The organism is Serratia sp. CY76391 (assembly GCF_052166695.1).
In the GTDB taxonomy this organism is placed as follows: Bacteria; Pseudomonadota; Gammaproteobacteria; order Enterobacterales; family Enterobacteriaceae; genus Serratia; species Serratia nematodiphila.
Genome location: NZ_JBJNOJ010000007.1, coordinates 172,534 through 227,629, shown reverse-complemented (window position 1 = coordinate 227,629; position 55,096 = coordinate 172,534). Strand labels below are relative to the sequence as shown.

General features: G+C 61.0%; 54 protein-coding genes, 1 tRNA gene and 1 riboswitch (2 of these 56 running past the window's edge). Of the genes, 20 read left to right on the top strand and 35 right to left on the bottom strand.

The genetic code is table 11. The annotated features are described in order from the left end of the window. Positions 1 to 137, bottom strand: partial view of a pirin family protein gene (locus ACJ8PN_RS14370; protein WP_004937111.1) — the start only. It extends 565 nt beyond the left edge of the window; 137 of the gene's 702 nt are visible here — the first part of the coding sequence; its start codon is at positions 135 to 137; the stop codon falls past the left edge of the window. Between the two features lie 107 nt (positions 138 to 244). On the opposite strand from ACJ8PN_RS14370, the gene ACJ8PN_RS14365 reads away from it, so the two are divergent. After that, positions 245 to 1,141: a LysR family transcriptional regulator gene (locus ACJ8PN_RS14365; protein WP_004937113.1), complete on the top strand. Its 897-nt coding sequence runs from the start codon at positions 245 to 247 to the stop codon at positions 1,139 to 1,141. Between the two features lie 50 nt (positions 1,142 to 1,191). Here the strand turns inward: ACJ8PN_RS14365 and ACJ8PN_RS14360 are convergent, their stop codons facing one another. The 11 genes from ACJ8PN_RS14360 to ACJ8PN_RS14310 all read right to left on the bottom strand — a co-directional run bounded on the left by ACJ8PN_RS14360 (position 1,192) and on the right by ACJ8PN_RS14310 (position 8,727). Then, positions 1,192 to 2,178: a glutathione S-transferase family protein gene (locus tag ACJ8PN_RS14360; RefSeq protein WP_004937116.1), complete on the bottom strand. Its 987-nt coding sequence runs from the start codon at positions 2,176 to 2,178 to the stop codon at positions 1,192 to 1,194. Between the two features lie 70 nt (positions 2,179 to 2,248). After that, the gene (locus ACJ8PN_RS14355; RefSeq protein ID WP_004937119.1) at positions 2,249 to 2,644 is read right to left on the bottom strand and encodes a DoxX family protein; all 396 of its coding nucleotides are present in this window, start codon (positions 2,642 to 2,644) and stop codon (positions 2,249 to 2,251) included. Between the two features lie 294 nt (positions 2,645 to 2,938). After that, entirely contained in the window at positions 2,939 to 3,226 is a 288-nt protein-coding gene (locus ACJ8PN_RS14350) for a YqjK-like family protein (protein ID WP_004937121.1), read from the bottom strand. Continuing rightward, positions 3,223 to 3,624, bottom strand: coding sequence for a phage holin family protein (locus ACJ8PN_RS14345; RefSeq protein ID WP_015379160.1), 402 nt, complete (start codon positions 3,622 to 3,624; stop codon positions 3,223 to 3,225). The genes ACJ8PN_RS14350 and ACJ8PN_RS14345 overlap by 4 nt, the downstream gene beginning before the upstream one ends. 2 nt (positions 3,625 to 3,626) lie before the next feature. Further along, on the bottom strand, positions 3,627 to 3,932 hold the full coding sequence (locus tag ACJ8PN_RS14340) for a DUF883 family protein (protein ID WP_004937125.1): 306 nt from the start codon (positions 3,930 to 3,932) through the stop codon (positions 3,627 to 3,629). Positions 3,933 to 4,096: 164 nt separating this feature from the next. Beyond that, entirely contained in the window at positions 4,097 to 4,468 is a 372-nt protein-coding gene (locus ACJ8PN_RS14335) for a DUF1090 domain-containing protein (protein ID WP_442535021.1), read from the bottom strand. Positions 4,469 to 4,711: 243 nt separating this feature from the next. Beyond that, positions 4,712 to 5,086: an EnvZ/OmpR regulon moderator MzrA gene (gene mzrA, locus ACJ8PN_RS14330; RefSeq protein WP_004937130.1), complete on the bottom strand. Its 375-nt coding sequence runs from the start codon at positions 5,084 to 5,086 to the stop codon at positions 4,712 to 4,714. Further along, entirely contained in the window at positions 5,083 to 5,763 is a 681-nt protein-coding gene (locus ACJ8PN_RS14325) for a DedA family protein (RefSeq protein ID WP_004937132.1), read from the bottom strand. Before ACJ8PN_RS14325 ends, mzrA begins: the two co-directional genes overlap by 4 nt. 136 nt (positions 5,764 to 5,899) lie before the next feature. Continuing rightward, positions 5,900 to 6,346, bottom strand: a complete 447-nt coding sequence (locus tag ACJ8PN_RS14320; RefSeq protein ID WP_171454803.1) for a hypothetical protein — start codon at positions 6,344 to 6,346, stop codon at positions 5,900 to 5,902. A 186-nt stretch (positions 6,347 to 6,532) separates the two neighbouring features. Further along, a complete protein-coding gene (exuR, locus tag ACJ8PN_RS14315) occupies positions 6,533 to 7,309 on the bottom strand; it encodes a transcriptional regulator ExuR (RefSeq protein ID WP_004937137.1) in 777 nt (258 codons plus the stop codon). Between the two features lie 119 nt (positions 7,310 to 7,428). Beyond that, positions 7,429 to 8,727, bottom strand: coding sequence for an MFS transporter (locus ACJ8PN_RS14310; RefSeq protein ID WP_015379157.1), 1,299 nt, complete (start codon positions 8,725 to 8,727; stop codon positions 7,429 to 7,431). Between the two features lie 295 nt (positions 8,728 to 9,022). Between ACJ8PN_RS14310 and uxaC the strand changes: the two genes are divergently transcribed. Both uxaC and ACJ8PN_RS14300 read left to right on the top strand, forming a co-directional pair. Continuing rightward, entirely contained in the window at positions 9,023 to 10,435 is a 1,413-nt protein-coding gene (gene uxaC / locus ACJ8PN_RS14305) for a glucuronate isomerase (RefSeq protein WP_171454802.1), read from the top strand. A gap of 20 nt (positions 10,436 to 10,455) precedes the next feature. Next, on the top strand, positions 10,456 to 11,943 hold the full coding sequence (locus tag ACJ8PN_RS14300; RefSeq protein ID WP_351108189.1) for a UxaA family hydrolase: 1,488 nt from the start codon (positions 10,456 to 10,458) through the stop codon (positions 11,941 to 11,943). 53 nt (positions 11,944 to 11,996) lie between these two features. On the opposite strand, the gene sstT is transcribed toward ACJ8PN_RS14300, so the two are convergent. The 5 genes from sstT to ACJ8PN_RS14275 form a co-directional block, all read right to left on the bottom strand. Further along, positions 11,997 to 13,232: a serine/threonine transporter SstT gene (gene sstT, locus ACJ8PN_RS14295; RefSeq protein WP_004937146.1), complete on the bottom strand. Its 1,236-nt coding sequence runs from the start codon at positions 13,230 to 13,232 to the stop codon at positions 11,997 to 11,999. Between the two features lie 262 nt (positions 13,233 to 13,494). Next, positions 13,495 to 14,463: a TerC family protein gene (locus ACJ8PN_RS14290; protein ID WP_015379153.1), complete on the bottom strand. Its 969-nt coding sequence runs from the start codon at positions 14,461 to 14,463 to the stop codon at positions 13,495 to 13,497. Positions 14,464 to 14,715: 252 nt separating this feature from the next. Then, positions 14,716 to 15,447, bottom strand: a complete 732-nt coding sequence (locus tag ACJ8PN_RS14285; protein WP_351108192.1) for a glutamine amidotransferase — start codon at positions 15,445 to 15,447, stop codon at positions 14,716 to 14,718. Position 15,448: 1 nt separating this feature from the next. Next, complete coding sequence (locus ACJ8PN_RS14280) at positions 15,449 to 16,429, bottom strand: Gfo/Idh/MocA family protein (protein WP_351108195.1); 981 nt, start codon at positions 16,427 to 16,429, stop codon at positions 15,449 to 15,451. A gap of 49 nt (positions 16,430 to 16,478) precedes the next feature. Then, on the bottom strand, positions 16,479 to 16,985 hold the full coding sequence (locus ACJ8PN_RS14275) for a M48 metallopeptidase family protein (protein WP_033632026.1): 507 nt from the start codon (positions 16,983 to 16,985) through the stop codon (positions 16,479 to 16,481). Positions 16,986 to 17,134: 149 nt separating this feature from the next. Between ACJ8PN_RS14275 and rlmG the strand changes: the two genes are divergently transcribed. Continuing rightward, positions 17,135 to 18,274 carry a 23S rRNA (guanine(1835)-N(2))-methyltransferase RlmG gene (gene rlmG, locus ACJ8PN_RS14270; protein ID WP_004937157.1) on the top strand — a complete coding sequence of 380 codons (1,140 nt, stop codon included), beginning with the start codon at positions 17,135 to 17,137 and terminating at the stop codon, positions 18,272 to 18,274. Positions 18,275 to 18,467: 193 nt separating this feature from the next. Here rlmG and ACJ8PN_RS14265 read toward each other — a convergent pair whose 3' ends face one another. Continuing rightward, positions 18,468 to 20,489 (bottom strand): NADPH-dependent 2,4-dienoyl-CoA reductase, encoded by a 2,022-nt coding sequence (locus ACJ8PN_RS14265; protein ID WP_351108200.1) that lies wholly within the window; start codon positions 20,487 to 20,489, stop codon positions 18,468 to 18,470. Positions 20,490 to 20,913: 424 nt separating this feature from the next. On the opposite strand from ACJ8PN_RS14265, the gene ACJ8PN_RS14260 reads away from it, so the two are divergent. Next, complete coding sequence (locus ACJ8PN_RS14260) at positions 20,914 to 22,533, top strand: ABC-F family ATP-binding cassette domain-containing protein (protein ID WP_280597701.1); 1,620 nt, start codon at positions 20,914 to 20,916, stop codon at positions 22,531 to 22,533. 22 nt (positions 22,534 to 22,555) lie between these two features. Here the strand turns inward: ACJ8PN_RS14260 and pdxR are convergent, their stop codons facing one another. Beyond that, positions 22,556 to 24,028: a MocR-like pyridoxine biosynthesis transcription factor PdxR gene (gene pdxR / locus ACJ8PN_RS14255; RefSeq protein WP_351108204.1), complete on the bottom strand. Its 1,473-nt coding sequence runs from the start codon at positions 24,026 to 24,028 to the stop codon at positions 22,556 to 22,558. Positions 24,029 to 24,149: 121 nt separating this feature from the next. Between pdxR and ACJ8PN_RS14250 the strand changes: the two genes are divergently transcribed. Genes ACJ8PN_RS14250 through ACJ8PN_RS14240 form a run of 3 tightly spaced genes read left to right on the top strand, consistent with a single transcriptional unit; the run spans position 24,150 to position 28,182 of the window. After that, the gene (locus ACJ8PN_RS14250) at positions 24,150 to 25,415 is read left to right on the top strand and encodes a 4-aminobutyrate--2-oxoglutarate transaminase (RefSeq protein WP_442535020.1); all 1,266 of its coding nucleotides are present in this window, start codon (positions 24,150 to 24,152) and stop codon (positions 25,413 to 25,415) included. Positions 25,416 to 25,427: 12 nt separating this feature from the next. Continuing rightward, positions 25,428 to 26,882: an NAD-dependent succinate-semialdehyde dehydrogenase gene (locus tag ACJ8PN_RS14245; RefSeq protein WP_004937166.1), complete on the top strand. Its 1,455-nt coding sequence runs from the start codon at positions 25,428 to 25,430 to the stop codon at positions 26,880 to 26,882. Positions 26,883 to 26,940: 58 nt separating this feature from the next. Further along, positions 26,941 to 28,182 (top strand): aromatic amino acid transport family protein, encoded by a 1,242-nt coding sequence (locus tag ACJ8PN_RS14240; RefSeq protein WP_004937169.1) that lies wholly within the window; start codon positions 26,941 to 26,943, stop codon positions 28,180 to 28,182. Between the two features lie 74 nt (positions 28,183 to 28,256). Here the strand turns inward: ACJ8PN_RS14240 and yfcF are convergent, their stop codons facing one another. Further along, positions 28,257 to 28,892, bottom strand: a complete 636-nt coding sequence (yfcF, locus tag ACJ8PN_RS14235) for a glutathione transferase (protein ID WP_004937171.1) — start codon at positions 28,890 to 28,892, stop codon at positions 28,257 to 28,259. Between the two features lie 171 nt (positions 28,893 to 29,063). Between yfcF and ACJ8PN_RS14230 the strand changes: the two genes are divergently transcribed. Beyond that, positions 29,064 to 29,780, top strand: a complete 717-nt coding sequence (locus ACJ8PN_RS14230; RefSeq protein ID WP_015379141.1) for an HPP family protein — start codon at positions 29,064 to 29,066, stop codon at positions 29,778 to 29,780. Here ACJ8PN_RS14230 and aac(6') read toward each other — a convergent pair whose 3' ends face one another. The 4 genes from aac(6') to ACJ8PN_RS14210 form a co-directional block, all read right to left on the bottom strand. After that, positions 29,781 to 30,221, bottom strand: a complete 441-nt coding sequence (aac(6'), locus tag ACJ8PN_RS14225; RefSeq protein WP_004937175.1) for an aminoglycoside 6'-N-acetyltransferase — start codon at positions 30,219 to 30,221, stop codon at positions 29,781 to 29,783. It abuts the gene before it with no gap. A gap of 138 nt (positions 30,222 to 30,359) precedes the next feature. After that, on the bottom strand, positions 30,360 to 30,938 hold the full coding sequence (locus ACJ8PN_RS14220; RefSeq protein WP_442535019.1) for a hypothetical protein: 579 nt from the start codon (positions 30,936 to 30,938) through the stop codon (positions 30,360 to 30,362). Further along, complete coding sequence (locus ACJ8PN_RS14215) at positions 30,844 to 31,167, bottom strand: pirin family protein (RefSeq protein WP_442535042.1); 324 nt, start codon at positions 31,165 to 31,167, stop codon at positions 30,844 to 30,846. Before ACJ8PN_RS14215 ends, ACJ8PN_RS14220 begins: the two co-directional genes overlap by 95 nt. A 241-nt stretch (positions 31,168 to 31,408) precedes the next feature. Beyond that, on the bottom strand, positions 31,409 to 32,017 hold the full coding sequence (locus tag ACJ8PN_RS14210) for an FMN-dependent NADH-azoreductase (RefSeq protein ID WP_351108213.1): 609 nt from the start codon (positions 32,015 to 32,017) through the stop codon (positions 31,409 to 31,411). Between the two features lie 96 nt (positions 32,018 to 32,113). Between ACJ8PN_RS14210 and ACJ8PN_RS14205 the strand changes: the two genes are divergently transcribed. After that, on the top strand, positions 32,114 to 32,518 hold the full coding sequence (locus ACJ8PN_RS14205) for a winged helix-turn-helix transcriptional regulator (RefSeq protein WP_021505083.1): 405 nt from the start codon (positions 32,114 to 32,116) through the stop codon (positions 32,516 to 32,518). 113 nt (positions 32,519 to 32,631) lie between these two features. On the opposite strand, the gene ACJ8PN_RS14200 is transcribed toward ACJ8PN_RS14205, so the two are convergent. Then, positions 32,632 to 32,707: transfer RNA gene (locus ACJ8PN_RS14200), tRNA-Ile, on the bottom strand. 146 nt (positions 32,708 to 32,853) lie between these two features. Here ACJ8PN_RS14200 and mug point away from each other — a divergent pair. Then, a complete protein-coding gene (gene mug / locus ACJ8PN_RS14195) occupies positions 32,854 to 33,339 on the top strand; it encodes a G/U mismatch-specific DNA glycosylase (RefSeq protein ID WP_351108216.1) in 486 nt (161 codons plus the stop codon). Positions 33,340 to 33,357: 18 nt separating this feature from the next. After that, entirely contained in the window at positions 33,358 to 33,810 is a 453-nt protein-coding gene (locus ACJ8PN_RS14190; RefSeq protein WP_015379099.1) for a nuclear transport factor 2 family protein, read from the top strand. A gap of 55 nt (positions 33,811 to 33,865) precedes the next feature. On the opposite strand, the gene rpoD is transcribed toward ACJ8PN_RS14190, so the two are convergent. The 3 genes from rpoD to rpsU all read right to left on the bottom strand — a co-directional run bounded on the left by rpoD (position 33,866) and on the right by rpsU (position 37,965). Next, positions 33,866 to 35,707 carry an RNA polymerase sigma factor RpoD gene (gene rpoD, locus ACJ8PN_RS14185; RefSeq protein ID WP_004937194.1) on the bottom strand — a complete coding sequence of 614 codons (1,842 nt, stop codon included), beginning with the start codon at positions 35,705 to 35,707 and terminating at the stop codon, positions 33,866 to 33,868. A gap of 157 nt (positions 35,708 to 35,864) precedes the next feature. After that, complete coding sequence (gene dnaG / locus ACJ8PN_RS14180) at positions 35,865 to 37,613, bottom strand: DNA primase (RefSeq protein WP_015379098.1); 1,749 nt, start codon at positions 37,611 to 37,613, stop codon at positions 35,865 to 35,867. A 136-nt stretch (positions 37,614 to 37,749) separates the two neighbouring features. Then, positions 37,750 to 37,965: a 30S ribosomal protein S21 gene (gene rpsU, locus ACJ8PN_RS14175; RefSeq protein ID WP_001144069.1), complete on the bottom strand. Its 216-nt coding sequence runs from the start codon at positions 37,963 to 37,965 to the stop codon at positions 37,750 to 37,752. 325 nt (positions 37,966 to 38,290) lie between these two features. Here rpsU and tsaD point away from each other — a divergent pair, with 325 nt between their 5' ends. Continuing rightward, positions 38,291 to 39,304 (top strand): tRNA (adenosine(37)-N6)-threonylcarbamoyltransferase complex transferase subunit TsaD, encoded by a 1,014-nt coding sequence (gene tsaD, locus ACJ8PN_RS14170; RefSeq protein WP_004937199.1) that lies wholly within the window; start codon positions 38,291 to 38,293, stop codon positions 39,302 to 39,304. 30 nt (positions 39,305 to 39,334) lie between these two features. On the opposite strand, the gene plsY is transcribed toward tsaD, so the two are convergent. Next, entirely contained in the window at positions 39,335 to 39,973 is a 639-nt protein-coding gene (gene plsY / locus ACJ8PN_RS14165; RefSeq protein ID WP_171454792.1) for a glycerol-3-phosphate 1-O-acyltransferase PlsY, read from the bottom strand. A gap of 107 nt (positions 39,974 to 40,080) precedes the next feature. Here plsY and folB point away from each other — a divergent pair, with 107 nt between their 5' ends. Both folB and bacA read left to right on the top strand, forming a co-directional pair. After that, positions 40,081 to 40,440, top strand: coding sequence for a bifunctional dihydroneopterin aldolase/7,8-dihydroneopterin epimerase (gene folB / locus ACJ8PN_RS14160; RefSeq protein ID WP_015379095.1), 360 nt, complete (start codon positions 40,081 to 40,083; stop codon positions 40,438 to 40,440). A gap of 133 nt (positions 40,441 to 40,573) precedes the next feature. Next, positions 40,574 to 41,398: an undecaprenyl-diphosphate phosphatase gene (gene bacA, locus ACJ8PN_RS14155; RefSeq protein WP_015379094.1), complete on the top strand. Its 825-nt coding sequence runs from the start codon at positions 40,574 to 40,576 to the stop codon at positions 41,396 to 41,398. A gap of 39 nt (positions 41,399 to 41,437) precedes the next feature. Here bacA and ACJ8PN_RS14150 read toward each other — a convergent pair whose 3' ends face one another. Both ACJ8PN_RS14150 and ACJ8PN_RS14145 read right to left on the bottom strand, forming a co-directional pair. Continuing rightward, positions 41,438 to 42,682: a multifunctional CCA addition/repair protein gene (locus ACJ8PN_RS14150; RefSeq protein ID WP_033632053.1), complete on the bottom strand. Its 1,245-nt coding sequence runs from the start codon at positions 42,680 to 42,682 to the stop codon at positions 41,438 to 41,440. A gap of 122 nt (positions 42,683 to 42,804) precedes the next feature. After that, positions 42,805 to 43,425 carry a TIGR04211 family SH3 domain-containing protein gene (locus ACJ8PN_RS14145; RefSeq protein ID WP_004937209.1) on the bottom strand — a complete coding sequence of 207 codons (621 nt, stop codon included), beginning with the start codon at positions 43,423 to 43,425 and terminating at the stop codon, positions 42,805 to 42,807. A 278-nt stretch (positions 43,426 to 43,703) separates the two neighbouring features. Here ACJ8PN_RS14145 and ACJ8PN_RS14140 point away from each other — a divergent pair, with 278 nt between their 5' ends. The 3 genes from ACJ8PN_RS14140 (at position 43,704) to hldE (ending at position 49,402) form a co-directional block, all read left to right on the top strand. Further along, entirely contained in the window at positions 43,704 to 45,011 is a 1,308-nt protein-coding gene (locus tag ACJ8PN_RS14140; RefSeq protein WP_442535018.1) for a CYTH domain-containing protein, read from the top strand. A 45-nt stretch (positions 45,012 to 45,056) separates the two neighbouring features. Continuing rightward, a complete protein-coding gene (gene glnE, locus ACJ8PN_RS14135; RefSeq protein ID WP_171454790.1) occupies positions 45,057 to 47,894 on the top strand; it encodes a bifunctional [glutamate--ammonia ligase]-adenylyl-L-tyrosine phosphorylase/[glutamate--ammonia-ligase] adenylyltransferase in 2,838 nt (945 codons plus the stop codon). Positions 47,895 to 47,971: 77 nt separating this feature from the next. Beyond that, entirely contained in the window at positions 47,972 to 49,402 is a 1,431-nt protein-coding gene (gene hldE / locus ACJ8PN_RS14130; protein ID WP_004937214.1) for a bifunctional D-glycero-beta-D-manno-heptose-7-phosphate kinase/D-glycero-beta-D-manno-heptose 1-phosphate adenylyltransferase HldE, read from the top strand. Between the two features lie 51 nt (positions 49,403 to 49,453). Here hldE and ubiK read toward each other — a convergent pair whose 3' ends face one another. After that, positions 49,454 to 49,729: a ubiquinone biosynthesis accessory factor UbiK gene (ubiK, locus tag ACJ8PN_RS14125; protein WP_004937216.1), complete on the bottom strand. Its 276-nt coding sequence runs from the start codon at positions 49,727 to 49,729 to the stop codon at positions 49,454 to 49,456. A 145-nt stretch (positions 49,730 to 49,874) separates the two neighbouring features. Continuing rightward, positions 49,875 to 50,035: riboswitch (FMN riboswitch) on the top strand. A 109-nt stretch (positions 50,036 to 50,144) separates the two neighbouring features. Here ubiK and ribB point away from each other — a divergent pair. Then, positions 50,145 to 50,798 carry a 3,4-dihydroxy-2-butanone-4-phosphate synthase gene (ribB, locus tag ACJ8PN_RS14120; RefSeq protein ID WP_033636071.1) on the top strand — a complete coding sequence of 218 codons (654 nt, stop codon included), beginning with the start codon at positions 50,145 to 50,147 and terminating at the stop codon, positions 50,796 to 50,798. Positions 50,799 to 50,851: 53 nt separating this feature from the next. Here ribB and ACJ8PN_RS14115 read toward each other — a convergent pair whose 3' ends face one another. Continuing rightward, the gene (locus ACJ8PN_RS14115; RefSeq protein WP_351108226.1) at positions 50,852 to 52,384 is read right to left on the bottom strand and encodes an alkaline phosphatase; all 1,533 of its coding nucleotides are present in this window, start codon (positions 52,382 to 52,384) and stop codon (positions 50,852 to 50,854) included. Positions 52,385 to 52,706: 322 nt separating this feature from the next. Between ACJ8PN_RS14115 and ygiD the strand changes: the two genes are divergently transcribed. Continuing rightward, a complete protein-coding gene (gene ygiD, locus ACJ8PN_RS14110; protein ID WP_171454788.1) occupies positions 52,707 to 53,489 on the top strand; it encodes a 4,5-DOPA dioxygenase extradiol in 783 nt (260 codons plus the stop codon). 48 nt (positions 53,490 to 53,537) lie between these two features. Here ygiD and ACJ8PN_RS14105 read toward each other — a convergent pair whose 3' ends face one another. Continuing rightward, on the bottom strand, positions 53,538 to 54,698 hold the full coding sequence (locus tag ACJ8PN_RS14105) for a glutathionylspermidine synthase family protein (RefSeq protein ID WP_351108230.1): 1,161 nt from the start codon (positions 54,696 to 54,698) through the stop codon (positions 53,538 to 53,540). A gap of 3 nt (positions 54,699 to 54,701) precedes the next feature. Further along, positions 54,702 to 55,096 carry the 3' portion of a DUF1190 family protein gene (locus ACJ8PN_RS14100; protein ID WP_033632059.1) on the bottom strand. Its footprint extends 268 nt past the window's final position, so 395 of the gene's 663 nt are visible here — the last part of the coding sequence; its start codon lies beyond the right edge, outside the window; the stop codon is at positions 54,702 to 54,704.

The following is a 55,096-nucleotide window of genomic DNA, read 5'->3' as shown; positions in this document are numbered from 1 at the left end:
TCCTGATTCAGCACCCGCAGCGACGCGTAGCCCATCAGTTTGGGATCGAAGTAGTGACCAAAGGAAAAGGTGTAGCGAGCCTGCAGCCAACCAAAGTCAGCTTGCCCGCATTGTTGTGCTGTTCTGCATGTAATCATGGCAATCGGCTCTCTAAATTCATTATCCAAATGGTAAGCATCTGGACGTCGGATTGTTAGCCAGTTAATCTGGTCGGCATATTCAAATTTCCTGACAGAGGGATGTGATGGCCAGAGATCGGGCGCTCACGCTTGAGGCGCTGAGAGTGATGGACGCGATCGACCGGCGTGGCAGTTTCGCCGCGGCCGCCGACGAATTGGGCCGGGTGCCGTCGGCGCTCAGCTACACCATGCAAAAATTGGAAGAAGAATTGGATGTGGTGCTGTTCGACCGTTCGGGCCACCGCACCAAGTTCACCAACGTCGGGCGCATGTTGCTGGAGCGCGGGCGGGTGCTGCTGGAGGCGGCCGATAAGCTGACCACCGACGCCGAGGCGCTGGCGCGCGGTTGGGAAACCCACCTGACCATCGTCAGCGAAGCGCTGTCGCCGCCGAGCCTGCTGTTCCCGCTGGTGGACAAACTGGCGCTGAAGGCCAACACCCAGGTGTCGATTTTCACCGAAGTGCTGGCGGGCGCCTGGGAGCGGCTGGAACAGGGGCGCGCCGACATTGTGATCGCGCCGGACATGCATTTTCGCGCGTCGTCGGAGATCAACACCCGCAAACTGTACAAGGTCATGAGCGTTTATGTCGCCGCGCCGGATCATCCTATCCACCAGGAGCCGGAGCCGCTGTCCGAGGTGACCCGCGTGAAGTACCGCGGCATCGCGGTGGCGGATACCGCCCGCGAGCGCCCGGTGTTGACCGTACAGCTGCTGGACAAGCAACAGCGCCTGACGGTGAGCACCATTGAAGACAAACGCCTGGCGCTGCTGGCCGGGTTGGGGGTGGCGACCATGCCGTATCCGATGGTGGAGAAAGATATCGAGGCCGGGCGGCTGCGCGTAGTGGGGCCGGAATACAGCCGCGAAGCCGATATCATCATGGCCTGGCGGCGCGACAGCATGGGGGAGGCGAAAGCCTGGTTCCTGCGCGAAATTCCGCGCCTGTTCGCGCAGCGCTAACGTCGGTTGGATGACATCCCCTTGCCGGGCGGCAAGGGGATTTTTTTGCCTTAGCCGAAGCGCTGGTCGCGGCCGTGCGGCTCGTCCAGATCCTGCGCCGGCCCGATGGAAATGATGCCGTGCGGGTTGATGGTGGCGTGGCTGCGGTAGTAGTGGTTGCGAATGTGCGGCAGGCTGACCGTTTCGGCGATGCCCGGCATCTGGTAGATGTCGCGCAGGAAACCGTACAGGTTCAGATAGTCGCTGATGCGGTGTTTGTCGCACTTGAAGTGGGTGACGTACACCGGATCGAAACGCACCAGCGTGGTCCACAGACGCAGGTCGGCTTCGGTCAGCCGATCGCCGGTCAGGTAGCGATGTTGCCCCAGGATCTGCTCAAGGCGCTCCAGCGCGTTGAATACCCCGTTGACCGCTTCGTCATAGGCTTCCTGGCTGGTGGCGAAACCGGCCTTGTACACGCCGTTATTCACTTGATCGTAAATCCAGCCGTTCAGCTCATCGATCTTACCGCGCAGATCGGTCGGGTAGTAGTCCCCAGCCCGAGCGCCGACGCCGTCAAACGCGCTGTTGAACATGCGGATGATGTCGGCGGATTCGTTGCTGACGATGGTTTGCCGCTGTTTATCCCACAGCACCGGCACGGTCACGCGCCCGCTGTAGTGCGGATCGGCCCGCAGGTAGATCTGGTACAGGAAGTCGGCGTGATACAGCGGATCGCCGGTGGTTTCAGGAAAATCCTGGCCGAAGGTCCAGCCGTTTTCCAGCATCAGCGGGTGCACCACCGAGACCGGAATAATCTGCTCCAGCCCTTTCAATTTGCGCATCAGCAGCGTGCGGTGCGCCCAGGGGCAGGCGAGAGAAACGTACAGGTGATAACGGCCCGCTTCGGCCTGGAAGCCGCCCGCGCCGTGTTCGCCGGGCTGACCGTCGGCGGTCACCCAATTGCGAAACTGAGCGGTTGAACGTTTGAAACGGCCGCCGGTAGATTTCGTGTCATACCAGATGTCTTGCCAAACGCCATCGACGAGTTGTCCCATGGGAATCTCCTTGGTGTCCGAGTGAAAAACGACAGGGCCCGGCATGCCGGGCCCTGAATGACAGTTTAGATTACCATTTCTTGTTCAGAAGACGGTCGATGCTGAAGCCGCCCGGGCCTGCGACCGCCAACACGATGAAGCCGCCGGCGATGGTCAGGTTTTTCATGAACATCAGCTGGTTTACGCCTTCCGCAAAGTCAGTGTGGAACAGCAGCGCGGTCAGGATGGTGAAACCGGCAGTGAACAGCGCCACGGTGCGGGTCAGGAAGCCGAACAGGATCGCCAGACCGCCGCCAAACTCCAGCAGAATGGTCAGCGGCAGCAAGAAGCCAGGCACGCCCATCGATTGCATGTACTGTTGGGTTCCGGCATAAGCGTCACCCATTTTGCCGTAGCCTGCCACGATAAACAGGATTGGCATCAGGATACGAGCAACCAGCAAACCTGTATCTTCTAATTTTTTCATCATCTACTCCAAAGTGTTTTTGTGCGCCTGTTCGGCGGTAGTCATATCAACGGGCGGTATATCGGGTCTCTCACCCTGTCCGGCCCATATCGTATTGATGGAGTGAATGTTAATCGGGAAGTGCTCAGGTTGTTAGCAAGTAAAACTGTCGTAATTTTTCAAAAAATCTGAATCTTTAGCGTGCTAATAAACTGACGCTTGTCAGCAGGTTGCCCAGCCCTCGGGATAAACAGCGCTGTTTTAAGGGAAAAACGAGGGCAGAGCAACAGGATGTTTGAAGGAAAAACGCGGGGCTTACTTGGCGGAGAAGGTCTTTTTAAACAGTCGGATAGCGCTCCAGGCACCGAAAGCGCGACGCGACCAGCGGATCATCTTGCTGGGGTGGCGGATGCCGTACAGCGCCATGACGCTGGAACCGAGTACCAGATAGCGGCGCAGGCCAAAAACGGTCTGCCAGCCGCGGTCAATGCGTTCGGTTTTTTCCAGCCACAAAGACTTGTGTTCGGCCAGATCCAGACGCTGTTGCTGGATCTGGCGAATCAGCCTCTCTTTTTTCCATTCCAGGTAGCGGCGGCGGCTCATGGCTCGCGCTCCAGTTCGGCGCGGTCGAGTTCCAACTGCTTGCGCGTGGCGCCCAGCAGCGTGGTGCGACGGGCCTTGACCAGCGTCCAGATGGTGCCGACCACGGCCAGGAACAGCAGCACACCAGTGGTGGCACCCAGCGCCACCAGCCGGTAGACCGGATCGATGGCCCAGAAGATCAGGATAAGCAGGCTCATCAAACCGAAGGCGGTGAACAGCAGCGTCATACCGGCCATGATCAGCAGCTGAATGAGGTTGGCTTTCTCCTCTTCCAGCTCGACGACCGCCAGCCGGACACGGGTTTCCACCATGCCGACCAGGATCGTGATGATGCGCTGACCGATATCCAGGACCCCTTTGGCGGGGCCCTGCGCGCGCACTTGCGGTTGTTCAGCCATGATTAGCGACGCGCGAGCAGCACGCCCAACACCACGCCGACCGCCGCGCCGATACCGATGCCGGTCCACGGGTTGTCGCGCACATAGTCGTCGGCCTGGCCGGCGATCTGTTTGGTTTGCGAAGCCAGCTTGTCACCGGCGTCGCTCAGGCGAGCGCGGGTCTCTTTCAGCGCGCCTTCCGCCTTCGAGCGCAGCTTCTCCAGCTCGGCTTTCGGCTTGTCGGTGGAGGAGTTCAGGACTTCCTCCAGCGTATCGGCTAAGGACTTCAGTTCAGCGCGTAAGTTTTCTGCATTTGAATCATGTGCCATGTGATTATTCCTTAACGTTTATTTCGACAGACTTTTAACATAGCGGATTTTTTCGCCGGAGCAAAGGGGTGATAGCCAGCAGATAACACCAGACATCAATTCCATATACTTAAGAAATCCCGTGTGATGGGGCTCTCATCGATAAATCCGCTGGTGTAAAAAAATTATTCCGCCTGGGCGCGTTTCAATTCAGCCTGCGCTTCCGCCAGCTTTTGCTGTTTCTTGGCGACCTTGTCCAGCTTGCCGGTTTGCTGCGCTTCTTTCAGCTCCTGCCGGCGTTCTTCGACCTTGCGCTGTTTCTCTGCGATGTTTTTCTGGCGTTCGGCCTGCAGGCCGGCTTCGGTGCAGTGAGTCTGCACTTCGCTCAGCGCTTTTTTCAGCCCTTCCATGCGGTGGGTGTTGCCGTGTTGGGTGGCGTAGTCAATTTGCTGCTGGATGTCTTGCGCTTTAGCGGCGCAGCCGCCCTCAGCGGCCGAAGCGAACGCCGGCAGCGTGCAGAGTGGTAACAGCAGTAACAGTGAGTGGCGTAATTTCATCTTTCAGTTCCTTGTTCATGGGATGCCTGAACAGGCATCCGCTTTCCTGGCTGCCGAAGGCGGCAGCACGAGAGGAGGGCGTTCATCGCCGGCTGAAGTTACCCTTCAGCATAGTCATGAAACCGGCGAGCCCCCAAAGAATCAGCCGTGATCCAGTGCTGACTGATTAATTCTTGAGCTAATCGATGCGAATGAAAATGAAGATTATGGCAATGAAAGGAAACCCCTTCATATGAAGGGGGATTATCCCAGATTGAGCGGGGAACGCGCAAATTCGCGTACCCAATGCGACGGCACGGGGGACTCGCTCAATGCGATGTGGTAACCGGGCGGCAGAATGGTTTGCAACGCTTCGCGCGCCAGCAACTGCTGCTCCGGCGAATCCAGACGAATGACCAGGCCATCGCCTTCCGGCGTAATGCTTTTGATGCGGATGCCGCGTTCATCCAGGCGCTGGTAGACATAAAAGCCGTCGGGTAGCGACAGCCCTTGCTGGCTGGCGCGGATGCGCAGCTCGCTCTCGGTGCGCACCATGCAGGGCACCAACAGCGTCGCCAACGCCAGCAGGGCGAGCGCGATCATCAGGACGTATTGCCAGCGCGGGCGCTTTGCTGTCACGCCCCTTTCCCCGGATTCTGGCTGTTGGCGCGCTTCTTGCGCCACAACACGATCAGCGAGCCGACCAGCCCGACCACCAGCAATACCAGCGGCAGCATCATCAGGCAGAACATCAGCTGATCTTCATACTTGCGGAACACCGGCGTTTTCCCCAGGGCGAAGCCCAGCGTCGTCAGGATCAAGACCCACAGCAGGCCGCTCATCCAGTTGAAGAACTGGAAGCGTGCGTTGCTCAGGCCGGACAGGCCGGCGATGGTCGGCAGCAGGGTACGCACGAAGGCCAGGAAGCGGCCGACCAGCAGGGCGGAAAGGCCGTGACGGTGGAACAGGTTATGTGCACGCTGATGGTAGTGGGCCGGCAGATGCGAAAGCCAGCCTTGCACCGTTCGCGTATTGCCGAGCCACCGGCCTTGTATATAACTGACCCAGCACCCCAGGCTGGCGGCGACGGTCAGGATAACGATGGTCAATGGGAAGCCCATGGTGCCTTTGGCGATCAACACGCCGACCAGGATCAGCAGGCTGTCACCCGGCAAGAAAGCGGCCGGCAGCAGGCCGTTCTCCAAAAACAGGATCATGAACAGCAGGATGTAGAGGGTCCACACCAACGAAGGGTTCGCCAGCGTCTCAAAATCCTGCTGCCATAAGGCATGTATCAGTTCTTTAATGATGTCCATCCGGTGTTCCTAAAACGTCATTGTTTATTTTTATCTCAGCGGCGGAGCGGGCGTGAGCTGAAAGCGCGCGGCGATCCTGAGTGCTGATAACGATGAAACGGCGTTGCTTTAAGGTTTCTAAGCGGTGCGACACCGGTCATAGGTGGTAAGTCAGCGTGCCACGGTACTGCATATTGCTTTCTTTCCAACCGGCCTGGCGACTCTGTTGCCTGGAAGCGTCCAGCATCCAGTCGACCTGGGCAAGCCGGTTGGGAGCCGGGGTGTCCTGGCGGGGGAAGCGAATTCGGTAACCCGGCTCTGCGGCCAGGGTATAGACCGGCGCCGGCAGGGAGGATGCGAGCAGCGAACCGGAGAAAGAGTGCGCTCTGGGCAGCAGCAGCGGCAACTTGCCGGGGGCTTTGCGGCGCGCTTCGGCCGGCGCCCGATACACATGATCATAGGGGGAAAGCGCCGGCTCCGCCAGCAGCAGCAGGCTGCTCAGCGCGCTGGGGGTTGGCTTGGGTGACGCCACGCATAGCTGTTGGCCGGAGACCGAACCGGTCCAGCAGAAAACAGCAATCAGCATGGCAAACAACCAGCGCATTTATTCGCGTCCCGCCCCCGCAGCAATGGGTAAAAAAGTGGGCTAACTCTACCAAAATAGCACGATTGGCAACAGGGAAATCTACGTTGCCGACGGTGAAATAGTACACGGCAAACGGCGGTTCCGGCATCGATTCAGCGGATTTTACATTACCTGACATAAGCCGACGGTTTTTGACCGCCGTGGCTATTTCGGCTCGTGGTTCACGCCATCCAGATGCACCACCGGATTCTCGGCGAACAGGTAGCGATCGGCGTTGTATTCGAAGTCATCGCTGGTGGCGTTGAACAGCATCTGTTTGGTGTTTTCCAGGTGCTGCCACATCGCCAGTTTGGCGGCGTAAGGGTCTTTGCGCATCAGCGCCTTGAGGATCTGATCGTGATCGTCACACCAGCTGGCGATCGAGCGTTCGTCGATATGCTCGTGCAGCTTTTTCCAGTAAGGGTTGTTGACCCGCTGCACCCACATTTTTTCCACGATGGTGGCCATGGCGGTGTTTTGGGTGGCCAGCGCCACCTGCACGTGGAACTTCAGATCCCACTGCGAGTCGCGGAAGCGATCCTCTTTACGGGCGTGCTCCTGGATCTCCATCAACTGCACGATATCTTGTTTGGTCACCTGGGTGGCGGCGAACTCGGCGATGTTGCTTTCAATCAGCTGGCGCGCCTGCAGCAGCTCAAACGGGCCGGCGGTGGCGAACTCGATGCTGTCGCCCGGCACCACCAGGTGCTTTTGCTGGTTGGACACCACGTGGATCCCGGATCCCTTGCGCACGTCCACATAGCCTTCCACTTCCAGCATGATGATCGCCTCGCGCACCACGGTACGGCTGACATTCATCTCTTCGGCGATGTATCGTTCGGCCGGCAGCTTGTCGCCTACCGGGTAGCGGCCGCTTTCGATGCGTTGCTTAAGCTCGGCGGCCAGTTGCTGATACAGGCGTCTGGTTTCGGTGAATTCCATAGTGAATGCTCTATACGGTGCGGTGGGAAGGGGCGCGTGGCCATCGGATTTGTTATACCACTTATTCGGCACCGCTGCCAGAGGAGCAAGAGGCCCGGCGCGGCGGCCGGGCGGCGGGATCAGCTGCGCGCCGGGGCCGGTTGCAGCGTGGCCGGCTGGGTTTCGGCGGCCGGGCGGTTTTGCAACACCGTCCAGATGACGATGGCGCCGAGAATGTCGAAGACCGACAGCGCGGCGAACAGCGGGCTGAAGCCGAGGGTGTCCGCCAGGGCGCCGACCACCAGGGCGAACAGCGTGCTGGCTGTCCAGGCCGCCATACCGGTGAGGCCGTTGGCAGTCGCCACCTCATTGCGGCCGAACACGTCGGAAGAGAGGGTGATCAGCGCGCCGGACAGCGCCTGATGGGCGAAGCCGCCGACGCACAGCAGCGCGATAGCCGCGTAAGGGCTGGTGAACAGGCCGATCATGCCGGGGCCGATCATCAACACCGCCCCCATCGTCACCACCAGCTTGCGTGAGACGATCAGGTTGACCTTGAAATACTTCTGGAACAGCGGCGGCAGATAACCGCCGACGATGCAGCCGAGATCGGCGAACAGCATCGGCATCCAGGCGAACATGGCGATCTCTTTCAGGTTAAAACCGTAGGCCTTGAACATGAACAGCGGGATCCAGGCGTTGAAGGTGCCCCACGCCGGCTCCGCCAGAAAGCGCGGCAGCGCGATGCCCCAGAACTGACGGTTGCGCACGATCTGCCAGGCGGACATCTTTTTGGCGTTAGAGGTCTGGTGCTGGGCTTCCTGGCCTTCGAGGATGTAACGGCGCTCTTCCTGGCTCAGTTTCTTCTGATCTTTCGGGTGTTTGTAGAACAGCAGCCAACAAATGGCCCAGATCAGGCTCAGCACGCCGGTGATGATGAACGCCATTTCCCAGCTGTGCGCCACGATGGCCCATACAACCAACGGTGGGGCGATCATGCCGCCGATCGATGAACCCACGTTGAAATAGCCGACGGCGATCGAACGCTCTTTGGCCGGAAACCACTCGCTGCTGGCCTTCAGCCCGGCGGGGATCATGGCCGCCTCGGCCATGCCGACCGCGCCGCGCGCCAGCGCCAGGCCGCCCCAGCTGTTGGCCAGCGCGGTGCCCATACAGAACAGCGCCCATAGAATGGCGAACATGGCGTAACCGACCTTGGTGCCCAGCACGTCCAGCACATAGCCCGCCACCGGTTGCATCACGGTGTAGCAGGCGGAATAGGCGGCGACGATATAGGAATACTGTTGGGTGGTGATGTGCAGCGTATCTTCCAGCGTCGGCGCCGCGACGGCGATGGCGTTGCGGGTCAGGTAGCCCAGCACGGTGCCGATGGTCACCAGTCCGATCATGTACCAGCGTAACCCTTTAATTTTACGCATCCGAAATGTCTCCCCGTTTGAAGGTGTGGCCGTCGATGCGGCTGGCGAGACAATAACCTGTCATACAGGTTTAAAAGTTGAGTGATATCACAAAAGGAATTATTCGCCTGAGCGATACTGTCGCCGGTGAAATAGTGCGTTTACGCCGCACATTTGCCGTAAAATTGAGCGAAAAAGGGATTGAAGGACCTTAAACCAGCAGCTCATGGGAAAAATTTGCTGGACGCTTGTGAAAATTGGTGTGATAACTTTTGTGATTCGAACCCCGTGCCGCACGGCAAGTAAGGAGCCCGAGATGGCGACGTTTTTGAGCGAAGATTTCCTGCTGGACAACGAATTTGCCCGGCGCTTGTATCACGACTATGCGGCGCCGCAGCCGATTTTCGATTATCACTGCCATTTGCCGCCACAGCAGATCGCGGAGAACACCCGCTTCGGCAACCTGTACGATATCTGGTTGCGGGGCGATCACTACAAATGGCGGGCGATGCGCACCAACGGCGTGGCGGAGCGGCTGTGTACCGGCGATGCGGGCGATCGTGAGAAATTCGACGCCTGGGCCGCCACGGTGCCGCATACCATCGGCAACCCGCTCTATCACTGGACGCATCTGGAGCTGCGTCGGCCGTTCGGCATCACGGATACGCTGCTGTCGCCGGCCACGGCGGATGAGATCTGGCAGCGCGGCAATGCGCTGCTGGCGCAGGATGAGTTTCGCGCGCGCGGCATCATGCGGCAGATGAATGTGAAAATGGTCGGCACCACCGACGATCCGATCGACGATCTGCGCCATCATCGGGCGATCGCCGACGATCGTGGCTTCGATATCAAGGTATTGCCGAGCTGGCGGCCGGACAAGGCTTTCACTATCGATTCACCGGGCTTCAATGACTATCTGCGGCAGCTGGAGGCGGCGGCGGATACCGCCATCGGCCGCTTCAGCGCGCTGTGCGACGCCCTGTACAAGCGCATGGATCACTTCGCCGCCCACGGCTGCAAGGTGGCCGACCATGCGCTGGATGTGGTGGTGTTCGGCGAGGCCGATGAAGCGGCGCTGGATGCGATCCTGCTGCGCCGCCTGAACGGCGAGCTGCCGACGCCGGAACAGAGCGCCCAGTTCAAAAGCGCGGTGCTGCTGTTCCTGGCCGGCGAATACCGGCGCCGCGGCTGGGTGCAGCAGTATCACATCGGCGCGCTGCGCAATAACAACAGCCGCATGCTGGCCGCCGTCGGGCCGGATATCGGCTTCGACTCGATCAACGATCGGCCGCTGGCGGAGCCGCTGTCGCGGCTGCTGGATGCCCAGGCGCGGCAGGGGGGCCTGCCGAAAACCATTCTCTACTGCCTCAACCCGCGCGATAACGAAGTGATCGGCACCATGATCGGCAATTTCCAGGGGGAAGGCACGCCGGGCAAGATGCAGTTCGGTTCCGGCTGGTGGTTCAACGATCAGAAGGACGGCATGCAGCGCCAAATGACGCAGCTGGCGCAGCTCGGGCTGCTGAGCCGCTTCGTCGGCATGCTGACCGACAGTCGTAGCTTCCTGTCGTATACGCGCCATGAATACTTCCGCCGCATTCTTTGCCAGATGATCGGCCGCTGGGTGGCGGACGGCGAAGCGCCGGCGGATATCGCGCTGCTGGGCGAAATGGTGAAAAACATCTGCTTCGACAACGCCAAAGACTATTTCGCCATTGAACTGGCGTAGCCGTTATCCGGGACCGGTTTATGCAAAGTACGATAAAGATTCACGAGCAGGATAACGTGGCGGTGGCGCTGCGTGATCTGGCTGCCGGAGAGTGCGTTGAGCTGGAAGGCGCGGTCATCCAACTGGCGCAGCCGGTGGCGCGCGGGCACAAATTTGCGCTCGACCCGATCGCCGAGGGCGAAGACATCATCAAATATGGCCAGCCGATCGGCCATGCGCTCGCGGCCATCGGGCCGGGGGAGCATATTCATTCGCAAAACGCCAAAACCAACCTGAGCGATCTGGACAGCTACCGTTACCAGCCGCAATTCCCGACGTTGCCGCCGCAGGCCGCGGATCGCGAGGTGCAGTTGTACCGACGGGCCGGCGGCGAAGTGGGGATCCGCAATGAGCTGTGGATCGTGCCGACCGTCGGTTGCGTCAACGGTATCGCTCGCCAGATCCAGCAACGCTTTTTGCAGCAAACGCAGGCAGAGGGGATCGACGGCGTGCATCTGTTCAGTCACCCGTTCGGCTGCTCGCAGCTGGGGCAGGATCATGCCAACACCCGCATCATGCTGCAGAACCTGGCGCGCCATCCCAACGCCGGCGCGGTGCTGGTGATCGGGCTGGGTTGCGAGAACAATCAGGTGGATGCCTTTCGCGCCACGTTGGGGATAGAGGACGAGCGACGGCTGCGCTTTATGGTGTGCCAACAGCAGGACGACGAAGTGGAAGCCGGGCTGGCGCTGTTGCACGAGCTGTACCGGGAGATGCGCCTCGATCGCCGTGAGCCGGGCCGCCTGAGCGAGTTGAAGTTCGGCCTGGAGTGCGGCGGTTCGGACGGATTGTCGGGTATCACCGCTAACCCGCTGCTGGGGCGGTTCTCCGATTATGTGATCGCCAACGGCGGCACCACGGTGCTGACCGAAGTGCCGGAGATGTTCGGCGCCGAGCGCATTCTGATGAGCCGCTGCCGCGATGGGGAGACCTTCGACAAAACCGTCGACATGATCAACGATTTCAAACGCTATTTCATCGCCCATCAGCAGCCGATTTATGAGAACCCGTCGCCGGGCAACAAGGCCGGCGGCATCACCACGCTGGAGGAGAAATCGCTCGGCTGCACCCAAAAGGCGGGGCTAAGCCAGGTGGTGGACGTGCTGAAATACGGCGAGCGGCTGCGTGTGCCGGGGCTGAATCTGCTCAGCGCGCCGGGCAACGACGCCGTGGCGACCAGCGCGCTGGCCGGCGCCGGCTGCCATATGGTGCTGTTCAGCACCGGGCGCGGCACGCCGTACGGCGGCTTTGTGCCGACGGTAAAGCTGGCGACCAACAGCGAGCTGGCGGCGAAGAAACCGCACTGGATCGATTTTGACGCCGGCGGCCTGATCCACGGCGTGGCGATGGAGACGTTGCTCAGCCGCTTCATCGATCTGATTGTCGAGATCGCCAACGGGCGTCTGGCGCGTAATGAAACCAACGACTTCCGCGAGCTGGCGATCTTTAAAAGCGGGGTGACGCTGTAAGGCTGACAAAAAAGGCGCTCGAAGGAGCGCCTTTTTGATGAAGCAACGCGCGATTAACGCACCTTCAGCGGATCTTCGTTCGCCAGCCGCTGGTCTTCCGCCTGGCAGGCCGCGGCAGTGAACAGTACGTCGGTAGAGGAGTTGAGGGCGGTTTCCGCCGAATCCTGCAGGACGCCGATGATAAAGCCGACCGCCACCACCTGCATCGCCACGTCGTTCGGAATGCCGAACATGTTGCACGCCAGTGGGATCAGCAACAGCGAACCGCCGGCCACGCCGGAGGCGCCGCAGGCGCAGAGGGCCGCCACCACGCTCAACAGCAGGGCGGTCGGGACGTCCACCGCGATGCCCAGCGTGTTTACCGCCGCCAGCGTCAACACGGTGATGGTGATCGCCGCGCCGGCCATGTTGATGGTGGCGCCCAGCGGGATGGAAACCGAGTAGGTGTCCTCATTCAGATTCAGCTTTTTGCACAGCTCCATGTTCACCGGGATGTTGGCGGCCGAGCTGCGGGTGAAGAAGGCGGTCACGCCGCTCTCGCGCAGGCAGGCGAACACCAGCGGATACGGGTTGCGGCGGATCTTCCAGTAAACGATCAACGGGTTGAGCACCAGCGCCACCAGCAGCATGCAGCCAAGCAGCACCATCAGCAGCTGGGCGTAGCCCCACAGCGCGCCGAAGCCGGTTTCCGCCAGCGTGGAGGCCACCAGGCCGAAGATGCCGAGCGGCGCACAGCGGATCACCGCGCGCACCACCAGAGTGACCGCATGGGACATGTCGTTGATCAGCCCCTTGGTGGTCTCGGAAGCGTGGCGCAGCGCCAGCCCCAGACCGACGGCCCAGGCCAGAATGCCGATGTAGTTGGCGTTAATCAGCGCATGGAACGGGTTGGCCACCACGCTCATCAACAGGCCCTTCATTACCTCCACAATGCCGCCCGGCGGGGTAATGTCCGTCGCGCCGGTGGTCAGCGCCAGCGTGGAAGGGAAGATAAAGCTGACGACCACCGCCACCAGCGCGGCGGCAAAGGTGCCCAGCAGGTAGAGGAACAGGATCGGGCGAATGTTGGTCTTCTGCCCCTGTTTATGGTTGGCGATCGAGGCCATGACCAGAATCAGCACCAGCACCGGCGCCACCGCTTTCAGCGCGCCGACGAACAGGGTGCCGAGCAGGCCGACCGCCGCTGCGGCCGCCGGTGAAACCAGCGCCACCAGAATGCCGGCCACCAGGCCGACCATGATTTGTTTGACCAGGCTGCCCTGCGTGATCTTTTGTAGTAGTTTTTGCATAGTGCTTTCTTCCTGATGTTATCTGGCCGCCGCGGCGGGAACGACGCCGGGCAGCTTTATATGATTCTGTAACTAAGTGTGTTTGCCGAATCAGTATTCAGCAATCGAATGATGTTGGAAAGAGGCGAGGGTGAAATTCTGAGCGCGGATCAACACTTGATAACATACTGGTTACATTTGTGTGATCGCAATAACGTTTGGCGTTTTGGGGGAATTGCCAAACAATCACGGGGCGACTAGCGCCCCGGATAACAGATTGTGGTTATTTCTTCGCCAGGCGATCGTTGCGGTGATTGACCCAGGCGTTGATCAGCAAGGTGAACGTCAGGATGCCCGCCACCACGCCGAGCGAAACGCCGATCGGGATGTGGAAGAAGTCGATAATCAGCATCTTGATGCCGATAAATACCAGGATCACCGACAGGCCGTATTTCAGCATCGAGAACCGTTCCGCTACGTTGGCCAGCAGGAAGTACATGGCGCGCAGGCCCATGATGGCAAACAGGTTGGAGGTCAGGACGATGAACGGATCGGTGGTCACGGCGAAGATAGCCGGAATGCTGTCCACCGCGAAAATCACGTCGCTCAGTTCCACCAGGATCAGCACCAGCACCAGCGGGGTGGCGAACAGAATGCCGTTGCGGCGCACGAAGAAACGCTCGCCTTCCAGGCTGTCGGTCATGCGCAAGCGGCTGCGCAGCCATTTCACCAGCGGTTTGTCGCCGATCGCCGAGTCATCTTCCTTCGCCAGCGCCATTTTAATACCGGTGAACAGCAGGAAAGCGCCGAACAGATACAGCAGCCACTGGAACTGGCTGACCAGCCAACTGCCGGCGAAGATCATGATGGTACGCAGCACGATCGCCCCCAGCACGCCGTAGATCAGCACCCGCCGTTGCAGGTTGGCCGGTACGGCGAAGTAGCTGAACAGCATCAGCCAGACGAACACATTATCCACCGCCAGCGCTTTTTCGATCAGGTAGCCGGTCAGGAAGGCCAGCGCCTGGGTATCGGCGACGGCGCGCCCGGCGGTTTCATTCAGGTAGTACCAGAAACCGAAGTTGAACAGCAGGGAGAGGCTGACCCACACCAGCGACCAGCTGGCGGCCTGCTTCATAGTCATGGTGTGCGCGCCTTTACGGCCCTGCAACAGGAGATCGATTGCGAGCATCACGACTATGACGGCGGCAAAGCTGCCCCATAACCACGGTGTGCCAACGGAATTCATCATCAGAGGTATCCTTCAAAAACAAAAACGGCCAACGTCGGAAGACGCCAGCCGCTCTGTGAACGCTGCAAGCAAACCTCGCCTTCCGGCAAGGTCTCACTTACAACGTTGATGAAGGTGGTTACACCTTTGACATCAGGTTGCCCGGTAACCGGATGCTTGCGCATCGTAATGACGATTGACCGGCAATGAAGTTACTCCCCTTTGCAGAGCAGAAAGTAATGCAAAATGTGTCGGCGGTCAACGTGAATCGCGTTAACCGGCCATCGCTTTTTGCGCGCCGAGGCTGACGACGAATCCCTGCAGCAGCAGGCGGCTGAATGGCGTGTCGCTAACCTGTTGTTGTTGCTGTTGGTAGCGGGCCTGCTGCTCGGGATGCAGCTCGCCGAGCCACTGCAGATACCGGCTCATCACCGCGCCGTTGAATTCCGGGTGAAACTGGGTGGTCAGGGCGTGATCGCCATAGCGCAGGATCTGGTGTGCGTCCTGCTGCGAACGCGCCAGCGTCTGCGCGCCGGCGGGCGGCGTCAGCACGCTCTGCGAGTGGATCAGGTTGGCCTTGAAGCGCGGCGGCAGCAGGGTGAGCCGCCGATCGTCGGCCGCGGCGGGCAGCAGTTCGATCTCCAGCGTGCCGACCTCCATGCCCTGCGGGTGGTAACCCACTTCGCCGCCGAGCGCGTAGGCCAACAGCTGATGGCCGTAGCAGACGCCGAACAGCGGCAGTTTGACCGCCATCGCCTGGCGCAGCCATTCGGCGGCTTCCTCGCTCCACGGCAGCCGTTCGGTCACCATCGCCGGCGAGCCGGTGATGACTACGCCGCAATAGGCGGCAGGCGGCAACGGCCGTTCGCCTGCGGGCAGGTGCACGATGTGCGCGCGTTCGGCGTCGATATTGCCCTGTTGCAGGAACATGCCTTCAAAGTTGGCCAGTTCCTGACGAATGGCCTGCGGCGCGTCGCCGGTTTGCATCACGAGCAGCGGTTTCATCTCATTCTCCGTCGGCGGGGAAGACAACGCCGGTCTGGCGGCGGATGTCGGTCAGCAGGCGGGCGACGATCAGCGAATTCTCCAGCCCCGGATGTTCCACCTGATGCTGTTCAACCAGCTCGGCAAAGGCCAGCGCCTCATACAGCATGGTGTTGATGTGCTGCGGCTGGCTCAGATCCTGGCGGTTGCCGCCGCGCGGCGTCAGCGCCACGCCCTGGCACTCGGAAATCTTGTCGATAATCAGCGTGCCTTCCTCCCCCTGGATCTCGCTGGGGATCGCCGAGTCGCTGACCTTGGAATGGGAAAGCGTGACGTCGAAATCACCGTAGTTCAGGCAGACGGTGCCGTGGGCGTCAACGCCGGTATCGAGCAGTGTGGCGCTGGCGAGCACCGACTGCGGCGCGCCGAACAGCGCTACCGCGCTGGCCAGGCAGTAGTAGCCGATATCCATGATCGAGCCGTTGGAGAACTGCGGGTTAAAGGTGTTGGGGTTCTCGCCGGCCAGGTAGCGCGGGTAGCGCGAAGAGTATTGGCAATAGTTGATGAAGGCTTTGCGCAGCCGGCCGACGTTCGGCAATGCCTGTTGCAGCGTCAGAAAATTCGGCAGATAGGCGCTTTTGAACGCCTCGAACAGCACCACCTGGTTTTCCCGCGCGCAGGCTACCAGCTGTTCCGCTTCGCGCTGGTTGGAGGCCAGCGGTTTTTCGCAGATCACGTGCTTTTTATGGCGCAGGAACAGCAGCGATTGCGGGCAGTGCAGGGAATTGGGGCTGGCGATATACACCGCGTCTATGGCATCGGACTGGGCCATTGCCTCGAGCGAGTCGAAAAACTGCGTGACCTGATAGTTGGCGCCAAACGCCTGCGCCTGCTCCAGCGAGCGTGAATACACGGCGCTCAGCTTGAGTTTGCCGCTTTCATGGGCGGCATCGATAAAACGTTCCGTAATCCAGTTGGTGCCGACGACGGCAAAGCGAATCATAGCGAGCTCCGGTCCAGCCTAAAACCGCAGATTATCACGCCCTCACTCGCTATGCATACAGCTCGCCGAACAGCGAAAGGTGCGTCAGATACAGCCGGGTATCGAACTCCAACTGGTGATAATCGGGCTCCATATGGCAGCACAGGCTGTAAAACGCCTTGTTGTGATCTTTCTCTTTCAGGTGCGCCAGCTCATGCACTACGATCATGCGCAGGAACGGCTCAGGCGCGACCTTGAACACCGTCGCCACGCGGATTTCCGCCTTGGCCTTCAGCTTGCCGCCCTGCACGCGCGAGATGGCGGTGTGCAGGCCCAGCGCGTGCTTCATGACGTGGATCTTGCTGTCATAGGCCACCTTGCTCAGCGGCTGGGCGTTGCGCAGATACTGATTTTTCAGATCGACGGTAAACTGATACAGCGACTTGTCGGTGGTGCAGTCATGCACCTGCGGATAGCGCTGCAGCAGCACGTCTCCCAGCCGGTTCTGGTGGATCAGTTGCTGCACCTGGCTTTGCAGATGCGCCGGGTAGCCTTGCAGGTAGGTCAATTCAGACATTCTTGTTCCGTATCAACGGCCATTCAGCCGGCCATTCTATGCTGTTTTTTCGCTCAAATCCTGACATACGCAATTTATCCGAAAAAACATTTTACTGACGGGCGTTTTTAGGGGATAAACAGCCCAAATTTTATCAGTCAGGAGGGGCAATGAGCCAACTCGATCTGGGAACACAGCAACTTGAGCTGGAGCGTTATCCCCAACAGGAAGAATCCACCCAACTGCAGGCGTGGGAAGCGGCGGACGAATATCTGCTGCAACAGCTTGAAAACGTAGATATCGGCGGCCGCCCGGTGCTGATTTTCAACGATAACTTCGGCACCCTGGCCTGTGCGTTGCACGCGCATCGCCCTTACAGCGTCAGCGACTCGTACATGAGCCAGCTGGCGACGCGCCACAACCTCAAGCTCAACGGTCTGGATCCCGAGCAGGTCACGCTGCTGGACAGCCTGGCCGAGCTGCCGGCGGCGCCGGCGGTGGTGCTGATTCGCGTGCCGAAAGCGCTGGCGCTGCTGGAACAACAGCTGCGCGCGCTGCGCCACGTCGTGACCGAAGACACGCTGATCGTTGCCGGCGCCAAAGCGCGCGACGTGCACACCTCGACGATGCAGCTGTTTGAAAAGGTGCTGGGCCCAACGCGCACCAGCCTGGCATGGAAGAAGGCGCGCCTGATCTTCTGCCAGGCGGCGGACATCGTCCCGCCGGCGGCAGCGGAAACCACCAACTGGGCGCTGGACGGCACCGATTGGCTTATCCACAACCACGCCAACGTCTTCTCGCGTGGCAGCCTGGATATCGGTGCGCGCCTGTTTATGGAGCATCTGCCGCGCGGCCTGAACGGCCATATCGTCGATCTGGGCTGCGGCAACGGCGTGATTGGCCTGACGGCGCTGGCGCAAAACCCGGAAGCGCAGGTGACTTTCGTCGATGAATCCTACATGGCGGTGGCCTCCAGCGAGCTGAACGTGGAGCACAACCTGCCGCAAGAGCTGGACCGTTGCCAGTTTGAGGTGAACAACGCGCTGGCGGGCATCGAGCGCGAAAGCGTGCAGGCGGTGCTGTGCAACCCGCCGTTCCACCAGCAACACGCCATTACCGATCACACCGCCTGGCAGATGTTCTGCGACGCCAAGCGCTGCCTGCAAGTGGGCGGCGAACTGCGCATCGTCGGCAACCGTCATCTCGACTATCACCAGAAGCTCAAGCGCCTGTTCGGCAACTGCACGCTGGTGGCCTCGAACAAGAAGTTCGTGATCCTTCGAGCGGTGAAATCCGGCGCGCGTCGCTGAGCGTGAATAACAAGGGGCGCCGGGCGCCCCTCAGACTGTAGACAAAGGGGGAAAAGCGTGGTTTTTCCCCCTTTGTGGATATCAGCCGAAAATCAATAAATTGATTTTCCTTGTTCTCTATTCGCTGCTCTCTGCCAACCCGGCATGGGGATGAGGTTTGTCATCAATATCAGGGGCGCCGGGCGCCCCTTTTTTACAGCGCCATCGCCAACCGCGTACCCTGATCGATCGCGCGGCGGGCGTCCAGCTCGGCGGCCACGTCGGCACCGCCGATCAGGTGCACGGTTTTCCCCATCGCCAGCAGTGGTTGCTGCAGTTCGCGGCGCGGTTCCTGCCCGGCGCAAATGACCACCGTGTCCACCGGCAGGCAGCTGTCTTGCTCGGCGCGGGTGATGTGCAGCCCTTCGTCGTCGATCAGCCGATAGCTGACGCTGTTGAGCATCTTCACGCCGCGCATCGCCAGGCTGGCGCGGTGGATCCAACCGGTGGTTTTGCCCAGGCCTTCGCCCACCTTGCTGGTTTTACGCTGCAACAGGTAGATTTGCCGGGCGGCGCGCGGCGCCTGCGGGCCTTGCTCAGCCAGCCCGCCGCGCTGTTCGAGGCGCCCGTCGATGCCCCATTCGCGGTTGAATTCCGCCTGATCCAGGCTGCTGGAGACGCCGTGCTGGCTGAGGTACTCGGCGGTATCGAAGCCGATGCCGCCGGCGCCGACGATCGCCACCCGCTGGCCGACCGGTTTTTTATCGCGCAGCACGTCCAGATAGCTCAGCACCTTGGCGTGCCCGATGCCGGGGATGTCCGGGGTGCGCGGCACGATGCCGCAGGCGAGGATCACCTCATCGAATTCGCTTAAATCCGCCGCTTCGACCTTGACGCCCAGCCTGACCGTCACTTCACGCAGCGCCAGCTGGCGGCGGAAATAACGCAGCGTTTCATGGAATTCTTCCTTGCCGGGGATCTGCTTGGCGATGTTGAACTGGCCGCCGATCTGCTCGGCGGCGTCGAACAGCGTCACCTGATGGCCACGGCTGGCGGCGGTGGTGGCGAAGGCCAGCCCGGCAGGGCCGGCGCCGACCACCGCCAGTTTTTTCGGTTTTTCCGCCATCTTCAGCGGCATTTCGGTTTCGCGGCAGGCGCGCGGGTTGACCAGACAGGAAGTCAGCTTGCCTTCAAAAATCTGGTCGAGACAGGCCTGGTTGCAACCGATGCAGGTATTGATCTCGTCGGCGCGCCCTTCGGCGGCTTTTTGCACAAAGGCGGCGTCGGCGAGGAACGGGCGCGCCATCGACACCATATCGGCGCAGCTGTCCGCCAGCACCTGCTCGGCCACCGCCGGATCGTTGATGCGGTTGGTGGTGATCAGCGGGATGCTGACCTTGCCCATCAGCTTGCGGGTCACCCAGCTGAATCCGGCGCGCGGCACCATGGTGGCGATGGTCGGAATACGCGCCTCGTGCCAGCCGATGCCGGTATTGATAATGGTGGCGCCCGCCTGTTCGACCGCCAGCGCCAGCTGTTCGATCTCTTGCCAGCTGGAGCCGTCTTCCACCAGGTCGAGCATCGATAGCCGGTAGATCAAAATGAATTCCGGGCCCACCGCCTGGCGCACCGCCCTGACGGTCTCGACGGCGAAGCGCATGCGATTGCTGAAGCTGCCGCCCCATTGGTCGTCGCGCTGGTTGGTGCGCGTCGTCAAGAATTGGTTGATCAGATAGCCTTCGGAACCCATCACCTCAACGCCGTCGTAGCCGGCCTGCTGCGCCAGCGCCGCACAGCGGGCGAAATCGGCGATGGTTTGCTCAATCTCCGCTTCGCTGAGCGCGCTCGGCGTAAACGGGTTGATCGGCGCCTGCAGCGCGGAAGGGGCCACCAGTTTAGGTTGATAGCTGTAGCGGCCGGTGTGCAGGATCTGCAGCGCAATTTTGCCGCCCGCCTGATGGACGGCCTCGGTCACCGGGCGGTGGTGGGGCAATTGCGCCTCGCTGTTGAGGAGCGAACCGCCGCGAAATACCACGCCCTGTTCGTTCGGGGCAATGCCGCCGGTGACGATCAGCGCCACGCCGGCGGCGGCGCGCTCGGCATAGAACGCGGCCAGGCGCTGCGGGCCGTCGGGCAGCTCTTCCAGGCCGGTATGCATCGATCCCATCAGCACCCGGTTTTTCAGGGTGGTGAAGCCGAGATCCAGCGGCGCCAGCAGGTGAGGGTAATTGCTCATTGCACTCTCCATCGTTCATCCCCCGCCTCTTTCAACCTGCAGCGTTGTTGCCTGCGTTCGCTCGCCCCAGTCACTTACTTGAGTAAGCTCCTGGGAACGCCCGAACTTGCCGCCTAGCTGCAGGTTGAAAGCGATTGGGGATGAGCATCTGTTATTATTATGTGAACACAAGTGGTCGGATGAGATAAATCTAGCCGTTGTCGCGCCGCTTGGGAATCTGCGTTGCGCCGAATGTGATAGATGTCATGAATCTCAGACTCTGTTTGCATAACGAACAAAAGATCGGTTAGCCTTTACGCGTTGTAAATACCTTCTCTCTGCGGAGCCATAACCGAAAATGAACAACCACGCCTGTTGATATCGGGTCCCACGCCGTGCGCTCTCGCGCCCTGTGGGGATGTTTTGATCTCATTCAGGAGTGCTTATGGCTCATTCAGCGCAGTCCCCTTATTTCGTTTTACATCAACTGACTTGCCAATTTGCTGACGGCGAAACGCTGTTCGGCCCGCTGGATCTCGCTTTCGACCGGCAGCGCTGCGGCCTGGTAGGGCGCAACGGCGTTGGCAAAACCCAGCTGCTGCGCCTGATCGCCGGGCTGGATCAACCGGGCAACGGGCACGTCGAATCTCATGCCGCAGTAGCTTACGTTGCACAGCAGCCGGAGATCGCCGCGGACACCACGCTGGCCCAGCTGTTGGGTTATGGCGAGGCGTTCGCCGCGCTGGCGCGTCTCGAGCAGGGGAGGCCGTTGGCGGACGATATCGATCGTCTGGAAGGGCGCTGGGATCTTCACGATCGTCTGCAAAACGCCTTTGCCGCCGCCGGGTTGCCGGCTTTCGATCCGTTGCGATCCGCCAGTTCGCTGAGCGGCGGCGAGCGGATGCGCGCGTCGCTGTGCGGCGCCTTGCTCGGCGAGGCGGATTTTCTGCTGCTGGACGAACCGACCAACCACCTCGACAGCGCCGGCCGCGCCTGGCTGTATCAGCAGCTGGATCAGTGGCGGGGCGGGCTGCTGATCGCCAGCCATGACCGGCAGCTGCTGGGGCGCATGGAGCGCATCGTCGAACTGACGCCCGGCGCGCTGCGCAGCTACGGCGGCAACTATGAGGACTACCGGCGCCAGCGCGATACGGAGCAGCAGGCGGCGCGCGCCGATCTGGAGCATGCGCGCGAGGAGCGCCGCCGCACCCGCGCTCGCCAACAGAAAGAGCACGACATGAGCCAGCGGCGCTCGGCGCAAACGCTGCGCGTCGTCGATACGCTGAATATCGCCTCTTTCGAACGGGTGGCCTACAAGTCGGCGGCGAAGGAGAGCCTCGGCACGCTGCGCAAACAGCATCAGGATCGGCGCGACAGCCTCGATGCGGCGGTGCGTGAAGCCTATCAGCGGGTGGAGGAGGAACCGCCGGTGTTGCTGGCGCTGCCGGGCAGTGAAGTGAACGCGAACAAGCAGGTGCTGGTGCTCGAGCGGCTGCAGTTGCCGTTCGTCAGCGCGCCGCCGCTGGATTTGCGGATCGACGGCCCGATGCGCGTGGCGTTGACCGGCCCCAACGGCTGCGGAAAATCCACCTTGCTGAAGACCCTTCTCGGGCAGCTGACGGCGCTTTCCGGCCATTGTCATTGCCCGCTGTCGACGGCCTACCTCGATCAAACCCTGTCGCAGCTCGATCCGGGCCTGTCGGTGATGGAACATCTGGGGCTACAGGATTCGCCGCTGGCGGAAGGGGCGTTGCGCACCCGGCTGGCGCAGCTGCAGCTTGGCGCTGATCGCATCGCGTTGCCGCTGGGCTCGCTGAGCGGCGGAGAACGGCTGAAGGCGGCGCTGGCCTGTGCGCTCTGGCGGCGACAACCGGCGCAGCTGCTGTTGCTCGACGAGCCGACCAACCACCTGGATCTGGCGTCGTCGCTGGCGATCGAAACCGCGCTGGCGGATTTCCCCGGCGCGATGCTGGTGGTGTCGCACGACGAAGACTTCCTGCAGGCGCTGAGGCCGACGCACCGCCTGAGCAGGCAAGCGGACGGCTGGCGGCTTCAGGCCTGGTGAGGCAGGCGGGCGGCGCTCTGACCTAGTGCGGGGCGTTGATGCACGCCAGCAGCTGGGTGAAGGCGGCGGCCATTTGCTCTTCCGGCACGCAGGCAAAGCCCATCAGCAGGCCGCGCCGGCGGTTGGGCAGCATGTAGTAGCGCGACAGCGGCCGCACCAGCACCCCGCGCGCGCCGGCGGCGGCGGCGATCGCCACGTCGTCGGCCTCGTCCGGCAGGTTGAGGATCAGGTGCAAGCCGGCGTTGCTGTTGAACTCGCTGAGCGCCTGCTTGCCGAGGTGTTGTTCGATCAACCCGGTCAGGAAGGCGCGCCGCCGGGCATACAGCAACCGCATGCGGCGGATATGCGCCGTATAGTGCCCCTCCTGAATAAACTCCGCCAGCGCGCTCTGGATCAGCAGGTGCCCGCCGCGATACAGCTCGGCATGGGCGGTTTTCAGCGCCTGCACCAGCGGCGGCGGCAACACCACATAGCCGAGGCGCAGCGCCGGGTAGAGCGTTTTGCTGAAGGTGCCGATGTAGATCACCGGCGCGTCGGCTTCCAGCCCTTGCAACGCCGGGATCGGCTGGCCGGAAAAGCGGAATTCGCTGTCGTAGTCGTCCTCGACGATCCAACCGCCGGCGTTGCGCGCCAGCGCCAGCAGCCGTTGGCGGCGCGCCAGGCTCATCACCGAGCCGAGCGGATACTGGTGCGACGGGGTGACGAAGATCAGCCGCGGTGGGTTGGTCGGCTGCTCCGGCGGCACCAGCCCGGCCTCGTCCACCGCCAGCGGGCAGATGTTCAGCGCATTGATGCGCAGGATATTGCGGATCCCCCAATAGCCCGGCTCTTCGATCCAGGCGTCATCCCCCGGATTGCACAACATGCGCGTCACCAGATCGATCGCCTGATGGATGCCCTCGGTGATCAGGATCTGTTCCGGCGAGCAGCGTACCGAGCGCGCCACCCGCAAATACTCCACCAACGCATGCTGCAGCTCCGGGCTGCCGCCCTGATTGCTGTAGGTCAGCCGCTGCGGCGCCGGGCGGCGGCTGAGGCGCGCCTGGATCTTGCTGAACAACTGATGAGGAAAGGCGTTGACGTCGGGCACGCCGGGAATGAATGCCCCCCACTGTTTGGGGCTGGCGCTGGCGTGGTGCAGCAGCGTGGCGCCGCGCTCCGACAGTTCGACGCGCCGCGGTTGCCCGCTGCCGTCCGCCGGGGCGCCGCCGGTGGACAGGCAGCTGTCCGGCACCGTGTCAGCGACGAAGGTGCCACTGCCGGCGCGCGCCGACACGTAGCCTTCCGCCAACAGTTGTTCATAAACGGTTAACACGGTGTTGCGTGACAGGCTGAGCTCCTGCGCCAGGTCGCGCGAGGCGGGCAGGCGGCTGGAGGGCGGCAGACTGCCGTCGAGAATGCTGGTGCGGATCGCGTTGTAAAGCCGCTTGTGCAGCTTGTCATCAGGCTGTTCGCCGAGGCGCTGCAGCAACAGATCACCACTCAATGAGCGCAATTGGATCCCTCAATTATTCGTAACTGGCACTCGATTATAGGGCCACATCCTGTGTAAATAAACGGCATTGTTTCACGAATGTGAACGAAACGTGTAACTGGCACCGACCGGAGAGAACAGCATGAAAAACGCAGAATTGAACCAACGCCGTCAGGACGCCACCCCGCGCGGAGTGGGCGTGATGTGTGGTTTTTACGCCGAGCGCGCAGAGAACGCCACGCTGTGGGATGTGGAAGGCAAAGAAGTGATCGACTTCGCCTCGGGGATTGCCGTGCTGAACACCGGCCACCGTCACCCGAAGGTGATCGCCGCGATTGAAAAGCAGCTGCAGGCCTTTACTCACACCGCCTATCAGATCGTTCCTTACGAAAGCTATGTCTCGCTGGCGGAGCGCATCAACCAGCGCGCGCCGATCGCCGGTCCGTGTAAAACCGCCTTCTTCACCACCGGCGCGGAAGCGGTGGAAAACGCGGTGAAGATCGCCCGCGCTTACACCGGCCGCCCGGGGTTGATCACCTTCGGCGGCGGTTTCCACGGCCGCACCTATATGACCATGGCGCTGACCGGCAAAGTGGCGCCTTACAAACTGGGCTTTGGCCCATTCCCCGGCTCGGTGTTCCACGGCCAGTACCCGAACGCGCTGTACGGCGTGACCACCGAAGACGCGATGAACAGCCTGGACCGCCTGTTTAAAGCGGATATCGATCCCAAGCAGGTGGCGGCGATCGTGCTGGAGCCGGTGCAGGGCGAGGGCGGCTTCAACGTGGCGCCGGCCGATTTCATGCAGGCGCTGCGCACGCTGTGCGACCAGCACGGCATTCTGCTGATCGCCGATGAAGTGCAGACCGGCTTCGCCCGCACCGGCAAGCTGTTCGCCATGGAACACTACAGCGTTAAGCCCGATTTGATCACCATGGCGAAAAGCCTGGCGGGCGGCATGCCGCTGTCGGCGGTGGCGGGCCGCGCCGAGGTGATGGACGCGCCGGCGCCGGGCGGGCTGGGCGGCACCTACGCTGGTAACCCGCTGGCGGTGGCCGCCGCGCACGCGGTGCTGGACGTGATTGAAGAGGAGCAGCTGTGCCAGCGCGCTCAGCGCTTGGGTCAGCACCTGGTGGAAGTGCTTCAGCAGGCGCGCAAAACCAGCCCGGCGATCGCCGATGTGCGCGCGCAGGGGTCGATGGTGGCGGTGGAGTTCAACGATCCGGCTACCGGCAAGCCTTCGGCGGAGATCACCCATCAGGTGCAGCAGAAGGCGATGGAGGAAGGGCTGCTGCTGCTGAGCTGCGGCGTGAACGGCAACGTGATCCGTTTCCTCTACCCACTGACTATCCCGGACGATCAGTTCACCAAGGCGATGGGCATCCTGTCCCGCGCGCTGGCCCACTAAGGAGCGAACGGCATGAAATTGAACAATCCCGAGCTGTTGCGCAGCCAGTGTCTGATCAACGGCGAATGGTGCGACGCCCTGAGCGGCAAGCGCGAAGCGGTGATCAACCCGGCCACCGGCGCCGAACTGGCCAGCATTCCGCTGGTCAGCGAAGAGGAAACTCAGCAGGCGATCGCGGCGGCGCAGCGGGCGCAAAACGACTGGAAACAGCTGACCGCCAAGCAGCGTTCCGCGCTGCTGTTGGCCTGGGCTGATAAGGTGCTGGCCGCGCAGGAAGATCTGGCGCAGCTGATGACCGCCGAGCAGGGCAAATCGCTGGCGGAAGCGCGCGGCGAAGTGGCCTACGCCGCGTCGTTCATCACCTGGTTCGCCGAAGAGGCCAAGCGGGTGGATGGCGCGGTATTGCAGGCGCCGCAGGCTTCGCAGCGCCTGGTGGTGGTGAAGCAGCCGATCGGGGTGTGCGCGGCCATCACCCCGTGGAACTTCCCGGCGGCGATGATCACCCGCAAGGTGGCGCCGGCGCTGGCGGCGGGCTGCGCCATCATCGTCAAACCGGCCGAGCAAACGCCGCTGACCGCGCTGGCGCTGGCCAAGCTGGCGCAGGACGCCGGCATTCCCGCCGGCGTGTTGCAGGTGGTGACTGGGGAAGCGGCGCAGGTGGGCAAGGTGTTGTGCGACAGCCCGGTGGTGCGCAAGCTGAGCTTTACCGGTTCGACCGAGGTCGGCCGCATCCTGATGGCGCAGTGCGCGCCGAGCATCAAGAAACTGTCGCTGGAGCTGGGCGGCAATGCGCCTGTTATCGTGTTCGACGACGCCAATCTGGACGCGGCGGTGGCGGGCATCATGGCCTCCAAGTTCCGCAACAGCGGCCAGACCTGCGTGTGCGCCAACCGGATCTACGTGCAGGACGGCATCTACGAGCGGCTGGCGGAGAAGCTGGTGGCGGCGGTCGAGCAGTTGAAAGTCGGCGACGGCAGCCAGGAAGGCACCACTCAGGGGCCGCTGATCGACAGCGATGCGGTGGCGAAGGTGCAGAGCCACATCGACGACGCGCTGATCAAAGGGGCGCAGATCGCCACCGGCGGCCAGCCGCACGCGCTGGGCGGCACCTTCTTCCAGCCGACGGTGGTAACCGGCGTGACGCAGAAGATGCGCTTCGCCAAAGAAGAGACCTTCGGGCCGGTGGCGCCGCTGTTCCGCTTCCATGACGAGGCGGAAGCCATCGCCATGGCCAACGACACCGAATTCGGCCTGGCCGCCTACCTGTTCACGCAGAACGCTGCGCGCCAGTGGCGGGTGCCGGAAGCGCTGGAGTACGGCATGGTCGGCATCAACACCGGGCTGATTTCCAACGAAGTGGCGCCGTTCGGCGGCGTGAAACAGTCAGGGCTCGGGCGTGAAGGATCGCGCTACGGGATAGAAGAATATCTGGAGCTGAAATACCTGTGTATCGATGTGAGCCGTTGAGCGTCAGGACGTTAACCCATCCCGGCGGCCAGCGTCGCCGGGCGATAAAGGATGATGCATGTCTGATAATATCTCTGTTTCTCCGGCGCTTGCCGCCGGGGTGCGAGCACCTGCACCCGCCAAATCGTTAAGTTTCCTCGAAGGGGTGGCGATGATCGTCGGCACCAACATCGGCGCCGGGGTGCTCTCCATCGCCTATGCCTCCAGCAAGGCCGGTTTCCTGCCGCTGCTGTTCTGGCTGGTGCTGGTGGGGAGCCTGACCACCATCACCATGCTGTACGTCGCTGAATCCACGCTGCGCACCCGCGCGCATCTGCAGCTGAGCGGGCTGGCGAAGCGCTATGTCGGCGGCCTGGGCGCCTGGCTGATGTTCGCTTCGGTGTGCGTCAACAGCGTCGGGGCGCTTACCGCCTACATGACCGGCAGCGGCAAGCTGCTGCAATCGCTGTTCGGCATCTCGCCGGCGCTGGGCAGCCTGCTGTTCTTCGTGCCCGCCGCCGGCGTGCTGTACCTCGGTTTGAAAGCGATCGGCCGCGGCGAGAAGTTCATCAGCATCGGCATGGTGGTGATGTTGACCGCGCTGGTGGCGGCGACGCTGCTGAAAGACACCACTCAGATGCGCAACCTGCTGGACGGCGACTGGCGCTATATGGTGCCGGTGTTCAACGTGGTGGTGTTCTGCTTCTCGGCGCAGTACATCGTGCCGGAGATGGCGCGCGGCTTTGCCGATAAGCCGGAGCAGTTGCCGAAGGCGATCATCGTCGGCATGGTGGTGACGTTCATTTTGCTGGCGGCGGTGCCGATGTCGGTGATCGCGCTCAGCGGGCTGGATGACATCTCCGACGTGGCCACCATTTCCTGGGGGCAGGCGCTGGGGCAGTGGGCGTTCTTCTCCGCCAACATCTTTGCGCTGTGCGCGATGCTGACCTCGTACTGGGGGTTGGGCGGCAGTTTCCTGACCAATATTTTCGACAAGTTCCGGCTGGGCAACGACGAGCTGCCGCTGCGCCGCTTCGGCGTGCTGCTGCTGGTGGTGGTGCCGCCGTTCGCGCTGGCCTACAGCGGGCTGGTGTCATTCGTCAACGCGCTCTACTTCGCCGGGGTGTTCAGCGGGGTGATCCTGTCGATCATGCCGATGCTGATCCTGCGTGGCGCGCGCAAACATGGCGACCAAACCCCGCGCTGGCAGTGCAACTGGATCACGCACCCGCTGCTGCAGATCAGCATTGTGTTGCTGTACCTGGCCAGCGCGGTATACGCCATCGCTTCATTGTTAGGCTATCTGCCCTCTGGATGGTGATTTGCCTTCCCTCAAGCAGTGATGTTGTTTCTCGGCATTGAGAACGGCGGCGTCGTGGCCGCCGATTTTTTTCCTCAGGCGCGCCGTTTTTCCGACAGCGCCAGCCAGGCCTGCACCGACGGGCGCTGCCACTGCTTGTGCGCATAGTGGCGCACGCGCTCCGGCACCGGATCGCCGTGCATTACCAGCCGGTTGAGCATCAGCGCCAGATCGGTGTCGGCGATGCACCACTCCCTGAACAGATTATCCTGCCCGTGGCTCAGCAACTTTTCGACGGCGGCGATCAGCTTGCGCGCGGCCTCCTGCGCGGCTTCGGACAGCGGCGGGAACTTGCCGTTGTTGAACACTACCTCGGTCGAACGCTCGGCGCGGATCGGCAGCAGATCGCTGCGCAACCAGGCCTGGATCTCGCGCGCCTTGGCGCGCAGCTTCACGTCGCGCGGGTACACGGCGTGGGCCGGGTGGATGTCTTCCAGGTATTCGGCGATCGCCGAAGACTCCGAGAGCTGGAACTCGCCGATCGCCAACGTCGGCACCCGGCGGGTGAGCGACAGCGCCGCGTAGGCTGCCTCTTTGTTCTCTTCTTTCGCCAGATCCACCGGCTTCACGGTGAACGGAATGCCTTTTTCCGTCAGCACGACAAAGGCGGACATGGCGTACGGGCTGAAAAATTCACTGTCGGTATAAAGCTCGGTGATCGGTTGAGACATCGGCGGTTCCTCGGGGTTAAGGGGGGAACATTCATCATTGTCGAGGGGAGGCTAAAAATCAATCTGTTAGCCTAAAAGTTCTTGGGCGGCGCGGTTTACGGCGCCGTGAGCTCCTTCAGGATGATGTGATATATTTGTTGCCAACACGTGAATTGAGCCGTATTGGGTAACATGAAGACGCAGTGGATAGAACGAGTGAAAGTGGGATGCGCGCGCCTGTGGCCGCACCCGCTGGCGGTGGGCAAACGAGAGATGCTGATTTCCAGCGTTGGCGCAGGTTTGGGGTTGATGCTCGCCGGCTGGATCAGCCACTTTATTTTGGGCGAGGTGAACCTGTGGTTTATCGCGCCGATGGGCGCTTCGGCGGTGCTGCTGTTCGGCGTGCCCAACAGCCCGCTGGCGCAGCCCTGGTCGATCGTCGGCGGCAATGCGCTGGCGGCGACGGTGGGCGTGAGCGCCGGTCTGCTGATCCCCGATCCGGGCCTGGCCTGCGGCGTTGCGGCGGCGGTGGCCATCGGCCTGATGTTCAAGCTGCGCTGCCTGCATCCACCCGGCGGCGCGGTGGCGCTGACCGCCATCCTCGGCGGCCCCGGTATTCATCAGATGGGCTACCACTTCGTGTTGTACCCGGTGCTGCTGAACTCGGTGCTGCTGGCGGCGCTGGCCATTCTGTTCAATAACCTGGCCGGGCGGCGCTACCCGCACGCGCTGGCGCCGGCGGAGGCCAAACCGGCCAATCTGCCGATCGATGCCGTTTCCATTACCCGCGCCGATCTGCACGAGGCGCTGATGGAGGGGGATCTGTTCGATATCGATGAGGACGATCTGCAGGAGATCCTGCTGCGCGCCGAGCAGCTGGCGCATCAGCGGCAAAGCAAGATTGCCTGATCAGCCCAGCGTTTTGCGGTAAAACACCACCCGTTCCGTTTCGGCAAAGCCCAGCGCCGCATGCAGGCGCTGGGAGTCCAGATTGGCGATGTCGGTATCCGACGCCAGCTCGCTGCACCCCTGCTGCTTGGCCCACTCTTGCACCTGCGCGATCAAACGCGCCGCCCAGCCCTGGCGGCGGGCGCGTTCGACGGTGTAAATCCCTTCCAGAAACGCGACCGGCGACGATTCGCAGCCGTTGACGTAATCGTGGCGCAGCGCGACCTCGGCAAAGCCAACGAAAACGCCGTCCAGCCCTCGCGCCATAAACGCGGTGTGGTGCGGCGAAGCCAATATTTCGTGCATCTCCGCGCGGTGCTCTTCCAGCGGGCAGGTGGGCCACAGCGCCGAGCGCAGCGCCAGCCAGGCATCGAGGTTGTCGTGGTCGCAGTTGACGATCATGCGGGATCCTTATCCGGCAACTGAAGGGAGTGGGGCGATAATATCACGTTGCGCCGTCAGCGAGCGGCCGGATGCGTCGGCGCATGTGAGTAGCCTGCCCTGGATCGTTCGTCGCAGATTGTGATCCCATCATCAACGTCATCGAAAGACGGGGATCGTACCTGAAGCCGTCCGTCGCTCGCCGACCTCTTTAAGTCTGCGCCCCAGTTCGGCGATGCGACGTTCGCCGGCTTCCAGCGCGGATGCTGAGGTATGTACCGAATAGGCGCCGAGGTGCAGTGGATACGGGTGAGGCACGGCTGAGCCGAGAACGAATACGGCATCTTCATTGCCGGATGCTTTAAGCTCAATGGGCATTTCCCCCGGTTCGAATACCACCATCTCGCCCGCGTTGATAGGCGCGTCTGCGCTGAGCCGGCCTTTGGCCAGCGCGAGCCAGCCGACCGAATGCTTGGCTGGCGGGAGGTAAGTCCAGCTTTCGCCGGGTTTGAGGGTGACGAGCAAGTAATTGATGCCTTCCTGCGCGGGCACCGGGCTTTGCACGCCTTCGTGGTTGCCGACGATGATATGCGCCGGCCCGATTTGGCGCATGTTCCGGGCTTCGATATAACGGCTTTCCTGTTCACCGTTTTCCAGTTCGGCGGGCAGGGCCAGCCAGAGCTGGAATCCCTGGATGCGCGGTGTATCCGTGGCGGACAATTCCTTGCCGTGCCACATCCCACCGCCGGCACGCGCCCACTCCACCGCGCCATAGCCGAGCGTCCCGACAGCGCCGCTGGCGGGATCTGAAGTGGAAAGCGCCTTCGAGCGGCACGGTCACGGTGGCTATGCCTGAATGCGGATGCAGCGGCATGTTGGCCAGCATTGCCATGGTGCGCTGATCCGCCTCGAACAGATCGAGGAATACGAAAGGTTTAAGCACCTGACCCAGGTCGGAAGGGCTCATCAGTCGGGTGATCGGGCCGTGGCCGTGGCCTCGGGTGCGTTGTGTAATACGCCGCGGGTTGGGCGCGAGTGGTGAGGTCAACGTGGTGTTCATGATTGAATCTCCAGTTTACAAATCCGGCGCGAACGAATTCCGGGGTACGCGGCACAGCCATAGGATTGAGCGGTATTACATCGCCGGTGGCCAGCCCAAAAAAGGGACTGGCCGCGAGCCTGCTCTTGCTGTTCTGAACCGGCCCCGATTAAGCGGTCAGGCCGTCAATCTGAGCCGCAGCTGCATCGATGGCGACAGTGCGGTTTTCCGGGCTGAGTGCCAGTCCCTCTGCTCGAATGAAGGTGATGTCCGTAATACCAAGGAAGCCGAAGAAACTGCGCAGATAGGTTTCCTGATGGTCCAGGAAGGCCAGTGACGTGCCTTCGCCGTACAGGCCACCGCGGGTGGAAGCAACGATGACGCGTTTCCCCTTGGCGAGGCCTTCAGCGCCGTTTTCCGTATAGCGGAAAGTTCTGCCTGGCACTGCAAGTCGGTCAAGCCAGGCGCGTAGCTGAGTCGGCAACGTAAAGTTATACATAGGCGCACCGACGATAATGACATCGGCGGCAAGGAAGTCGTCGACGAGTTTGGCATTGCGGGCAACGGCCTGTTTGACGTGCTCGTCTTGCGGCTCCACGCCCTGCAGAGCCAGAAATTCGGCGCTGGAAAGGTGGTTAATCGGGGCGGCGGCGAGATCGGTGTGGATGATCTTGGCGTCTGGCTTAGCTGCAGACAGCTGTTTGGCGATCGCCGCCGTGAGCTGACGGCTAACCGATTGTTCGTTGAGAATGCTGGAATCGATATGAAGCAGTGTCATGATGAAATCCTTAGGTATAAAATGGTAACCAGGGATAACAATATAACCATGTCCTAAAATGGCAGACAATAAGGCACATTAGGAGAACCCGGTATCATGAATGTGACTAATCAACCTCGAGATTTAAGACATGCCGACTGCCAAAAGATCAGCCAGGTATTGGCGCGCGTTGGTGAGAAGTGGAGTGTCCTGATCATTATGCTCTTGGCGAACGGGCCACGCCGATTCACTGAAATAAAGCGTACAATCAATGGAATATCTCAGCGGATGCTGACGCTGTGCCTGCGCAATATGGAACGAGATGGGTTAGTCAAGCGGACAGTTATTGCCGTCATGCCGCCGCACGTCGAATATGAATTGACGCCGCTCGGTTGCTCATTGACCGTACCCGTCATCGCGTTGGGAACCTGGGCGAATGAGCATATTGCCGATATTGATGCGGCGAGAACCGCATTCGACGCGCAAAATAGCGAGGCCGGTGAGGATGTTAATTCACGCTAGAGGCGGCAGGGGGGCGAATGAAATTTGCGTTCTGTTGCCAAAAGAGGCGAATGCCTGGTTGCGCCGCAGAAAAAACTAAGGGGCTACGCTGTTAACGTAACCCCTTGATAATTTGGTGGCCCCTGTTGGGTTTGAACCAACGACCAAGCGATTATGAGTCGCCTGCTCTAACCACTGAGCTAAGGGGCCAAGCCGCGAGATTATAGGGAATCCTTAAGCGGCGGTCTACTGTTACCCGCCCGTATGTTGCTTTTCTGCGCAGTTCTAGCCTGTTGTAATTGCTGGCGGATTTTGCGATAACCGCAGTAAATCCCTGCAATGGACTCACGACACTCATGGAACTTCTGGCGCCCAATCTGCGGGTGGTGTTTTGCGGCATCAACCCCGGCCTTTCTTCTGCCCATCAGGGCTATCCTTTCGCCAACGGCAGCAACCGCTTCTGGAAGGTGATCCATCAGGCCGGCTTTACCAAGAGCCAGCTGGCGCCGGAGCAGTGGCAGCAGCTGAAGGATAATGGCTGCGGCATTACCGCGCTGGTGGCGCGCCCGACGGTGGCGGCCAGCGAGCTGTCGCGCGACGAGTTGCGCAGCGGCGGCGAGGCGCTGCAAGAGAAGATCCTGCGCTATCAGCCGCGCGCGCTGGCGATTTTAGGCAAGCAGGCGTTCACCACCGCCTTTGGGGTGAGAAACGCACCCTGGGGCAAGCAGGCGATGATGCTGGGAGAAACCGAGGTGTGGGTACTGCCCAACCCCAGCGGATTGAATCGCGCCACGCTGGAGCAGCTGACCGCCAGCTATCGCGAGCTGTTCCTGGCGCTGTAATAACATAAGGAAATTGCGATGACATCGATGATGAAAGGTTGTTTGATGGCGCTGTTATTGGTGACCGGCGCTGCACAGGCGGGGCATTCGCCACAGGAAGCGCGCAACAAGCAGAACGTGCTGGAGTTTTATCGGCAGGGGCTGAACAACAAGGATTTTGCGGCGGCGCGGCCGTTTTTGGGCGAACAGTACAAACAGCATAACCCCAACGCCAAAGACGGCGTGGCGGGTTTTCGTCAATTTGTCGAGCTGCTGAAAACGCGTTACCCCAATTCGCACAGTGAGGTGAAACAGGCGTTCGTCGACGGCGACTTCGTGATTTTGCATGTGGAGGTCAGCGGGCGCGAGGCCGGTAAAACCGCGGCGATCGTCGATATCTTCCGTCTCGACAGCGCCGGAAAGATCGTTGAACACTGGGACGTGACACAGCCGGTGCCGGAGAAGACCGCCAGCGGCAACAGCATGTTCTGAGGCATAAAAAAACCCCGGCAGGCCGGGGTTTTTGTTTTGAGTGCAACCGCCGGACTTAATCGTCCAGGAAGCTGCGCAGCACTTCGGAGCGGCTTGGGTGACGCAGCTTGCGCAGCGCCTTGGCTTCGATCTGACGAATACGCTCACGGGTAACGTCAAACTGCTTGCCAACCTCTTCCAGCGTGTGGTCGGTGTTCATGTCGATGCCGAAACGCATGCGCAGCACTTTCGCTTCGCGCGCGGTCAGGCCGGCCAGCACATCGTGGGTGGCGGAACGCAGGCTTTCCGAGGTCGCGGAGTCCAGCGGCAGCTCGAGGGTGGTATCCTCGATGAAATCGCCCAGATGCGAATCTTCGTCGTCGCCGATCGGCGTTTCCATCGAGATTGGCTCTTTGGCGATCTTCAGCACCTTGCGGATCTTGTCTTCCGGCATCAGCATGCGCTCGGCCAGCTCTTCCGGCGTCGGCTCGCGGCCCATCTCTTGCAGCATCTGGCGCGAAATACGGTTGAGCTTGTTGATGGTCTCAATCATATGCACCGGAATACGGATGGTGCGCGCCTGGTCGGCGATGGAGCGGGTGATAGCCTGACGGATCCACCAGGTGGCGTACGTCGAGAACTTGTAGCCGCGGCGGTATTCGAACTTGTCTACCGCTTTCATCAGGCCGATGTTGCCTTCCTGGATCAGATCCAGGAACTGCAGGCCGCGGTTGGTGTATTTCTTGGCGATGGAAATAACCAGACGCAGGTTGGCCTCAACCATCTCTTTCTTCGCGCGGCGGGCTTTCGCTTCACCGATCGACATGCGACGGTTGATGTCTTTGACCTGCTCGATGGTCAGGCCGGTTTCTTCTTCGATCTGACGCAGTTTCTGCAGGCTGCGCTGCACGTCTTCAGCAACGTCTTTCAGCTTTTCCGACCATGGCTTGGCCATCGCCAGCGCGGCTTCGAACCAGGAGTCGCTGGTCTCGTTGCCGGCGAACAGGGTGACGAAGTTTTTCTTCGGCATTTTGCACTGTTCAACGCACAGCTTCATGATGATGCGTTCCTGGGTGCGAACGCGGTCCATCATGGTGCGCATGCTGTTGACCAGGAAGTCGAACTGTTTCGGCACCAGGCGGAACTGCTTGAACACTTCAGACAGCTTCAGGATCTCGTCCGCGGCGCTGGCGTGGCTGCGGCCGTTTTTCTTGATCACCAGGCGGGTCGCTTCATACTGATCGCGCAACTCGGCGAACTTCTGACGCGCCAGTTCAGGATCGATGCTGTTGTCGTCTTCGGTGTCGTCGTCTTCGTCGTCTTCATCTTCTTCGTCGTCGTCTTGCTCTTCGCTCGACAGTTCAGAACCGATGTGAGTGGCGGTTGGGGCGATGTCCTCTTCCGCGTTAGGATCGACGAAGCCGGTGATCAGATCGGACAGGCGTGCTTCACCCGCTTCGACGCGATCGTACTGCTCAAGCAGGTAGGTGATGGCTTCCGGGTATTCGGCAACCGAGCACTGTACCTGGTTGATGCCGTCTTCGATGCGCTTGGCGATGTCGATTTCGCCTTCGCGCGTCAGCAGTTCGACGGTACCCATTTCGCGCATGTACATGCGCACCGGGTCGGTGGTGCGGCCGATTTCGGATTCCACGCTGGACAGAACCTGTGCGGCGGCTTCTTCCGCATCTTCGTCCGTGCTGTTCGAGTTTTCGGCGAGCAGCAGGTCATCGGCATCCGGTGCTTCTTCCATCACCTGGATGCCCATGTCGTTAATCATCTGGATGATGTCTTCGATCTGATCGGAGTCGACGATATCTTCCGGCAGATGGTCATTGACCTCAGCATAGGTCAGATAGCCTTGCTCCTTACCACGGGTGACAAGTAGCTTCAGCTGTGACTGCGGGTTTTGCTCCATAAGACGGTATCCACACTTCAGAGTATTTAGGTTGGTGTCGGTCGGCGAAACCGCCAACAATAGCATTTGGGGCGTTTTCGTTATCGCCGCGGCCCACTATGGCGGCACTGTGCAGGGCTCTGCCCTCGCAATTATCGGCACTTAAGCCGTTTGGTATTCAGTTTTTCTTCGCTAAAACCTGGTTGAGAGAACGGACTTCTTCACGTTCCTCCGCGCTCAGACCGCGCGTTCTGGCCTGGGCGATCAGCGTTTCCAGCCGTTGCTCGAGCACCGAGTCGTACAGGCTGGCCAATGTATCCAAAAAGGTCTGCTCGACCATGTCCTCAACGATCATATGGTTCCAGGTCGCCAAGGTTTCAAGCTGCTGGCTGAATTTGTTGTCGCGATACAGCTCCAGCAATTGCCCGGTCGTCAGGCCCGGCTGCGCCAAACAGGTTTGCACCAGTTCGACGAACAGCGGCAATCCCGCCTGTTTGGTCTGCTCCAACCCTTCCAGCGAAGGGATAAGTGTAGCCAACTGCGGATTTTGCACCAGTAACCCTATCAGTATACGCATGGTTGTGCGTTTTAGCTGGGGCGCCTGATAAGGATTCGCATTTTCAGCCTGCTTGGGCATCAGCTTGTCGAGCTGGCTGTCGTCCAGCAGCCCCAGCTTGTTGCCGAGCTCCTGGCGCAGGTACAAGCGCAACGTTTCGCCCGGCACCTGAGTAATCAGCGGCAGCGCCAGCGTGCTCAGCTTGGCGCGCCCGTCCGGGCTGCTCAGATCCACCTGCGGCAGCAGGCTTTCGAACAGGAACGTGGACAGCGGCTGCGCCTGCTCCATTCGCTGTTCGAAGGCTTCTTTGCCTTCCTTGCGCACCAGCGTGTCCGGATCTTCGCCGTCGGGCAAAAACATGAACCGTAGCTGGCGCCCGTCATTCAGGTACGGCAGCGCGGTTTCCAGCGCCCGCCAGGCCGCTTCGCGGCCGGCGCGGTCGCCGTCGTAACAGCAGACGACGTTGTCGGTGGCGCGGAACAACAGCTGAATGTGTTCCGCCGTCGTCGAGGTGCCGAGCGAGGCGACGGCATAATCGATGCCGAATTGCGCCAACGCCACCACGTCCATATACCCTTCCACCACCAGCAGCCGCTGCAGGGTAGGGTGGTTCTGCTGTGCTTCATACAGGCCGTACAGCTGACGGCCCTTATGGAAAACTTCGGTTTCCGGCGAGTTCAGGTACTTCGGCATACCGTCGCCCAATACGCGGCCGCCGAAGGCGATCACGCGCCCGCGCTTGTCGCGGATGGGGAACATCACCCGTTCGCGGAAACGGTCGTACGAACGCCCCTGATCGTTAGTCACCAGCATGCCGGCATCGTTCAATGCGCGGCGCGAGTCGGCGTCGCGGCCGAAACGCTTCAGGGCGTTGTCCCATCCCGCCGGCGCGAAGCCGATGGCGAAATGGCGAATAACGTCGTCACTTAATCCGCGCTGCTGCAAATAGTTGCGCGCCGGTGCCCCGGAGGACTGCTGCAGTGACTGTTGATAGAACGCGCTGAGCTGTTCCATCAGTTGGTATAGGCTCTGGCGCTGATGGCGTTCGATCTGGGTCGGCCCGGTGCCCGCTTCGTAAGGCACTTCCAGCCCGTGCATGGTCGCCAGTTCTTCGATGGTTTCGACAAACTCGAGTCGGTCGTAATTCATCAAAAAGTCGACGGCGTTGCCGTGCGCACCACACCCAAAACAGTGATAAAACTGCTTTTCGCCATTAACGGTAAAGGAAGGCGTCTTTTCGTGGTGGAACGGACAGCACGCGTGATAGTTCTTGCCTTGCTTCTTGAGCTTCACGCGGGCGTCGATCAAATCGACGATGTCGGTGCGAGCCAGCAAGTCATTGATAAATACGCGCGGAATTCGTCCAGCCATAAGCCCTTACTTCATTAGCCTATAAACGAGAACAAGCCGCGCATTCCTTTCGGAAAGCACGGCCTTCGTATGCAACTACTCGGTCTGCGCGATTTTGAAAATCAGAAATTCACGCGGTGGGGTTGCCCCCGAAGAATTAATACAGACGAGTGCGGCGTGCGTTTTCGCGAGCCAGTTTCTTCGCGTGACGTTTCACAGCAGAAGCTTTAGCGCGTTTACGTTCGGTAGTTGGTTTTTCATAAAACTCACGACGACGAACTTCAGCTAAAACACCTGCTTTTTCGCAAGAGCGTTTGAAACGACGCAGAGCAACGTCAAATGGCTCGTTTTCACGTACTTTAATTACCGGCATGTGCCTCTCACCTCAATAAAATTCGGTTTGTTGCTGGCCAAGCGCCAGCCTTTTCAAAATGGTGCGGAATTTTACTCCAATGGATGCTGCTTTGTAAAGCATCACAGCAAATTGAAACCCGCGTCGCTCTGCCGCAACGTGCGCAATTTTGCACCGGGCGCTGATTATAGACTAATCAGAAAAAAATGCTCGTGTTTAATCGCTCAGGCATTTTCTGGATGAATCATCGACATAGGCGCAAGCCGGTGACAAGATGCGCCGCACCGGCGGTAAATGCGGCGGAATGTGGTAGACTGGCGGCCGCACGTGAATGATGGGAAATGTAATGCGAGTACTGGGTATAGAAACGTCCTGCGATGAAACCGGAATTGCAGTGTATGACGATCAAACCGGTTTGTTGGCCAACCAATTATACAGCCAGGTGAAGCTGCACGCCGACTACGGCGGCGTGGTGCCGGAACTGGCCTCCCGCGATCACGTGCGCAAAACCGTGCCGCTGATTCAGGCGGCGCTGAAAGAGGCCAACCTGACCCCGGCCGATATTGACGGCGTGGCTTACACCGCCGGGCCGGGCCTGGTGGGGGCGCTGCTGGTCGGCGCAACCGTGGGGCGCGCGCTGGCGTTCGCCTGGAACGTGCCGGCAGTGCCGGTGCACCATATGGAAGGCCACTTGCTGGCGCCGATGCTGGAAGACAACCCGCCGGCGTTTCCGTTCGTCGCGCTGTTGGTCTCCGGCGGCCACACCCAGCTGATCAGCGTCACCGGCATCGGTGAGTATGAGTTGCTGGGCGAGTCGATCGACGACGCGGCCGGCGAAGCGTTCGACAAAACCGCCAAGCTGCTCGGCCTGGATTATCCCGGCGGGCCTATGCTGTCGAAGATGGCGCAGCAGGGCACGGCGGGGCGTTTCACCTTCCCGCGGCCGATGACCGATCGTCCGGGGCTGGACTTCAGTTTCTCCGGGCTGAAAACCTTCGCCGCCAACACCATTCGCTCCAACGGCAACGACGATCAGACGCGTGCCGACATCGCCCGCGCCTTCGAGGATGCGGTGGTGGATACGCTGGCTATCAAATGCAAACGCGCGCTGGAGCAGACCGGCTTCAAACGCCTGGTGATGGCCGGCGGCGTGAGCGCCAACCGCACGCTGCGCGCCAAACTGGCGGAGATGATGCAGAAACGCGGCGGGGAGGTGTTCTATGCCCGCCCGGAATTTTGCACCGACAACGGCGCGATGATCGCCTATGCCGGCATGGTGCGGCTGAAGAGCGGCGCGAACCCGGAGCTGAGCGTTTCCGTGCGGCCGCGTTGGCCGCTGGCGGAATTGCCTGCGGTATAAAGCAAAGGGCCGGATTATCCGGCCCTTCTGTTATTCCTCTCTCGGCTGGTCGCCGTTATCCGCGTTGTTTTTCTTCTTGCGGAACTTGCCCCAGATCTTGCCTTCCTGGCCGCGCCACAGGCGCTGAATATTGTCGTGATGCCGCATCAGGATCAGGCAGGAGAGCATCGCTACCGGGAAGGTGAACTGCGGTTTGAACCACCAGACGTAGAACGGGGCGATCAACGCGCTGACGATGGCGCCGAGCGAAGAGTAGCCGCTGAGCAGCACCGTCAACAGCCAGGTGCCGGTCATCAGGCCGGTCAGATCCCAGCCGATAGGCGCGATGGCGCCAAACGCCGTCGCCACGCCTTTACCGCCGCGGAAGTGGAAGAACACCGGATAGATGTGCCCCAGACAGGCGGCGATCGCCGTCAGGCCCAGATACAGCGGCGGCACATCGAGTTTGTAGGCCAGCCAGACCGGCAGCATCCCTTTCAGAATATCGAACACCAGCACCGCCGCCGCCGCCAGCCGGCCGCCGATGCGCAGGACGTTGGTCGCCCCGGGGTTTCCTGAGCCATGTTCACGCGGATCCGGCAGCCTGGCGATCCGGCAAACCAGGATCGCGCTGGAAATCGAGCCGCACAGATACGCGAAGATAATCATGCCAAGCGCGGTAGCACTCATAACGCGGTTCCGTTTAATAATGGTCGTTTTACTCGCAACATCTATGGATAATACGCACATTCCGCTGGAAGTGGTATCCGGCAAGGCCAAAAACAGAGAATGACGTGATGGATATCGTATTTATTGAAGAGCTTACCGTAATTACCACCATTGGCGTTTATGAGTGGGAACAGGGCATTCGTCAGAAGCTGGTGTTCGATATCGAAATGGGCTGGGATAACCGGCCGGCCGCCGCCAGCGACGATGTAAATGACTGTCTGAGCTATGCCGATGTCAGCGACGCCGTGATCCAGCATGTTGAATCGAACCGGTTCGCGCTGGTGGAGCGCGTGGCGGAGGAAATATCCGAAATTTTGCTCCAGCGCTTCAATTCCCCGTGGGTCCGTATTAAGGTCAGCAAACCGGGCGCTGTAGCACATGCCAATCGGGTCGGCGTGATCATTGAGCGCGGCACTCGTCCCGCATGATTTTATGTCATCTGCTTGCAACGAAAGACCGTTAAGCTGGTCTTAATCCTGAGAATTGTTTTAGCGGCATTGTCTTTTAAGCACTGCCGCTTTTTTATGTGATGGCCGTTATTTTATGGGGTGAGCGAAGCACATGGCTGACATGCATTCACTGTTTATTGCGTTTGTTCTTGGGGTTGTCGAAGGGTTAACCGAATTTCTGCCGGTGTCTTCCACCGGGCATATGATTATCGTTGGCGAGTGGCTGGGTTTTACCGGCGACAAAGCCAAAACCTTTGAAGTCATCATCCAACTGGGGTCTATCCTGGCCGTGGTGGTGATGTTCTGGCGCCGGTTGTTCGGCCTGATCGGCATCCATTTCGGCGGCAAGCCAGTGGAGCACGAGGGCAAAACCAGCGGCCAACTGAAGCTGGGGCATATCCTGCTGGCGATGATCCCGGCGGTGGTGCTGGGTCTGGTATTCCACGATGTGATTAAATCGCTGTTCGCGCCGAAAAACGTGATGTACGCGTTGGTCGTCGGCGGCCTGCTGTTGCTGGCGGCGGAATGGCTGAAGCCGAAGACACCGAGAGCGGAAGGGCTGGATGACATCACCTACCGCCAGGCGTTCATGATCGGCTGCTTCCAGTGCCTGGCGCTGTGGCCGGGTTTCTCCCGTTCGGGGTCCACTATCGCCGGCGGTATGCTGGTGGGCGTAAACCGCTATGCGGCGTCCGAGTTCTCCTTCATCCTGGCGGTGCCGATGATGATTGGCGCCAGCGGTCTGGATCTGTACAAGAGCCTGCACTTCCTGACCTGGGGCGATCTGCCGATGTTCGCCGTCGGTTTCGTTACTGCCTTCGTGGTGGCGCTGATTGCGATCAAGACCTTCCTGTCGCTGATCAAACGCATCTCGTTCGTGCCGTTCGCCATCTACCGCTTTATCGTGGCGGCCGTGGTTTACATGGTATTCCTGTAAGCCCGATGGCAAGAAAAAACCCCGCTCTGCGGGGTTTTTTTATGCCTGATCGTTGAGGATGGTTTGGTTGAGCTTCCAGTCGGCCAGCGCCTGCTGGCGGCGGCGTTTGAGCTCATCGCGGATCGCGGTGCCCTGCAGCCCGCTGGCTACCACCTCTTTAATAGATACCGCGTTCGCCACCTGATACGCCTGGCGCAGATAGTCGCCCTGCGGATAAGGATTCTCCTCAAAGCCGGTGCGGCCGCGCGCGTCCGCTTCGCTGGTCAGGATCATCTGCTCCAGCCTTTGGGGTTTGCGCCAGACGTCGATAGCGTCGAACAGCTTCAGCAGGGTCTCCGGCCGCAGCTTGTTCACGGTGTGGATCAAATCATGGTACTCGGCCACCAGCTTGCTCAGATCGCGCACCGGATTGGGCACCCGCAGCCGTTGGCATAGCGCTTCGACCAGCCGAACGCCCGCCGGGCCGTGGCCGTGGTGATGCGGCCAGAACGCTTTTGGCGTCAACCCTTTGCCGAGGTCATGACACAGGGTGGCGAAGCGTACGTCCACCTCGGGAGTGAGGCGGGCGGCCATCGCCAGCGCCATCAGCGTATGTACGCCGGTGTCGATCTCCGGATGCCACTTGGCGGGGGCCGGCACGCCGAACAGCGCGTCGATTTCCGGGAACAGCACCGCCAGCGCATCGCAGTCGCGCAGCACCTGAAAATAGACCTGCGGGCTCTGGCTTTGCAGCGCCTTTTCGGTTTCTTTCCAGACGCGTTCGGCGGTCAGCGCGGCCAGTTCACCGCTGTGCGCCATCCGGCGCATCAGGGCCAGCGTTTCGTCGGCGATGCGAAAACCCAGATGGGCGAAGCGAGCATTGAATCGCGCCACGCGCAGCACGCGCAGCGGATCTTCGCCGAACGCGTCGGAAACGTGGCGCAGCACGCGCGCCTGCAGATCGGCCACGCCGCCGTAGGGGTCAATCAGTTCCCCTTCGGCGGAACGGGCGATGGCGTTGAGGGTCAGATCGCGCCGCAGCAGATCTTCTTCCAGCGTGACGTCCGGCGCGGCATAGCAGGTAAAACCGGTGTACCCCTGGCCGGATTTGCGCTCGGTGCGCGCCAGCGCGTACTCCTCGTGGGTATCGGGATTGAGGAACACCGGAAAATCTTTGCCGACCTGCTGGTAGCCCAATGCCAGCAGCTCCGCCGGCGTGGCGCCCACCACCACCCAATCATGATCGACCACCGGAATGTTGAGCAGGCTGTCGCGAACGGCGCCGCCGACCAGATAAATCTGCACTGTTGACTCCTGAATATCGTGTAAGGCTCTGTCTATCAGATTACATGAATTGGCCGCGGGATGTCGGCACCAATGAAAAAGGCGCCCGCAGGCGCCCAAACTCAAACTGAACGATACTGAGATCAGTTCATCCAGCGATTGTTGTTCTTGCGACGCGGGATCAGGTGCGGCAACAGCAGGCCCAGCAGCAAACCGACGCCGGCGACGCCGCCGCCGTACATGAACCACTGCAGGATAATGGTGCGCTGCTTGTCGTCGAGCTGCAGGTTAACGGCGTTGACCTTCTTCTGCGCGACCACCAGCTGGTTTTTCAGATCCTGGTTTTCCTTCTGCAGGCTGCTGATGGTGCTGTCGCTGCCTGCGACTTTTTCCTGCATTTCCGCCGTGCGCTGGTTCCAGGTGTTGTCGATGTTGGCGAGCTTGTCGGTCAGGGTTTTCACCTGCTGTTCCAGCTCCGGCACGCGGGTGCGCAGGCTTGGCGTCTGGCTGAGTTGGTCGAGCGGGATCCAGGTGGTGCGGCCCTTCGGATCGCGGATCTGGCCGTAGTTGGTGCTGTCGTTGACGCTCAGCAGGGTCACTTCTTCACCGGCGTTCAGAGTGCCGACAATACGGTACTGATTACCTGGGCCGCTATGGACGTAAGTGCTTAACTCATCGGAGATATAGCGTTTATCTTCGGCATGTGCGGCCCAAGTGATGCTGAAGCTCAGCGCGGCAAGGAAAATCAGGCGTAATTTCTGCATTAGTTCATCGTTTCTGGGTGAATTTATGGAACGATAGTAGAGGGTTCAGTCTGACGACGCAACGCCAAAACCGGAATGAGAACTATCTTACTGTGGCCGATTCTGTGAGTTGCGCAGCGTTTTATAACGTAACAGGTTTTTTCTACAGTTAGCAGGGTTAAGGCGCCGGGAATCGCGGTAAGATAATGGCAACTGTGCGTCAGTGGGCAGCATACGGCGGGCCGAGCGCGCCGCGCTGAAACCGACGCGAATGCGTAACTTATTGGTGTTAAAGAATTATGACTGTTGAAATTGAACTGAAATTCATCGCCGCGCCGCAAGCGGTGGCCGCTCTGCCACACTGGCTCGCCGCCTGGCCGCATCAGCATTCCGAGCCGCAAAAGCTGACCAACATTTACTTCGAAACGGCCGACAATTTCCTGCGCAGTCACGACATGGGGCTGCGCATTCGCGGTTTCGACGATCGCTATGAGATGACCATTAAAACCGCCGGTAAAGTGGTGGGCGGCCTGCACCAGCGCCCGGAATACAATGTCGCTATCGCCGATCCGCAGCTGGCGTTGGCGCAGTTTCCTGCCGACATCTGGCCGCAGGATTGCGATATCGCGGCGCTGCAGCAGGCGTTGCAACCGCTGTTCCGTACGGATTTCGTGCGTGAGAAGTGGGTGGTTACTTACGGCCAAAGCGAGATAGAGATTGGCCTGGATCAGGGAGAGGTACGTGCTGGTGGCCTCAGCGAAGCCTTGAGCGAGATAGAACTGGAGCTGCTGAAAGGCAATACCGCCGATCTGCTGGCGTTGGCCGGTGAGCTGGCGGCGCACGACGGGCTGCGTCAGGGCAGCCTGAGCAAGGCGGCGCGCGGTTACCACCTGGCGCAGGGCAATCCGCCGCGTGAGGTGCGCCCGCTGCGGGTGCTGAAGCCGGCGGCGAAGGCGACCGTGGAGCAGGGGATGATCGCCGCCTTCGAGCTGGCGCTCAGCCACTGGCAGTACCATGAAGAGCTGTGGCTGCGCGGCGACGCGCAGGCGCGCGCTTCGGTGATTGAGGCGGTCGGCACGATCCGCCAGGCGCTGGTGATCTTTGGCGGCCTGGTGCCGCGCAAGGCCAGTGCCGATCTGCGCGTCCGCCTGACCGAGCTCGAACCGCTGTTGGCGGACAAAACCGCGCAACCAGAGACCCTGTGTTACAGCGCGGTCTACCTGCAATGTAAGTTGGCGCTCACATCATGGCTGGTGAGCGGCGCCTGGCGGCCGTTTATCGACGCCAAAGCGCAGGCCAAGCTGGACGGTTCTTTCAAACGCTTCAGCGACATCATGCTGGGGCGCAGCGGCGCGGAGCTGAAAGAGGCCTTCAGCCGTACGCTGAACGAAGATGAATATCAGGAACAATTGCCGCGCCTGACGCGTCAGATTTCGGCGCTGGTCCTGCTGTCGGGCGCTTATCCCGACGAGCAGACCGGGCCTTATATCGAGGCCTGGCGCGAGCTGCAGGCGGCGCTGAGCGAGCGCCGCCAGGGCTGGTATGAAGCCAGCCGCAAACAGGCCTTATCGCATGCGCCATTCTGGTTAAACGGCGCGCTTCGTTAATCCAGCCGGCCCGCCAGCCGTGGGCCGCAGAACGGGTCATACACTATGTCGCCACTTTCAGCCGCGTTACAGGCTCAGGCACAGCAGGTTGTGCAGCGTTTTCAGGAAGTTCACGGCGCGGACTGCGCCTTTAGCGAGCAAGAGCAGTGGGTGCTGGCGTCGAGCGATTTCGTCAGCGACGCGCTGCTCGCACAGCCAGCCTGGCTGGCAATGCTGCGCGAACAGCCGCCGGCGCCCGGTGAGTGGCAACACTATGCCGCCTGGTTGCAGGACGAGCTGGAAGAGGTGCGCGACGAAGCGCAACTGATGCGCACGCTGCGTCTGTTTCGCCGCGAAACGCTGGTGCGCATCGCCTGGGCACAGGCGCAGGGGCTGTGTTCGACCGAAGAAACGTTGCTGCAGCTGAGCGGGCTGGCGGAGACGCTGATCGTCAGCGCGCGCGACTGGCTGTACCAAACCTGCTGCCGCGAATGGGGCACGCCGTGCAACGCCGCCGGCGAGCCGCAGCCGCTGTTGATCCTCGGCATGGGCAAGCTGGGCGGCGGCGAACTGAACTTCTCGTCGGACATCGATCTGATCTTCGCTTACCCGGAAAATGGTCAAACCCAGGGCGGGCGGCGTGAGCTGGATAACGCCCAGTTCTTCACCCGCCTCGGCCAACGGCTGATCAAGGCGCTGGATCAGCAAACCATCGACGGCTTCGTCTATCGCGTCGACATGCGGCTGCGGCCGTTCGGCGACAGCGGCCCGTTGGTGATGAGCTTTGCGGCGCTGGAGGATTACTACCAGGAACAGGGGCGCGACTGGGAGCGCTATGCGATGGTAAAGGCGCGCCTGATGGGCGGGGCGGAAGACGCCTACAGCCAGGAGCTGCGCAAAACGCTGCGGCCGTTCGTGTTCCGCCGCTACATCGATTTCAGCGTCATCCAATCTTTGCGCAACATGAAGGGCATGATCGCCCGCGAAGTGCGGCGGCGCGGCCTGAAGGACAACATCAAGCTGGGCGCCGGCGGCATTCGCGAAATCGAATTCATCACCCAGGTATTCCAGCTGATCCGCGGCGGCCGTGAACCGGCGTTGCAGGGGCGTTCGCTGCTGCCGACGCTGCAGGCGGTGGGTGAGCTGGGGCTGCTGGAAAGTGAGCAGGTGCGGGCGCTGAGCGCCGCCTACCTGTTCCTGCGGCGGCTGGAGAACCTGCTGCAGGCGATCGGCGATCAGCAAACCCAGACGCTGCCGCAGGAGGCGCTCGATCAGGCGCGCTTGGCCTACGGCATGGGGTTGGCGGATTGGCCGGCGCTGATGGCGGCGCTGGAGGTGCACATGCAGGCGGTGCGCGCGGTGTTCGACGACCTGATCGGCGACGATAGCCCGGATGTCGGTGAAGATCCCGACTACCAGCACTACCACAGCCTGTGGCAGGACGCGCTGGAGGAGAACGAGCTGGCACCGCTGACGCCGCACCTCGACGAAGAGGGGCGCCGACAGATGCTGCGCACCATCGCCGATTTCCGCCACGACGTCGACAAGCGCACCATCGGCCCGCGCGGCCGCGACGTGCTCGATCAGCTGATGCCGCGCCTGCTGGCGGAGGTATGCCCGCTCCAGGACGCCCCGACCGCGCTGGTGCGGCTGGCGCAGCTGCTCCTCAGCATCGTCACCCGCACTACCTACCTCGAGCTGCTGGTGGAGTACCATGCGGCGCTCAGCCATCTGATCCGCCTGTGCGCCGCGTCGCCGATGGTTGCCAACCAGCTGTCGCGTTACCCGCTGCTGCTGGACGAACTGCTGGATCCGGCCACGCTGTATCAGCCGGTGGCGCTGGACGCCTACCGCAGCGAGCTGCGGCAGTATCTGCTGCGGGTGCCGGAAGACGACGAAGAGCAAAAGCTGGAGGCGCTGCGCCAGTTCAAACAGGCGCAGCAGCTGCGCATCGCGGCTGCGGATATCGCCGGCGCGCTGCCGGTGATGAAAGTGAGCGATCACCTGACTTATCTGGCGGAGGCGATCATCGACGCGGTGGTGCAACAGGCCTGGAGCGACATGGTGGCGCGCTACGGCCAACCAACCCATTTGCAGGAGCGGGAGGGGCGCGGCTTTGCGGTGATCGGCTACGGCAAACTGGGCGGCTGGGAGCTGGGGTACAGTTCCGATCTCGATCTGGTGTTCCTGTTGGATTGCCCGCCGGAGGTGATGACCGACGGCGATCGCTGCATCGACGGCCGCCAGTTCTACCTGCGGCTGGCGCAGCGGGTGATGCATCTGTTCAGCACCCGCACGTCCTCGGGCATTCTGTATGAGGTGGACGCGCGCCTGCGGCCTTCCGGCGCTGCGGGGATGCTGGTCAGCACCGTTGAGGCGTTCGCCGACTACCAGCAAAACGAAGCCTGGACCTGGGAGCATCAGGCCCTGGTGCGTGCGCGCATCGTGCACGGCGACCCGGCGCTGCATCAGCAGTTCGACGCGATCCGGCGCGAGATCCTGTGCAAAACGCGCGATGCGCAGACCCTGAAGCGTGAAGTGCGCGAGATGCGCGAAAAGATGCGCAACCATCTCGGCAACAAACAGCGCGATCTGTTTGATATCAAAACCGATGAGGGCGGCATTACCGACATCGAATTTATCGCCCAATATCTGGTCTTACGCTATGCCCCGGGAGAACCGCGCTTGACGCGTTGGTCGGACAACGTACGTATCTTCGAGCTGATGGCCAATTACGACATCATGCCGGAAGAGGAGGCGCGTGCGCTGACCCAGGCTTATGTCACCATGCGCGACGAGATCCACCACCTGGCGCTGCAGGAACATTCCGGCAAGGTCGGCAGCGAGCTGTTTGCCGCCGAGCGCGAGCAGGTGCGCACCAGCTGGGCCAAATGGCTGGATTAATACCTTTTTGCGGGTATTCCGGCGGTCTGTGGTAATATCTGCGCCACTAAAATTTTGTTCTTTTTTGGAGTTATCGGATGAAAGTTACGCTGCCTGATTTTCGCCGCGCCGGTGTGCTGGTGGTCGGTGACGTCATGTTGGATCGCTATTGGTATGGGCCGACCAGCCGCATTTCACCGGAAGCCCCGGTGCCGGTGGTCAAGGTCGATACCATCGAAGAGCGTCCCGGCGGCGCGGCTAACGTGGCGATGAACATCGCTTCGCTGGGCGCCACTTCCCGTCTGGTGGGCCTGACCGGCATCGACGATGCGGCGCGGGCGCTGAGCGCCAAGCTGAATGAAGTCAACGTGCGCTGCGACTTCGTCTCGGTGCCGACCCATCCGACCATTACCAAGCTGCGCGTGCTGTCGCGCAACCAGCAGCTGATCCGTCTTGACTTCGAAGAAGGCTTCTCCAACGTCGATCCGCAGCCGATGCTGGAGCGCATTCAGCAGGCGCTGCCGCAGATCGGCGCGCTGGTGCTGTCCGATTACGCCAAGGGTGCGCTCAGCCAGGTGCAGGGCATGATCCAGCTGGCGCGCGCCGCCAAGGTGCCGGTGCTGATCGATCCGAAAGGCTCTGATTTCGAGCGCTATCGCGGCGCGACGCTGCTGACGCCGAACCTGTCCGAGTTCGAAGCGGTGGTGGGTCACTGTAAGGATGAAGCGGAACTGGTGGAACGCGGCATGAAGCTGGTGGCGGATTTCGAGCTGTCGGCGCTGCTGGTTACCCGCTCCGAACACGGCATGACGCTGCTGCAGCCTGGCGTTGAGCCACTGCACTTGCCGACCCAGGCGCAGGAAGTGTTCGATGTGACCGGCGCCGGCGACACCGTGATCGGCGTATTGGCTGCCTCGCTGGCCGCCGGCAATTCGCTGGAAGAGTCCTGCTTCCTTGCTAACGCCGCCGCCGGCGTGGTGGTGGGCAAGCTCGGTACGTCTACCGTGTCGCCGATCGAGCTGGAAAACGCGGTGCGCGGCCGCGCCGAAACCGGCTTTGGCGTGATGACCGAAGCACAGTTGAAAAACGCCGTGGCGCAGGCGCGTCAGCGCGGTGAGAAAGTGGTGATGACCAACGGCATCTTCGACATTCTGCATGCCGGCCACGTCTCCTATCTGGCCAACGCCCGCAAGCTGGGCGATCGCCTGATCGTGGCGGTGAACAGCGACGCCTCGACCAAGCGTCTGAAAGGGGAGAAACGCCCGGTCAACGCGCTGGAGAACCGCATGATCGTGCTGGGCGCGCTGGAAGCGGTGGATTGGGTGGTGCCGTTCGAGGAGGACACGCCGCAGCGCTTGATCGCCGACATCTTGCCGGATCTGCTGGTGAAAGGCGGCGATTACAAGCCGGAAGAGATTGCCGGCAGTGCGGAAGTGTGGGCCAACGGCGGCGATGTCAAAGTGCTGAACTTTGAAGACGGCCTGTCGACCACCAACATCATCAAAGCGATCAAAGACGGGCGCGGCTAACGCCGGGCAACCTAAAGAACAAGGGCGCGCGGTGCGCGCCCTTGGCGGGAATTATTCGTCTTCCTGCTTGGCGGCCGGCGCCGCGCTCAGCTTGCTTTCCAGCTCGGCCATGCGCTGCTCCAACAGCGCCAGCTTCTCGCGGGTGCGCAACAGTACCTGAGTCTGCACGTCGAACTCTTCGCGGTTAACCAAATCCAGACGGGTCAGCTGCGACTGCAGCACCTGACGGATTTTTTTCTCAACGTCTTCCCCGAATTCACGAACGCCTTTAGGCATGGACTCATGAACCTGGCGTGCGATTTGTTCGATTTTTTTCGGGTCAATCATGGCGTATCCCTTTCAGAGTTTAATAGCTGCCGCTTAGTGTAATGCGAGTTGCCCGCCGGATAAACCATTAAGCGCATTCGCCGTACGTGGCCGAATTGTGCTTTTGCCAATTGCCCTGTCTACCCATTAGCGTTATAGTCATCTAGCTTATTCTCAGGGCGGGGTGAAAGTCCCCACCGGCGGTAAATCACCTTCTACGGTGAAAGCCCGCGAGCGCTCAGCCAGCCTGTAAAGGCCGGTTAGAGGTCAGCAGATCCGGTGTAATTCCGGGGCCGACGGTTATAGTCCGGATGGGAGAGAGTAACGGTATCTGCCGGGCATGCGCCCGCTTGCGTTATTTTTTTAGCTATTGCTAGCTACTCCTCAAGATCGCCCTGGTTCTGGTAATCCATAATTTTTAATGAGGTTTTTTACCATGAATCAGACGCTACTTTCAGACTTCGGCACGCCAACAGAACGCGTTGAACGCGCGATCGACGCACTGCGCAACGGGCGCGGCGTAATGGTGCTCGATGATGAAAACCGTGAAAACGAAGGTGACATGATCTTCGCCGCGGAAACCATGACCGTTGAGCAGATGGCGCTGACCATTCGCCACGGCAGCGGCATCGTGTGCCTGTGCATCACCGAAGAACGCCGTCAGCAGCTTGAGCTGCCGATGATGGTGACCAACAACTCCAGCCAGTTCCAGACCGCCTTCACCGTGACCATCGAAGCGGCGCAGGGCGTGACCACCGGGGTTTCCGCTTCCGATCGCCTGACCACCATCCGTGCGGCGGTGGCAGACAGCGCCAAGCCGAGCGACCTGAACCGTCCGGGCCACGTGTTCCCGCTGCGCGCGCAGCCGGGCGGCGTGCTGAGCCGCCGCGGCCACACCGAAGCGACCATCGATCTGGTTTCCATGGCCGGTTTCAAACCAGCCGGCGTGCTGTGTGAACTGACCAACGACGATGGCAGCATGGCGCATGCGCCGGAAGTGATCGCCTTCGCCAAACAGCACGACATGGTGGTGCTGACCATCGAAGATCTGGTGGCCTACCGCCAGGCGCACGAGAAAAAAGCCAGCTGATCGCCGGCCGCTTTCAACGATAAAAAAGCCGCGTAAAGCGGCTTTTTTTGTGGCTAGCGTTTTGACAGGCGCTCGCCGATGCGGCTGGCGTAATTCATCACGTGGAAGGTGTAGTTCTCTTCCACCGTACCCTGGAACAGATGCGCCCAGGGGCCGATGGCGTAGATGCCGAGATCTTCCCCGCCGTGCGTCTCGCTTTTCAGCGGCACCAGCGCCGGCTGAATAAAGTCGGGCGCGGTGGCCTGCTCCATGGTTAATGCCGGGCGCTCGGTCAGCGGGATTGTGCCGCCGGGGCCGTTGGCGAAGCCGACGGTGGTGTATGGCTTGCCGTCGCTGCCCAGCCGCGGTTTGCCGTCGACGCCGACGGAAATGCCGAGGATAGGATTGCCGCGCTTGGCATAGCCGGCGATGGTCAGCGTGTGGCTGTGATCGCCGGTTACTATCACCAGCGTGTCGTCCAGATTGACCTTGTCGACGATGGTTTTCACCGCTTCGTTCAGCGCGACCGCGTCGCTCAGCGTGCGGTAGGCGTTGCCGTTATGGCTGCCGTGATCGATGCGTCCGCCCTCCACCAACAGCAGGTAGCCTTCGGGATTCCTGGCCAGAATATCGATGGCCTTGCCGGTCATTTCCGCCAGCGAAGGCTCTCCCGCCGCGTCTTGCCGCCGATCGTGCTCGAAGTTCATGTGCGACGGTTCGAACAGGGCCAACAGGTGGTCGACTTTGGCCGGATCGATTTTGTCGAACTGCGCCTGATTCCAGATGTATTGCCCACGCTCGCCGTAGCGTTGCAGCCAGGCCTGCGTCAGGTCGTGGCCATCCTTTCTGGCGCCTTTCTTGCCGGGATATTCCGGATCGCTCACGCTGTCGGGGAGAAAGTTGGCGCGCCCGCCGCCCATCGCCACGTTCAGGCCGTTGCCGTATTTCATTTCCACCAGCTGGCGTGCGATGTCGCGGCAGCCTGCGGCCAGGGCATCCGCCGGCATTTTGGCGTCAGACTCCCAGTCGCGATTGGCGATATGGGCATAGGTGGCGCCCGGCGTGGCGTGGGTAATGGTGGCGGTCGTCACGGCGCCGGTGGACATGCCGAGCGTTGCGGCCATCTCCCACAGCGTGGTGACGGCCTTGGTTTGCTGATCCTCGCAGTTGTTGAGGGTAGCCGTATGGTTGAGTCCCATCAGATCGTTGATGGTTTTGACGCCGGTGGTCATCGCCACCGCGCTGGGCGCAGAGTCGGTGATTTGGGCGTCGGCGGAGTAGGTTTTGGCCGCCGCCAGATAGGGGAAGGCCTCCCAGGCCAGCACGTTGGATTCACCGTCCACGCCGCGCTGCTGCCCTTCAAAAATGCGGGCGGCGGTCACGGTGGAAAACCCCATGCCGTCACCGACCACCAGAATGACGTTTTTGGCGCGGTTGGTGTTTGGGGTTTGCTTCAGCCGCTGTTGCAGCTGAGCTTGCGCCTGAATGAAGTAAAGATCTTCGCGCTGCGTTAGCTGCGCGTTGTCCGCCGCGCCGGTGGTTGCCGTCCAGCCGGCGAGTAAGAACATGGAAAGCGCCAGGCGGGTTGCCAGTGTGAGTCTGAACATGAATTCCTCCTTGGTAAGATGTAATTCCCATCGCGCGACGGCGTTGCCTGCTCCCGTCGGCAGAGGAGGAGTGTATAGATTTTGTTAACAAAAAATACATAAATTGTTCACAAATTGGATCTGTATGGCAGTAATGTCATGGTATTCACTGATCTTATTATTTTATTGAAATATATGATTTTTTTATCTTTCTGTTGACCGGCGTATTTCTCTACTTTTAATTCAAATTTATTGAATATCTTCATCACGGTTATCCGGCTGTGTTGGTGCGGCAAAGCGCGTAATGTAGCGGCATAGCACAATTTGAACTAAGGATCTCTCTATGAACACCTCTCGTATGCCGGCACTGTTTCTTGGCCACGGTAGCCCGATGAACGTGCTGGAAGACAACCGTTACACCCGGGCATGGCGTGCGTTGGGTGAGTCATTGCCGCGCCCGAAGGCGATCGTGGCGGTTTCCGCGCATTGGTATACCCGCGGCACTGCGGTCACCGCGATGGAAAACCCCAAAACCATTCACGACTTTGGCGGGTTCCCGCAGGCGCTGTTTGATACCCGCTATCCGGCTCCGGGCTCTCCCGCGCTGGCCGCGCAGCTGCAGCAAATTCTGGCGCCGGTGCCGGTAACGGCGGATCTCGGCGAGTGGGGATTGGATCACGGCACCTGGGGTGTCCTGATCAAGATGTATCCCGATGCCGACATTCCGGTGGTGCAGCTCAGCGTCGACGGCACGCAGCCGGCTGCCTATCACTATGAGCTGGGGCGCAAACTGACAGCGCTGCGCGATGAGGGCGTGATGATCGTCGCCAGCGGCAACGTGGTGCACAACCTGCGCATGGTGAAATGGCAGGGTGATACCAGCGCCTATCCGTGGGCGGAATCATTCAATAACTTTGTCCGGGATAACCTGCGTTATCGGGGCGATAACCATCCGCTGGTGGATTTCATGCGCCATGAGGGGGCGGCGCTGTCGAATCCGACGCCGGAACACTATCTGCCGTTGCTGTATGTGCTCGGCGGCTGGGATGGAAAAGAGGCCATCAGCGTGCCGATCGACGGTATCGAAATGGGGGCGCTTAGCATGCTGTCGGTGCAGGTGGGCTAAAGAAAAAACGCCAGTCAGCGACTGGCGTTTTTACCTTCAGTGGTGCGATCAGCCGAGGATGGTGTGCGGATAGAAGCGCGACAGATCCTGCGTAATCAGTTCGCGATCTTCGCGCAGGCCGATGCCGCAAGGTTGATCGTTCACCAGCCAGCTGCCGATCAGCGTGTAGCTGTCTTCGAACTTCGGCAGCGGATGGAACTGCTGCACGATCATGCCTTCTTCGCCGTACGGCCCATCGACGCGCGCCACTTCCTGACCGTTTTCGACGATCTGGATATTGGCGCCTTCGCGCGAGAACAGCGGTTTGGTGACGTAATGAGCCATCGGCGGATGAGCGTCTTGCGCGAAATAAGCCGGCAGCAGGTTAGGGTGGTTCGGGAACATTTCCCACAGCAGCGGCAGCAGCGCCTTGTTGGAGATGATGCTTTTCCAGGCCGGCTCCAGCCAGCGCACGCCGGCGTCTTCCAGCTTGGTGGAGAACATCTCGCGCAGCATGAATTCCCACGGATAGAGCTTGAACAGGTTACCGATCACCTGATCCTGCAGATCGGTGAATTGACCTTTCTCGCCAAGGCCAATCTCTTCCATGAACAGGAACTCGGTCGGTAGACCGGCTTCCTGCGCGCAGTCCTGCAGATATTGCACCGTGCCGCGATCTTCTTCGCTGTCCTGGCAGCAGGCCAGATGCAACAGGCCGAAGCCGTGATGCGCTTTCAGCTCGGCGAAACGCTCGATCAGCTTCTCCTGCAGGCTGTTGTACTGATCCGATTGCGGATCCAGCTTGCCGGCATTGATCTGATCTTCCAGCCACAGCCACTGGAAGAAGGCCGCTTCATACAGCGAGGTCGGCGTATCGGCGTTGTTCTCCAGCAGCTTCGGCGGGTTGACGCCGTCGTAGGCCAGATCGAGACGCGAATACAGCGACGGTTGGTTGGTGCGCCAGGAGCTGCGCACGAACTCCCAGGTGTGTTTCGGGATGCAGAACTTTGCCATCAGCTCGTCGCTGGCGACCACTTTCTCCACCACCTGCAGGCACATCTGATGCAGCTCGGCGGTGGCGCTTTCAATCTCTTCAATCTGCGCCAGCGTGAACTGGTAATAGGCGTCTTCACACCAGTACGGCTCGCCGTACATGGTGTGGAAACGAAAACCGAACTCGGTCGCTTTTTCACGCCAGTCTGGGCGCTCGGTAATGGCAATACGTTTCATGCATCAACCGCCCATGCTGCGAGAGCCGGAGTTGGAGGTGGCGCTGCTGCGCTGCATGCTGGTCTGCTTGGCCACGGTCTCGCCGAAACCGCCGCGGGTTACGGTATTGGTGACCGCAGGCTTCGGCGCCATGGCAGTTTTCGGCACCGTCATGGTGCGGCCGCCGGCGGTGGCCGGGCCGTAGCTCTTGCCGCTGGCGTCGACAAACTTGCCGTTCGCCGGGCTGGCGGCATTCTTGGAGGTGAACAGCGGCTGCTGCGCGAAGCCGGAACCGCCCATCAGGCGGCCCATCATGTAGCCCGCCATCAGCGGCATCCAGAAGCTGCCGCTGCTTTGCGATTCCGCCGCCATGCCGGCCTGCGCCGGAGCCTGGGTGCACTGCGCTTCGCCGAACTCGG

Bases quoted from the DNA above. Each gene is read 5' to 3' on its own strand.
- ACJ8PN_RS14365 (WP_004937113.1), top strand. From the start codon at position 245: ATGGCCAGAGATCGGGCGCTCACGCTTGAGGCGCTGAGAGTGATGGAC.
- ACJ8PN_RS14360 (WP_004937116.1), bottom strand. From the start codon at position 2,178: ATGGGACAACTCGTCGATGGCGTTTGGCAAGACATCTGGTATGACACG.
- ACJ8PN_RS14355 (WP_004937119.1), bottom strand. From the start codon at position 2,644: ATGAAAAAATTAGAAGATACAGGTTTGCTGGTTGCTCGTATCCTGATG.
- ACJ8PN_RS14350 (WP_004937121.1), bottom strand. From the start codon at position 3,226: ATGAGCCGCCGCCGCTACCTGGAATGGAAAAAAGAGAGGCTGATTCGC.
- ACJ8PN_RS14345 (WP_015379160.1), bottom strand. From the start codon at position 3,624: ATGGCTGAACAACCGCAAGTGCGCGCGCAGGGCCCCGCCAAAGGGGTC.
- ACJ8PN_RS14340 (WP_004937125.1), bottom strand. From the start codon at position 3,932: ATGGCACATGATTCAAATGCAGAAAACTTACGCGCTGAACTGAAGTCC.
- ACJ8PN_RS14335 (WP_442535021.1), bottom strand. From the start codon at position 4,468: ATGAAATTACGCCACTCACTGTTACTGCTGTTACCACTCTGCACGCTG.
- ACJ8PN_RS14325 (WP_004937132.1), bottom strand. From the start codon at position 5,763: ATGGACATCATTAAAGAACTGATACATGCCTTATGGCAGCAGGATTTT.
- ACJ8PN_RS14320 (WP_171454803.1), bottom strand. From the start codon at position 6,346: ATGCGCTGGTTGTTTGCCATGCTGATTGCTGTTTTCTGCTGGACCGGT.
- exuR (WP_004937137.1), bottom strand. From the start codon at position 7,309: ATGGAATTCACCGAAACCAGACGCCTGTATCAGCAACTGGCCGCCGAG.
- ACJ8PN_RS14310 (WP_015379157.1), bottom strand. From the start codon at position 8,727: ATGCGTAAAATTAAAGGGTTACGCTGGTACATGATCGGACTGGTGACC.
- uxaC (WP_171454802.1), top strand. From the start codon at position 9,023: ATGGCGACGTTTTTGAGCGAAGATTTCCTGCTGGACAACGAATTTGCC.
- ACJ8PN_RS14300 (WP_351108189.1), top strand. From the start codon at position 10,456: ATGCAAAGTACGATAAAGATTCACGAGCAGGATAACGTGGCGGTGGCG.
- sstT (WP_004937146.1), bottom strand. From the start codon at position 13,232: ATGCAAAAACTACTACAAAAGATCACGCAGGGCAGCCTGGTCAAACAA.
- ACJ8PN_RS14290 (WP_015379153.1), bottom strand. From the start codon at position 14,463: ATGATGAATTCCGTTGGCACACCGTGGTTATGGGGCAGCTTTGCCGCC.
- ACJ8PN_RS14285 (WP_351108192.1), bottom strand. From the start codon at position 15,447: ATGAAACCGCTGCTCGTGATGCAAACCGGCGACGCGCCGCAGGCCATT.
- ACJ8PN_RS14280 (WP_351108195.1), bottom strand. From the start codon at position 16,429: ATGATTCGCTTTGCCGTCGTCGGCACCAACTGGATTACGGAACGTTTT.
- ACJ8PN_RS14275 (WP_033632026.1), bottom strand. From the start codon at position 16,985: ATGTCTGAATTGACCTACCTGCAAGGCTACCCGGCGCATCTGCAAAGC.
- rlmG (WP_004937157.1), top strand. From the start codon at position 17,135: ATGAGCCAACTCGATCTGGGAACACAGCAACTTGAGCTGGAGCGTTAT.
- ACJ8PN_RS14265 (WP_351108200.1), bottom strand. From the start codon at position 20,489: ATGAGCAATTACCCTCACCTGCTGGCGCCGCTGGATCTCGGCTTCACC.
- ACJ8PN_RS14260 (WP_280597701.1), top strand. From the start codon at position 20,914: ATGGCTCATTCAGCGCAGTCCCCTTATTTCGTTTTACATCAACTGACT.
- ACJ8PN_RS14250 (WP_442535020.1), top strand. From the start codon at position 24,150: ATGAAAAACGCAGAATTGAACCAACGCCGTCAGGACGCCACCCCGCGC.
- ACJ8PN_RS14245 (WP_004937166.1), top strand. From the start codon at position 25,428: ATGAAATTGAACAATCCCGAGCTGTTGCGCAGCCAGTGTCTGATCAAC.
- ACJ8PN_RS14240 (WP_004937169.1), top strand. From the start codon at position 26,941: ATGTCTGATAATATCTCTGTTTCTCCGGCGCTTGCCGCCGGGGTGCGA.
- yfcF (WP_004937171.1), bottom strand. From the start codon at position 28,892: ATGTCTCAACCGATCACCGAGCTTTATACCGACAGTGAATTTTTCAGC.
- ACJ8PN_RS14230 (WP_015379141.1), top strand. From the start codon at position 29,064: ATGAAGACGCAGTGGATAGAACGAGTGAAAGTGGGATGCGCGCGCCTG.
- ACJ8PN_RS14220 (WP_442535019.1), bottom strand. From the start codon at position 30,938: ATGTGGCACGGCAAGGAATTGTCCGCCACGGATACACCGCGCATCCAG.
- ACJ8PN_RS14215 (WP_442535042.1), bottom strand. From the start codon at position 31,167: ATGAGCCCTTCCGACCTGGGTCAGGTGCTTAAACCTTTCGTATTCCTC.
- ACJ8PN_RS14210 (WP_351108213.1), bottom strand. From the start codon at position 32,017: ATGACACTGCTTCATATCGATTCCAGCATTCTCAACGAACAATCGGTT.
- ACJ8PN_RS14205 (WP_021505083.1), top strand. From the start codon at position 32,114: ATGAATGTGACTAATCAACCTCGAGATTTAAGACATGCCGACTGCCAA.
- mug (WP_351108216.1), top strand. From the start codon at position 32,854: ATGGAACTTCTGGCGCCCAATCTGCGGGTGGTGTTTTGCGGCATCAAC.
- ACJ8PN_RS14190 (WP_015379099.1), top strand. From the start codon at position 33,358: ATGACATCGATGATGAAAGGTTGTTTGATGGCGCTGTTATTGGTGACC.
- rpoD (WP_004937194.1), bottom strand. From the start codon at position 35,707: ATGGAGCAAAACCCGCAGTCACAGCTGAAGCTACTTGTCACCCGTGGT.
- dnaG (WP_015379098.1), bottom strand. From the start codon at position 37,613: ATGGCTGGACGAATTCCGCGCGTATTTATCAATGACTTGCTGGCTCGC.
- rpsU (WP_001144069.1), bottom strand. From the start codon at position 37,965: ATGCCGGTAATTAAAGTACGTGAAAACGAGCCATTTGACGTTGCTCTG.
- tsaD (WP_004937199.1), top strand. From the start codon at position 38,291: ATGCGAGTACTGGGTATAGAAACGTCCTGCGATGAAACCGGAATTGCA.
- plsY (WP_171454792.1), bottom strand. From the start codon at position 39,973: ATGAGTGCTACCGCGCTTGGCATGATTATCTTCGCGTATCTGTGCGGC.
- folB (WP_015379095.1), top strand. From the start codon at position 40,081: ATGGATATCGTATTTATTGAAGAGCTTACCGTAATTACCACCATTGGC.
- bacA (WP_015379094.1), top strand. From the start codon at position 40,574: ATGGCTGACATGCATTCACTGTTTATTGCGTTTGTTCTTGGGGTTGTC.
- ACJ8PN_RS14145 (WP_004937209.1), bottom strand. From the start codon at position 43,425: ATGCAGAAATTACGCCTGATTTTCCTTGCCGCGCTGAGCTTCAGCATC.
- ACJ8PN_RS14140 (WP_442535018.1), top strand. From the start codon at position 43,704: ATGACTGTTGAAATTGAACTGAAATTCATCGCCGCGCCGCAAGCGGTG.
- glnE (WP_171454790.1), top strand. From the start codon at position 45,057: ATGTCGCCACTTTCAGCCGCGTTACAGGCTCAGGCACAGCAGGTTGTG.
- hldE (WP_004937214.1), top strand. From the start codon at position 47,972: ATGAAAGTTACGCTGCCTGATTTTCGCCGCGCCGGTGTGCTGGTGGTC.
- ubiK (WP_004937216.1), bottom strand. From the start codon at position 49,729: ATGATTGACCCGAAAAAAATCGAACAAATCGCACGCCAGGTTCATGAG.
- ribB (WP_033636071.1), top strand. From the start codon at position 50,145: ATGAATCAGACGCTACTTTCAGACTTCGGCACGCCAACAGAACGCGTT.
- ACJ8PN_RS14115 (WP_351108226.1), bottom strand. From the start codon at position 52,384: ATGTTCAGACTCACACTGGCAACCCGCCTGGCGCTTTCCATGTTCTTA.
- ygiD (WP_171454788.1), top strand. From the start codon at position 52,707: ATGAACACCTCTCGTATGCCGGCACTGTTTCTTGGCCACGGTAGCCCG.
- ACJ8PN_RS14105 (WP_351108230.1), bottom strand. From the start codon at position 54,698: ATGAAACGTATTGCCATTACCGAGCGCCCAGACTGGCGTGAAAAAGCG.